Source organism: Selenomonas sp. oral taxon 138 str. F0429 (assembly GCF_000318175.2).
GTDB lineage: Bacteria > Bacillota > Negativicutes > Selenomonadales > Selenomonadaceae > Centipeda > Centipeda timonae.
Map to the genome: position 1 here is coordinate 253,569 of NZ_KB290939.1, position 41,282 is coordinate 294,850.

31 protein-coding genes and 1 riboswitch are annotated in these 41,282 nt (G+C 59.6%); of the genes, 25 read left to right on the forward strand and 6 right to left on the reverse strand.

Annotation, left to right across the window (positions count from 1 at the left end):
- Positions 1-30: 30 nt before the first annotated feature.
- The 4 genes from sstT to HMPREF9163_RS06230 form a co-directional block, all read right to left on the reverse strand.
- Entirely contained in the window at positions 31-1,278 is a 1,248-nt protein-coding gene (gene sstT / locus HMPREF9163_RS06215; RefSeq protein ID WP_037346309.1) for a serine/threonine transporter SstT, read from the reverse strand.
- A gap of 157 nt (positions 1,279-1,435) precedes the next feature.
- A complete protein-coding gene (gene rfbD, locus HMPREF9163_RS06220) occupies positions 1,436-2,290 on the reverse strand; it encodes a dTDP-4-dehydrorhamnose reductase (protein WP_009440873.1) in 855 nt (284 codons plus the stop codon).
- A 126-nt stretch (positions 2,291-2,416) separates the two neighbouring features.
- On the reverse strand, positions 2,417-3,856 hold the full coding sequence (locus tag HMPREF9163_RS06225; protein WP_009440875.1) for a cell wall metabolism sensor histidine kinase WalK: 1,440 nt from the start codon (positions 3,854-3,856) through the stop codon (positions 2,417-2,419).
- Positions 3,840-4,526, reverse strand: a complete 687-nt coding sequence (locus tag HMPREF9163_RS06230; protein WP_037346312.1) for a response regulator transcription factor — start codon at positions 4,524-4,526, stop codon at positions 3,840-3,842. The genes HMPREF9163_RS06225 and HMPREF9163_RS06230 overlap by 17 nt, the downstream gene beginning before the upstream one ends.
- A gap of 177 nt (positions 4,527-4,703) precedes the next feature.
- On the opposite strand from HMPREF9163_RS06230, the gene rsmI reads away from it, so the two are divergent.
- The 13 genes from rsmI to pfkA all read left to right on the forward strand — a co-directional run bounded on the left by rsmI (position 4,704) and on the right by pfkA (position 23,382).
- A complete protein-coding gene (gene rsmI, locus HMPREF9163_RS06235) occupies positions 4,704-5,555 on the forward strand; it encodes a 16S rRNA (cytidine(1402)-2'-O)-methyltransferase (RefSeq protein ID WP_009440877.1) in 852 nt (283 codons plus the stop codon).
- A 79-nt stretch (positions 5,556-5,634) separates the two neighbouring features.
- Positions 5,635-7,059, forward strand: a complete 1,425-nt coding sequence (locus tag HMPREF9163_RS06240; protein ID WP_009440878.1) for an ATP-binding protein — start codon at positions 5,635-5,637, stop codon at positions 7,057-7,059.
- Between the two features lie 90 nt (positions 7,060-7,149).
- Complete coding sequence (gene metG / locus HMPREF9163_RS06245) at positions 7,150-8,691, forward strand: methionine--tRNA ligase (RefSeq protein WP_009440879.1); 1,542 nt, start codon at positions 7,150-7,152, stop codon at positions 8,689-8,691.
- On the forward strand, positions 8,688-9,470 hold the full coding sequence (locus HMPREF9163_RS06250; RefSeq protein WP_009440880.1) for a TatD family hydrolase: 783 nt from the start codon (positions 8,688-8,690) through the stop codon (positions 9,468-9,470). Before metG ends, HMPREF9163_RS06250 begins: the two co-directional genes overlap by 4 nt.
- 190 nt (positions 9,471-9,660) lie before the next feature.
- Entirely contained in the window at positions 9,661-10,470 is an 810-nt protein-coding gene (locus HMPREF9163_RS06255; RefSeq protein ID WP_009440882.1) for a G5 and 3D domain-containing protein, read from the forward strand.
- Between the two features lie 109 nt (positions 10,471-10,579).
- Positions 10,580-10,812, forward strand: a riboswitch (cobalamin riboswitch).
- Between the two features lie 655 nt (positions 10,813-11,467).
- On the forward strand, positions 11,468-13,654 hold the full coding sequence (locus HMPREF9163_RS06260; protein ID WP_009440884.1) for a methylmalonyl-CoA mutase family protein: 2,187 nt from the start codon (positions 11,468-11,470) through the stop codon (positions 13,652-13,654).
- The gene (scpA, locus tag HMPREF9163_RS06265) at positions 13,654-15,852 is read left to right on the forward strand and encodes a methylmalonyl-CoA mutase (protein ID WP_009440885.1); all 2,199 of its coding nucleotides are present in this window, start codon (positions 13,654-13,656) and stop codon (positions 15,850-15,852) included. The genes HMPREF9163_RS06260 and scpA overlap by 1 nt, the downstream gene beginning before the upstream one ends.
- Positions 15,853-16,299: 447 nt before the next feature.
- A complete protein-coding gene (gene meaB / locus HMPREF9163_RS06270; protein WP_009440887.1) occupies positions 16,300-17,478 on the forward strand; it encodes a methylmalonyl Co-A mutase-associated GTPase MeaB in 1,179 nt (392 codons plus the stop codon).
- 12 nt (positions 17,479-17,490) lie between these two features.
- Positions 17,491-18,048: a peptide-methionine (S)-S-oxide reductase gene (locus tag HMPREF9163_RS06275; RefSeq protein WP_009440888.1), complete on the forward strand. Its 558-nt coding sequence runs from the start codon at positions 17,491-17,493 to the stop codon at positions 18,046-18,048.
- Positions 18,049-18,258: 210 nt separating this feature from the next.
- Positions 18,259-19,923: a methyl-accepting chemotaxis protein gene (locus HMPREF9163_RS06280; RefSeq protein WP_037346319.1), complete on the forward strand. Its 1,665-nt coding sequence runs from the start codon at positions 18,259-18,261 to the stop codon at positions 19,921-19,923.
- Between the two features lie 130 nt (positions 19,924-20,053).
- Positions 20,054-21,256: a methyl-accepting chemotaxis protein gene (locus HMPREF9163_RS06285; RefSeq protein ID WP_009440890.1), complete on the forward strand. Its 1,203-nt coding sequence runs from the start codon at positions 20,054-20,056 to the stop codon at positions 21,254-21,256.
- A 99-nt stretch (positions 21,257-21,355) separates the two neighbouring features.
- Positions 21,356-22,300 carry a Dyp-type peroxidase gene (locus HMPREF9163_RS06290; RefSeq protein ID WP_009440891.1) on the forward strand — a complete coding sequence of 315 codons (945 nt, stop codon included), beginning with the start codon at positions 21,356-21,358 and terminating at the stop codon, positions 22,298-22,300.
- Positions 22,301-22,416: 116 nt separating this feature from the next.
- Positions 22,417-23,382, forward strand: coding sequence for a 6-phosphofructokinase (gene pfkA, locus HMPREF9163_RS06295; RefSeq protein WP_037346322.1), 966 nt, complete (start codon positions 22,417-22,419; stop codon positions 23,380-23,382).
- A 110-nt stretch (positions 23,383-23,492) separates the two neighbouring features.
- Here pfkA and HMPREF9163_RS06300 read toward each other — a convergent pair whose 3' ends face one another.
- A complete protein-coding gene (locus HMPREF9163_RS06300) occupies positions 23,493-25,394 on the reverse strand; it encodes a fructose-specific PTS transporter subunit EIIC (protein WP_009440893.1) in 1,902 nt (633 codons plus the stop codon).
- A 23-nt stretch (positions 25,395-25,417) separates the two neighbouring features.
- The gene (pfkB, locus tag HMPREF9163_RS06305; RefSeq protein ID WP_009440894.1) at positions 25,418-26,326 is read right to left on the reverse strand and encodes a 1-phosphofructokinase; all 909 of its coding nucleotides are present in this window, start codon (positions 26,324-26,326) and stop codon (positions 25,418-25,420) included.
- A 163-nt stretch (positions 26,327-26,489) separates the two neighbouring features.
- On the opposite strand from pfkB, the gene HMPREF9163_RS06310 reads away from it, so the two are divergent.
- The 12 genes from HMPREF9163_RS06310 (at position 26,490) to rfbG (ending at position 41,251) form a co-directional block, all read left to right on the forward strand.
- Entirely contained in the window at positions 26,490-27,425 is a 936-nt protein-coding gene (locus tag HMPREF9163_RS06310) for a YitT family protein (RefSeq protein ID WP_009440896.1), read from the forward strand.
- A 157-nt stretch (positions 27,426-27,582) separates the two neighbouring features.
- Positions 27,583-29,130, forward strand: a complete 1,548-nt coding sequence (locus HMPREF9163_RS06315) for a gluconokinase (protein WP_037346324.1) — start codon at positions 27,583-27,585, stop codon at positions 29,128-29,130.
- A gap of 15 nt (positions 29,131-29,145) precedes the next feature.
- The gene (gene gndA, locus HMPREF9163_RS06320; RefSeq protein ID WP_009440898.1) at positions 29,146-30,570 is read left to right on the forward strand and encodes an NADP-dependent phosphogluconate dehydrogenase; all 1,425 of its coding nucleotides are present in this window, start codon (positions 29,146-29,148) and stop codon (positions 30,568-30,570) included.
- A 219-nt stretch (positions 30,571-30,789) separates the two neighbouring features.
- Positions 30,790-32,109, forward strand: coding sequence for a gluconate:H+ symporter (locus HMPREF9163_RS06325; protein ID WP_009440899.1), 1,320 nt, complete (start codon positions 30,790-30,792; stop codon positions 32,107-32,109).
- A gap of 27 nt (positions 32,110-32,136) precedes the next feature.
- Entirely contained in the window at positions 32,137-33,651 is a 1,515-nt protein-coding gene (locus tag HMPREF9163_RS06330; RefSeq protein WP_009440900.1) for an L-fuculokinase, read from the forward strand.
- An 18-nt stretch (positions 33,652-33,669) separates the two neighbouring features.
- Positions 33,670-34,026, forward strand: a complete 357-nt coding sequence (locus tag HMPREF9163_RS06335) for a PTS glucitol/sorbitol transporter subunit IIA (RefSeq protein WP_009440901.1) — start codon at positions 33,670-33,672, stop codon at positions 34,024-34,026.
- Between the two features lie 11 nt (positions 34,027-34,037).
- A complete protein-coding gene (locus HMPREF9163_RS06340) occupies positions 34,038-35,102 on the forward strand; it encodes a 2-hydroxyacid dehydrogenase (RefSeq protein ID WP_009440902.1) in 1,065 nt (354 codons plus the stop codon).
- A gap of 15 nt (positions 35,103-35,117) precedes the next feature.
- A complete protein-coding gene (locus tag HMPREF9163_RS06345) occupies positions 35,118-36,215 on the forward strand; it encodes a zinc-dependent dehydrogenase (RefSeq protein ID WP_009440903.1) in 1,098 nt (365 codons plus the stop codon).
- Positions 36,216-36,300: 85 nt separating this feature from the next.
- Positions 36,301-38,283 (forward strand): YjhG/YagF family D-xylonate dehydratase, encoded by a 1,983-nt coding sequence (locus tag HMPREF9163_RS06350; protein ID WP_009440904.1) that lies wholly within the window; start codon positions 36,301-36,303, stop codon positions 38,281-38,283.
- A 20-nt stretch (positions 38,284-38,303) separates the two neighbouring features.
- A complete protein-coding gene (locus HMPREF9163_RS06355; RefSeq protein WP_009440905.1) occupies positions 38,304-39,197 on the forward strand; it encodes a dihydrodipicolinate synthase family protein in 894 nt (297 codons plus the stop codon).
- Positions 39,198-39,297: 100 nt separating this feature from the next.
- Positions 39,298-40,149: a MurR/RpiR family transcriptional regulator gene (locus HMPREF9163_RS06360; protein WP_037346326.1), complete on the forward strand. Its 852-nt coding sequence runs from the start codon at positions 39,298-39,300 to the stop codon at positions 40,147-40,149.
- A gap of 40 nt (positions 40,150-40,189) precedes the next feature.
- Entirely contained in the window at positions 40,190-41,251 is a 1,062-nt protein-coding gene (gene rfbG / locus HMPREF9163_RS06365; RefSeq protein WP_037346327.1) for a CDP-glucose 4,6-dehydratase, read from the forward strand.
- The last annotated feature ends 31 nt before the right edge of the window (positions 41,252-41,282 follow it).

The following is a 41,282-nucleotide window of genomic DNA, read 5'->3' on the forward strand; positions in this document are numbered from 1 at the left end:
TCTGACGGACTTCATTTTATCAGCGATTCCTTAGCTCTTTGGTGTCATATCCTCTGCAGTAAGCGTTCCCGCCTTGGCGCGGTCGGCGAACTCCGCCGTCGCAGTGAAGAGGACGTCGGTGGAGCTGTTGAGCGCGGTCTCGCAGGAGTCCTGCAGCACACCGATGATGAAGCCGACACCGACGACCTGCATCGCGATGTCGTTGCCGATGCCGAACGAGGAGCAGGCGACGGGGATGAGGAGTAGCGAGCCGCCCGCAACGCCCGAAGCGCCGCATGCGCCGATCGTGGCGATGAGGCAGAGGAGGAGCGCCGTCGGCAGGTCGACGTGGATGCCGAGCGTGTTTGCCGCTGCGAGCGAGAGGATGGCGATCGTGATCGCCGCGCCGCTCATGTTGATGGTCGCACCGAGCGGGATGGAAATGGAGTAAACCTCGGGATTGAGCCCAAGCCGCTTGCAGAGCTGGAGGTTCACGGGGATATTCGCCGCCGAGCTGCGCGTGAAGAAGGCGTAGATGCCGCTCTCACGTAGCGTCGTAAAGACGAGCGGGAACGGATTGCGGCGGATGTGCATCCAGACGATGATGGGATTCATGATGAGGGCGACGGAGAAGAATGCGCCGAGCAGGACAGCAAGGAGCTGGAGGTAGCTGATGAGGGCATCCACGCCGCTCGTACCAACTGCGTCAGCGACAAGTCCCATGATGCCGAACGGGGCAAAGCGGATGACCCAGAGAACGATCTGCGTCATGACGACGGCGAAGTCGCGCACGGTGTTCTTGGTCGTCGGGCTTGCCTTCTGCAGGGCGATTCCTGCGAGGACGCTCCACGCGAGGATACCGATGTAGTTCGCGCTCGCAATCGCATTGATCGGGTTGTCGACGACCTTGAGAATGAGGTTGTGAACGACCTCGACGATGCCGCTCGGCGGCGCAACGGTCGCGTCCGCCACGACGAGATGCAGCGTGGACGGGAAGGCAAAGGAGAAGGCGACTGCTACAACAGATGCGAGGAAGGTCGCAATGATGTAGAGGCGCACGATGGGGCGCAGCGCTGCACCCGAACCAACCGTGCGCTGCGCCATTGCATTCATGACGAGGACGAAGACGAGGATCGGTGCAACGCCCTTCAGTGCGCGGACGAAGACATCGCCGAGCACGGCGACGATGGGAATGAGCGCGGGTGCGTAGAGCGCGATGAGGATACCGATGATGAGTCCGACCGCGATGAGCTTGATGAGGGCTGTCTCGCGGTACTTGCGGCTGATGTTGCTGAGCAAATGGATTCCTCCTTTTGGTTGGATAAAAATATGCCCCATTATAACAGAATGGGGCATATTTGTCACTCTTTTGTCAGGGTATACATATCTGAGGGGAGTCTTGTACAGAGGTGCGAGTCCCACGCGAACACACAGCCGCCTCACAGTGCAGCAGCGGCTATTCCGCCGTCTCTTTTAGCTCCTTCAAAAACCGCCCAACGGCATCCTCCCACGGAGGGAGGCGGTGGAAGCCCGCGTCGTCAAGCGACTTCTTGCTGAGGCGCGAGTTCTTCGGGCGCGTTGCCTTCGTTGGGTACATATGCGAGGGGACGTTCGTGACGTTGACATTGATGCCCGCCTGACGGAAGATCTCGCGCGCGAATTGCGCCCACGAGCAGAACCCCTCGTTCGTCGCGTGGTAGATGCCGTACTTTTCGGACTCAAGTATGTCCGCAAGCAGCGGCGCGAGGTCACGCGTATAGGTGGGCGAGCCGATCTGATCGTTGACGATGGAGAGAATTTTATTGGTTTTGGCAAGCTGCAGCATACTCTTGACGAAGTTCTTGCCATGCAGACCAAAGACCCACGAGGTGCGCACGATAAAGTATTTGTCGAGATCCTGCTGCACAGCCTCCTCGCCCGCGAGCTTCGACGCGCCGTAGACGTTGTGCGGGGATGTGAGCGCGTTCGTCTCGTGGGGCGTGTCGCCTGTGCCGGGGAAGACGTAGTCCGTGCTGATGTAGAGGAGCTTCACATCGCGTTCGCGTGCGAGGCGCGCGAGAATCTCCGTGCCTGCCGCATTGATCTTGCGGCAGAGCGAGGGCTCGTCCTCCGCCTGATCCACGGCAGTGTATGCCGCCGCATGCAGGATGGCATCGGGTTCGACCGCTTCGAGGACGGCGCGCATGACGTTCTCGTCGGAGAGAGGGAAGAGCTCCGAGGAGACGCCGTGTACCTCGTGCCCGCGCGCCCTGCACTCCTCCACGCAGTCGTGACCCAGCTGTCCCGTTGCGCCTGTGATGAGGATCTTCATAGCAATCCATCCTTTCTGTATCAATACATCATCGCATACAATATCACAACATACATAAAATACAAATTCATTGTATCATAAAAGACGCCGCCCGTGTAGTACATAGGCAGCGTCTTTTCATATATTCTATGCAGTTTCGTCATGAACGATCGGGATCGTGAGTGTGATCGTCGTACCCTCGTCGACAGCGCTCTTGAGTACGATCTTGATGTCGTGGCGCTCGGCAATCCAACGCGCAATGGAGAGCCCGAGTCCCGAGCCGCCTGTCTCCTTCGCGCGCGAGGAGTCAACGCGGTAGAATCGGTCGAAGATGCGCGCCTGATGTTCGGGTGCAATGCCAATGCCGTCGTCGGTGAGTGTCACCGTGACCGCCGAATTGTCCGGTGTGCGGATCGAGTAGGCGTGGATGTGACCGCCGGGGGGCGTATACTTCAGACTGTTCTCGAGGAAGATGCGCAGCAGTTGGCGCAGGAGCACGGGATCCGCGCTTACAGTCACAGGATCATTTCGTCCGAGCGTGACCTCGTGAGAGGTTGTGACCGTCTGCATCTTCTCCATCGTATCGGCGAGGAGCTCCGCGAGATCAACATCCTCCTTGTTGACTGCCTGCCGCTTCTGGTCGGCACGCGCGAGGAAGAGCAGCTTTTCGATGAGCTGCTGCATATTCTCCGCCTCCGAACGAATGGAGGTGATGCCCTCGTCGAGGATGTTCTTGTCCTCGCGCCCCCAGCGCGAGAGCATGTCGGAGTAACCGAGGATGACTGTGAGCGGCGTGCGCAGCTCGTGCGATGCGTCGGAGACGAAACGCTGCTCCTGTTGGAAGCCTTCCTGCAGGCGATCAAGCATGCGGTTGAACGTACGCGCGAGCTCCGACAGCTCATCGCGGGCACGTGGCACATCCAGACGCCGTCCGAGACGTTCCACCTCGATGCTGCGCGCCGTCCAGGTGATCTCGCGGATGGGTTTCAGGATGCGTCTGCTGATGAAATGACCTGCAAGGAGTGCGAGCACAAAGCATCCGGCAACCGTGTAGAAGAGCAGTCGCTGCAGGGAATTGAAAAAGTCCGTTTCCGTTGTGATCGTGCGGAAGAAATGGATTTGATAGGGAATACCGTCGTACTCAATGTTGCGCCGCGCATGATAGACGGCACCGCCCTTGAACTCAGAGACCTCCATATCGGGATTTGCCCAGATCGGCGTCGAGATTCGGCCGCTCTCGACCGTTTCAATCGAGGGGAAATGCGCATCCGTATCGAGCACAACACGCCCCGAACGATCTGTAATACGTACGATGACACCCGGTATGACGGGCCCTTCGAACCAGAATTTTGCCTCTGCCGCATTGCCGCTTTCGATATTGCTCATCACGTGGCGTATACTGCGGTCGAGATCGACCTCCGCCTGCCGATAAAAATAGATGTACGCGCCAATCCCCAGAATCGCCGTCGAGAGAATGAGTACGAAAAAGAGGATTGCCGCGTACAGCAGGGTGATCTTTGTAGAAATGCGGATGTAGAAATAGCGGTCGATCCAGCGGGCGAGGCGCGAATTAGTCGCGGACAACATACCCGACGCCCCGCACCGTGTAGATGTACTTCTTGTTGAAGCGGTCATCCAGCTTGGCGCGCAGGTAGCGGATATAGACATCGACGACGTTTGTTTCGCCGGTGTAGTCGAAGCCCCATACCTCCTGCAGAATCTGATCGCGCGTCAGCACCGTGCGCTTGTTGCGCAGCAGGTACTCGAGCAGATCGTATTCGCGCTTTGTGAGGGCGACGGTCTCGCCGTCCACCTGCACCTCGTAGCGCGAGAGGAACATGATGAGATTCTTTACCGTGAGGCGGTCGGACGCATCCTCGGTCGAGATGTCACGGCGGCGCAGAGCGTTGCGCAGACGTGCGAGCAGCTCGGGCACGGCAAACGGCTTCGTGATGTAGTCGTCCGCACCGATGTCCAGCCCCTCCACGCGATCCTCCACGGCATCGCGTGCCGTCAGCATGATGATGGGCACGTTCGAGACCGTGCGGACACGGCGGCAGATCTCAATGCCGTCCATGCCGGGCAGCATGACATCAAGCAGGATAATATCGAAATTCTCCTGAATGATGCGCTCATAGGCGCGCGTGCCGTTGCCCTCGGTCTCCGCCTCGAACCCCTCGTGCTCGAGCTCCATCTGCAGGAACCGCGCAATGCGCACCTCATCCTCGACAATGAGGACACGTGATTTTTCTTCCATATCTATCCACCTCGTCATTCCTTGTTTCTGTCCCTACTATATATGAATGCAGGGAAAATGAAAAGTCAAAAATGAGAAATATAATCGAAATTTTAAGAGTGGGGGTGTTTTCATAACCCTCACTTGACAATGCAGCGTCCGTGCCGTATAAACAAAAGAAGAAAATACAGCGGAGGAATGACAGTGACAGGAAAGCTCTATCTCTGTGCGACACCCATCGGCAACCTCGGTGACATCACCTATCGCGCTGTCGAGACCTTGCGTGCGGCGGATCTCATTGCGGCCGAGGACACGCGGCACACGCGCGGCCTTCTTGCACACTATGACATCCATACGCCTATGACGAGCTATCACGAGCATAATAAGGAAGAAAAGGGCGCAGAGCTCATCGCTCGGATGCAGGCGGGTGAGAACATCGTCTGCGTCAGCGATGCGGGGCTGCCCGGCATCGCCGACCCCGGCAGCGATCTCGCACGCCGTGCCATCGCGGAGGGCATCCCCGTCACGCCGCTGCCGGGCGCGAACGCCGCACTCTCTGCGCTCATCTGCGCGGGACTGCCGTTGGAGGGATTCACTTTCGTCGGCTTTCTCCCGCGCAAGGAGAAGAAGCGGCGCGAGGTTCTGGCGCGCGTCGCCGCCTACCCCGAGACACTGATCTTCTACGAGGCGCCGCATCGTCTCAAGGAGACCCTTGCCGCACTCGCAGCGGCACTCGGCGCACAGCGGCATGCGTGCGCTGCACGCGAACTGACGAAGAAGTTCGAGGAGTTTCGCCGCACGACCCTCGGCGACCTCCTCGCACACTATCGGGAGCACGAGTCACGTGGTGAGTTCGTGCTTATCGTTGCGGGCGCGGACGACAATGCCGCGAGTACTGCGGATGCGGCGGAGGAGATGTCTCTCACGGAGCGTTATGCGGCACACATCGCCAAGGGGTTGGACAAGAAGGAAGCCATGCGCCGCACCGCGCAGGAGCTTGGCATCTCACGGCGAGATGTGTATCAGGCGGTACTGGCGGGGGGCGATTGAGCCTTGCGATTTTTTCGTCGTTGTTGTATAATTTTCTAATCACGATTATTATAATCGTGATTAGAAAGATGGTGATACTGTGTTTATCGGTCGTGCACGTGAACTGGATTTTTTACAGGAGCGCTATGACTCGGAGCGTGCCGAGCTCGTCGTGCTCTATGGACGGCGGCGCATTGGAAAAACAGAGCTCCTGCAGCAGTTTGCTCGGGATAAGGCTGCCGTATTCTACGCCTGCACGGAGTGTACCGATCAGGAGCAGCTTGCCCGCTTTTCAAAGCGCATCTTGCAGACGGGTCTCCCTGCGGCGCGGTTTCTGACCTCGTTTTCGGATTGGGAGACGGCACTCAGGAGCATACAGGATGTTCCATCCGAGGGGAAGAAGCTTCTCATCATCGACGAGTTCCCCTATATGTGCGCAAGCCGTCCCGAACTGCCGTCCATCCTGCAAAATCTTTGGGATCATGAGCTCTCGCGTGCAAACGTCATGCTCATTCTCTGCGGCAGTGCGATGAGCTTTATCGAGAACGAGCTGCTCGCCGAGCGGAATCCGCTGTATGGACGGGCGACGGGTATCTACAAACTGCTGCCGCTGCCCTTTGTAAGCGTACGGCAGTTTTTTCCGCAGTACAGTGTGGAGGATCAGGTCGCGGTCTATGCGATTCTCGGCGGCATTCCCTACTATTTGATTCAGTTTCAATCCGAGAAATCCCTCGAAGAAAATATCCGCACGAACATCCTGCAAAAGGGCTGTGTGCTCTACAGCGAGGTGGAGTTCCTGCTTCGACAGGAGCTGCGCGAGACGAGTGTCTACAATGCCATCATTGAGGCGGTGGCACTTGGCAACAACACACTGGCACTCATCCACAGCAAGACACAGATTGAGAAAACGAAGATCAGCGTCTATCTGAAGAACCTCATGGAGATCGGCATTATCGAGCGCGAGTTTTCTGTGCTTTCCACTGTAAAGGAGCGTGCGGGCAGCGGACGGGGACTGTATCAGCTGACCGATGCGTATTTCCGATTTTGGTATGCCTTTCTCTACGGCAGCCACTCGGAGCTTGAGGCGGGCGATGTGGTGGGCGTGTGGCAGCATCTCATTGTGCCGCAGCTTCATGAATTTGTTTCGCGCACCTATGAGAAGATCTGCATGGAGTATCTGCGTTCGTGCAATCAGGCGGGGACGCTGCCCTTTCACTTCATCAAGATTGGGCGATGGTGGGAGAAGGTCACGCACATCGCAGATGGGAAAAGACGCACCGTATCGGAGGAAATCGACATTGTCGCCGCAGATCGCGCGGAGCGGAACTTTTTGCTCGCGGAATGTAAATTTCGCCGTACTCCCGCCGATCTTGACGTACTCCGACAGTTGCAGGACAAATTTCCGCAAAAGAAATATCATGGAAACTGTCACTATATGATCTTTTCCTTCTATGGCTTTACCGAGCGACTGCGCGATGCTGCTGCACAGGAGAATGTGCGGCTCGTGTCCGGGGCGGACTTGTAGATGTTATGGATACGCTTTAAGGCACGATATTGAAAGCGCGGCGTCACTGTGCTACTATAAAGTGAAACTGATTGAAACGAGGCATGATTTATGAGCGAAAAGACTCCATTTTACATTACAACACCGATCTACTACCCGAGCGCGAAGCTGCACATCGGGCACGCATACTGCACGACGGTTGCAGACACGATTGCGCGGTTCAAGCGGCTCGCGGGCTACGATGTGTTCTTTCTGACCGGCTCGGACGAGCACGGGCAGAAGATCCAGCAGGCGGCGGAGAAGGAGGGCGTGACGCCCCTTCAGTACGTCGACCGCATTGTCGCGGGCTTTCAGGAACTCTGGCGGCTGCTCGGCATCTCCTACGACGACTTCATCCGCACGTCGGAGAAGCGTCACCACGAACTCGTACAGCATATTTTCCAAAAGATCTACGATCAGGGCGACATCTACAAGGGCGCGTACACGGGGCTCTACTGCACGCCGTGCGAGAGCTACTGGACGAAGCTGCAGCTCGATGAAAACGGCTGCTGCCCCGACTGCCACCGCCCCGTGCAGGAGGTCTCGGAGGAGGCGTATTTCTTCCGCATGAGCAAGTATGCGGATCGCCTGATCGCCTATATCAACGAGCACCCCGACTTCATCCAACCCGTCTCGCGCCGCAACGAGATGATCGCCTTCATCGAGCAGGGACTCGAAGACCTCTGCGTCTCGCGCACCTCGTTCGACTGGGGCATCCCCGTACCGTTCGACCCGAAGCACGTCGTCTACGTCTGGTTCGATGCACTCACGAACTACCTCACGCCGATTGGCTACATGGATGATAGGGCGAAATTCAACCACTACTGGCCGGCGGACGTGCATCTCGTCGGCAAGGAGATTGTGCGCTTCCACACGATCATCTGGGGCTGCATGCTGATGGCACTCGGACTTGATCTGCCGAAAAAGGTCTATGGGCACGGATGGCTGATTGTGGACGGCGCAAAGATGTCGAAATCTGTCGGCAACGTCGTCGACCCAATTGCTCTCATTGAGGAGTTTGGCGCGGATGCCGTGCGCTACTTCCTGCTGCGCGAGATCACGCTCGGGCAGGACGGCAACATCTCGCGCGACACACTCATCGGGCGCATCAACTCGGATCTGGCGAACGACCTTGGCAACCTGCTGCACAGAACCCTTTCGATGGCAAAGAAGTATCGGAAGGGCGTCATCACGAAGGGCGCGGGACGCATGGAGTTTGACACGGCGCTCGAGGACATGGCGGCGGCGACGCTCACGGACTATACGGAGCAGATGGAAAAAATGGAGCTGTCAGCCGCAATCAAGACGGCGTGGGCACTCATCTCGCGCACGAACAAGTACATCGACGAGACCGCGCCGTGGGCACTTGCAAAGGACGAGGCAAAGGCGGCTGAGCTCGATTCCGTGCTCTATCACCTCGTCGAGTCCCTGCGTATCACGAGCATTCTCATCTCGCCGTTCCTGCCTGTGACGGCGCGCCGCATTCACGAGCAGCTGGGCTGTACATCGGATTTTGAGGGCGTACAGCTCTCCGATGCCGCATGGGGCGTCACGCCTGATGGGCACACGGTCGGCACGGCGGAGCAGCTCTTCCCACGCATTGAGATTGCATGATGACGAGATATATTGACACGCACGCCCATCTCTATGACGAACGCTATGACGCGGATCGCGCAGAGATGATTGCGCGCGCCGAGGCGGCGGGTGTCACGCAGATCATCAGCATGGGGGACACGATGGCGGCGTCCGCGCGGGTGGTGGCGGATGCGGAGCGCTATCCCGCACTCTACGCCGCCGTCGGCATTCACCCCGAGAGCGCCGCGCCGCTCACAGACGCGGATCGTGCGCAGCTCCTCGCGTGGGCAGAGCATCCGAAGGTTGTCGCTATCGGAGAGATCGGTCTTGACTACTATTGGGAGAAGGATGCGGCGCAGCGCGCCGTGCAGCGTGAACTTTTCCGCGCACAGCTCGATGTGGCGCGTGCGACGGGTCTGCCCGTGTGTATCCACGATCGAGAGGCGCACGGGGATACGCTTGCCATCCTGCAGGCGGAGGGGCGTGATCTCACGGGCGTGCTCCACTGCTACTCGGGCAGCCTCGAGACGGCGCGCGAGCTCTGGAAGATGGGGTACTATATCGGCATCGACGGGCCGCTCACGTTCAAGAACGCGGCGAAGCTACCCGACATCGTGCGCGAAGCGCCGCGTGAACTGCTGCTAATCGAGACGGACAGCCCCTATCTTGCACCCGTGCCGAAGCGCGGCAAGCGCAACGAGCCCGCCTACGTCGTGCACGTCGCTGCGAAGATCGCGGAGCTGCGCGGCGAATCGCTCGAGGAGGTCGCTACCTATACGACGGAGAACGCGCGGCGACTCTATCCGAAACTTGTTTGATTCTGTTCTTTCGTAAAAGCATCGCCCTGTGCATGGAGCAATCCTCCGTGCGCAGGGTTTTTACATGGGACAATTTTCCCTAAAGTGGTGAATAAAATGAGAAAACAGCTCTCAATTTTAGACCGAATCCCATTTTTCATGAAAAATTCAGCTTGAAGTGGGAAAATACCGTCAGCAAAGGGGGAATTCTATGCAGTGGAAGAAGCTTGGACAGCTGATTCAGACAAAGAAGAACACGATGTTCTGTGCCACGCTGGCAGGTATGATGTTGCTCTCCAGCGGATTCACGATGAACGGCCTGCCGAAGAACATGCAGCGCGTGAGCGTGCACGTCGACGGCGAGACCATCACCGACATGACGGTGCAGACGAGACCCAATGATATTTTTGAGAAACTCGGCATAAAGCTCGGCGCAAAGGATACCTACGAGGTGTTCCACAGCGAGGACGAGCGCCATACAGAGATTTCCGTACGACGTGCCGTTCCCGTGAGCATCTCATTCTGGGACGATACGCAGGCGGTCATGACGAGCGGGCGTACGGTCGGCGATGTCATGGCAGAGTACGGCTATAACCCGAATGAGGTTGATGTATCCCCGTCTGCGGATACGCCGGTCACGGCAGACCTCCACATCCAGCTCACGGAGAACGAACAGGCCGCTGAGCAGCGCCGTGCACGTGAGCGTGAGGCAGACCGCGTCAGCCGGGGCATCCCGCGCTACCGCGCAGCCTATACGATGCACGCGTCGGCCTACCTCCCAAGTGACGGGGGCGGCAGCGGCATCACGGCGACTGGCATGGTCGCACGCCGCGGCGTTGTCGCGGTCGATCCGAATGTCATTCCGCTCGGCTCGCGCCTCTACATCCCAGGCTACGGCGAGGCAATCGCCGCCGATACGGGCGGCGCGATCGTCGGCAACACGATTGATCTCTGCATGGAGAGCTATGACGAGGCGATCCAATTTGGTCGTCGCAACGTCGAGGTTTATGTCATCAATTGATGAAAATTATGCAAATGAGGAATCGCTGTGAGATAATTCACGCAGTGATTCTTTTTTTGTTGACAAGACGCGTTTTCGGTGGTACTATTCTATCGTACCATAAAAACTAAATATTGTTGATGGATCAAGTGCAGAGGTTTTGTTTGACAGAGCCTCGATTGCTTCATAGGGAATCCGGTATGGGAGTCATGGACTCCATAAGCCGGAGCGGTCACGCCACTGTAACAGGGAGTGATTCCGCGCGCCGACACCCGTCGGCAGTCACTGGGGAGAAATCTCTGGGAAGATGCGGAAGAACGATGAACTGAAGCCAGGAGACCTGCTTGATTAACAATCACCGATTGACCTGCGAGTGATGGGGATGGAGATTTTGCGGATTCGTTCGCCTCGAGAGAGAGTTTGGCAGTGAGACCAGACCATCGGGAACTGAGTAACGATACCGGAAAAGCCCGTTCTGCACACCGTGTGGAAGGGGCTTTTCCTTTTCCATACACACGGCGCTGCATGAACGATCCTGAGGAGATCTGTGTGCATGTGAAACAAATCCCGTGCCCAGAGATTTCCCCGGGATGAAGGAGTATGCGCTCCTTGGGGAAACATTGCTCATCTTTTCAGTTCTCGTTTTGCCTCTTTATTTGAGAGGCGCGCTCTGAGGGTGGAAGCTCAGGGCGATTTTTTTTCAAGGAATGCAGTTTTGTGTATGATGTCAAATAGCCATCTGTGCGAACTCCACGCAAACGCCTCGTTACGCAAGCGGTCGGACACTTATCTGCCTAAATACCTGCGGACTTCTTAAACGCGCGCTGCGCGCTTGAACGAAAGAAATCCGCAGGGGGCAGAACGTTCCCTCGTTTCCGCTTGCTCCACTAGGGTTTGCTTTGGAGCATCGCACAGATTGCCACGAACACATCTCCTTCCTGCACAGAATTGCTTTACTTTTGTGTTAGTTCATAGAACTAGCAGAGCCTTCCCGCAATAAATTAAAGGAGGACGTACTATGCCGGAAGAAAAAGAACGGTCGAGTGACGAGGAACTTCAGAAGCTTCTGAAGAAATCGGCGGATGTTGAGGACTTCCCCGAGGTCTCGCTCGACGAATTCACTCCGCCGACGGACGAGGAGTGGAAGGCGGCCTGCGAGGCGCTGCTCAAGGGGGCGCCGTTCGAGAAGGTCATGTTCACGAAGACCTATGAGGGCATCACCTTCGATCCCATGTATACGAAGAAACACACGGAGGACATCCTGCCCAAGAGTGTCATGCCCGGCATGGGGGACTATCTGCGCGGTGTGGATCCCGCCGGCTACATCGGGAAGCCCTGGGGCATCGCGCAGGCGTGCGATGAGACGCTGCCCGCAGAGAACAACGAGCTCCTGCGTCATGAGAATGACAAGGGCTCGACGATCTACCACATCGTGCTCGACACCGCATCGCGTGCGGGTGTGGATGCACGTCAGGCGGAGAAGGTTGGCGACATCGGCACGAGCGTGACGACGGTCGACGATATGCACACACTCCTTGAGGGGCTTGATCTTGCGAAGTTCCCGCTCTATGTCTATGCGGGTGCGAATGCTCTCCCGCTCCTCTCGCTCGTCGCGGCGGCACGCCGTGCGGCGGGGGAGGATATGACGAAGGTGCAGGGCATTGTCGGAGCCGACCCGATCGGCGCACTCGTGACCGACGGCAAGCTCCCCGCATCGCTCGACGCACACTATGACAGCCTCGCTGCAGCTGCGCGCTGGGCGGTGAAGAACGCGCCGCATCTGCGCACGGTGTTTGTCCGCAGCGATGTTTACAGCAGCGGCGGTGCGAACGATGTGCAGGAGATCGCAGCGTGTCTGGCGACCGCAGCGGCGTATCTGCGTGCGCTGTGCGAGCGCGGGCTGACGATTGACGAGGCGGCGGGGCAGATCGCGTTCGGCTTCTCGATGGGTGCGAACTTCTTCCTGCAGATCGCAAAACTGCGCGCCGTGCGCCCCATCTGGGCACAGATCGTCAAGGCGTTCGGCGGCAACGCCGAGTCGCAGAAGATGCGCATTCACGCGCGTCCTGCGCTCTTCTTCAAGACCATCTACGATCCGTACGTCAACATGCTCCGCAACACGACGGAGATCTTTTCGGGCGTTGTGGGCGGCATCGACTCATTCGAGAGTGCGCCGTTCGATGAGCCGATCCGCAAGGGCGACGAGTTCTCGCGCCGCATTGCGCGCAACATCCAGATCATGCTGCAGGAGGAGTTCGGCATGCTGCAGCCGATCGATCCTGCGGGCGGCTCGTGGGCGGTTGAGACGCTGACACGCCAGATGAAGGAGAAGATCTGGAAGGAGTTCCAGAGCATCGAGGAGCGCGGCGGCGTTGTCGCGGCGCTGCGCTCGGGCTCTATTCAGGAGGGCATTGCCGCGATTCTCGCCGACCGCTTCAAGAAGGCGGACATCCGAAAGGATCGCATCGTCGGCAACAATATGTATCCGAACATGACGGAGACTCTGCTCGACCGCCGCGAAGAGGATACGGCGGCGCTCAAGGCGCAGCGCACGACAGACATTGACGCCTACCTCTCCGACATCGATGTGAAGCATCGCGATGAGGCGCTTGCGGCATTCAAGGCGGATGGCTCCGTAGACAAGGGCATCGAGGCGGCGTTTGCGGGCGCGACGATCGCGGAGCTGATGGCGGCGGTCACGGACGGCAAGGGCGCGGCGGAGACAGTCACGGCGATCGCACCGCACCGCTGGAGCGAGCGTTTCGAGGCACTCAGGAAGCGCACGGAGGACTACAAGGCGGAGAAGAACGACAACGTCAAGATCTTCCTCGCGAACATGGGCCCCATCCCGCAGCACAAGGCGCGTGCGGACTTTACCACGGGCTTCCTGCAGGTCGGCGCGTTCGAGGTGCTCGGCAACGACGGGTTCAAGACGGTCGAGGAGGCCGCCGAGGCAGCGGGCAAGAGCGGTGCGGATGCGGTGGTCATCTGCTCCACGGACGCGACCTATCCCGAGATCGTACCCGCACTTGCACCGAAGCTCCACGAGGTTCTGCCGAATGCGCGCGTATTCCTCGCGGGCGCGGCACCGAAGGATCTCCTTGAGACATATAACAACGCGGGCATTGATGAATACATCTCCGTCAAGGCGAACTGCTACGAGGTGCTTGAGCGCCTTCAGAAAAAGAAAGGGATGATTGCGTAATGGCAGGCTTTACGAACCCGGATTTCACCGGGATGAGCCTCGGCGAAAGCCCGTCCGCAGACTCCAAGGAGTGGCGCGCCCTCTTCGAGGGGACGACGGGGCGGACGTTTGAGGCACTCACGCACAAGACGATGGAGCGTGTACCCGTGAGCCCCTTCTACGATCACGACGTATACGAGCGTATGAGCCACCTCGACTTTGCGAGCGGCATTCCGCCGTGCCTGCGCGGACCGTACTCCACGATGTACGTGTTCCGTCCGTGGACGGTGCGCCAGTACGCAGGTTTCTCGACGGCAGAGGAGTCGAATGCGTTCTACCGCCGCAACCTCGCCGCAGGTCAGAAGGGTCTTTCCATCGCGTTCGACCTCCCGACCCACCGCGGCTATGACGCGGACAACCCGCGCGTGGTCGGTGACGTGGGCAAGGCAGGCGTTTCGGTCTGCTCCATGCTGGATATGAACATCCTGTTCTCGGGCATTCCGCTCGACCAGATGTCCGTCTCTATGACCATGAACGGCGCGGTTCTGCCGATCCTCGCGTTCTTCATCGTCTCGGGTGAGGAGCAGGGCGTTGACAAAAAGATCATGGCAGGTACGATCCAGAACGATATTCTGAAAGAGTTCATGGTTCGTAACACCTACATCTATCCGCCTGAGATGTCCATGCGCATCATCGGCGACATCTTCGAGTACACGACGAAGTACATGCCGAAGTTCAACAGCATTTCCATCTCCGGCTACCATATGCAGGAGGCGGGTGCACCTGCGGACATCGAGCTCGGCTACACGCTCGCCGACGGTCTTGAGTACATCCGCACGGGCATCAAGGCGGGGCTTGCCGTCGACGATTTTGCAAAGCGTCTCTCGTTCTTCTGGGCAATCGGCAAGAACTACTTCATGGAGATTGCAAAGATGCGCGCGGCGCGTGTCCTCTGGGCGAAGATCGTCAAGTCGTTCGACGCGAAGAACGACAAGTCGATGGCACTCAGAACGCACAGCCAGACGTCCGGTTGGTCGCTGACGGCGCAGGATCCGTTCAACAACATCGCCCGCACGGCGATGGAGGCGATGGGCGCGGCACTCGGCCACACGCAGTCCCTCCATACGAACGCACTCGACGAGGCGATCGCACTGCCGACGGACTTCTCGGCGCGTATTGCGCGCAACACGCAGCTCTACATCCAGGACGAGACGAGCGTCTGCAAGATCATCGACCCGTGGGGCGGCTCGTACTATGTCGAGGCTCTCACGAACGAGATCATCCGCCGCGCTTGGGCGCATATCCAGGAGGTCGAGGCACTCGGCGGCATGGCAAAGGCGATCTCGACGGGACTCCCGAAGATGCGCATCGAGGAGGCAGCAGCACGCCGTCAGGCACAGATCGACTCCGGCATCGAGAGCATCGTTGGCGTGAACAAGTATCGCCTCGAAAAGGAAGATCCGCTGCAGATCCTCGCCATCGACAACACGGCGGTGCGCCAGGCACAGGTCGAGCGTCTCGAGAAACTGCGTGCAGAGCGTAATGCGGACGATGTGCGCCGCTGCCTTGAGGGCATCACGAAGGCGGCAGAGACACGCGACAACGGCAACCTGCTCGAAGCAGCCGTCGATGCGGCACGCGCACGTGCCTCGCTCGGCGAGATCTCCGATGCGGTGGAGAAGGTCTCCGGTCGTTTCCAGGCGGTCATTCATACGATCTCGGGTGTCTATTCCTCCGAGTTCACGGACAAGACCGAGCTCGACCGCGCTCGTGAGATGGCGGACGAGTTCGAGGAACTGACGGGTCGCCGTCCGCGTATCTTCGTCGCGAAGATGGGACAGGACGGACACGACCGCGGACAGAAGGTCATCGCGTCCTCCTTCGCCGACATGGGCTGGGACGTCGACGTGGGGCCTCTCTTCCAGACACCTGCCGAGACGGCGCAGGATGCGGTCGACAACGACGTGCACATGGTCGGGTTCAGCTCGCTCGCAGCGGGGCACAACACGCTCCTGCCGCAGCTCGTCGATGAGCTGAAGAAGCTCGGACGTGACGACATCATGGTCTGCATCGGCGGCGTTATCCCCGTGCAGGACTATGACAACCTCTACGAGCACGGCGCGGTCGCGATTTTCGCACCGGGCACGAACATCCCCGAGGCGGGCATCAAGCTCCTGACCCTTCTCATCGCACGCGCGAAGGAAGAAGCTGCGGGCTGATATAGGGGAACACGGACGAAATCATCCACTCATCTAAGTGCATCTTTTTCGCCCTGCCATCGTCGCCAAATCCTCTGCATAGACCACTATGCGTCCGGTTTGTCTCCTTGACAGGACAAAAAATCTACACCAATCTGAGCGGATTCAATTCATCCGTGCTCCCCTGTGGCGCCGCTCTCTCTGTGAGGGCGGCGTTTTGCCATATCAAAAAAGGGCTGTGCATATCCCACGCGAACGCTTAGTTACGCAAGCGGTCGGGCACTTATCTGCCTAAATACCTGCGGACTTCTTAAACGCGCTTCGCTTGAACGGTAGAAATCCGCAGGGGGCAGAACGTGCCCTTTTCTCCGCTTGCTCCACTAGGGTTCGCTTTGGGATATTGCACGAAGCCCTACATACAAATACAACCTTAACGCCAACTATTTCCCATGTTGGAAAGGAGGCTTTATGAGCGAAAAATATACCACAGAACGGCCCGACTGGGTACCCGAGGATGCCGACTGCAAATTCACCACAAGTGTGATGGGCGGCATCGAGGGCATCAAAGATCTGACCGTTGGCAATATCAATCCGAGGTTGTTGAACGGTACTGGGATGCCGCGCCGCAAGCTCGTTCTGAGTGAGGACGATTATGTGGAGGGCGTTGCGCGCGGCGACCGCATGACGCTCTCTCGCGCGATCACACTCATCGAGAGCAACAGCAGCAAGCATTTTAAGCTTGCACAGCGGGTGTTGCAGAGGCTTTTGCCAAAGACGGGCAATGCCCTGCGCATCGGCATCACGGGTGTCCCCGGCGCGGGCAAGTCCACGATGATCGAGGCGTTCGGCAATATGCTCTGCGATGCGGGACACCGTGTCGCTGTACTCACCGTTGACCCGACGAGTTCCGTGACGAAGGGCTCGATCCTCGGTGATAAGACGCGCATGGGCACGCTCTCGCGCCGTCCCGAGGCATTCATCCGCCCGTCGCCTGCGGGAGGGACGCTCGGCGGCGTCGCGCGCAAGAGCCGCGAGACCATGCTGCTCTGCGAGGCGGCGGGCTATGATGTCATCATCATTGAGACGGTCGGTGTCGGACAGTCCGAGACGACCGTGCGCTCGATGGTCGACTTCTTCCTGCTCGTCGTGCTGACGGGTGCGGGCGATGAGCTGCAGGGCATCAAGAAGGGCATTATGGAGCTTGCGGATGCGATCGTCATCAACAAGGCGGACGGCGACAATTTGCTGAAGGCAAAGGTTGCGCGCGGTCAGTACGAGCGCATGATTGAGTTCATTCGCCCCGCGACGCCGGGCTGGGAGACGCACGCCTACCTTGCCTCCGCGATCGAGAAAACAGGACTTGCCGAGCTCTGGGAGGTCATCCGCATCTTCCGCGACAAGACGACGGAGAGCGGTGTTTGGAAGAAGCGACGCGACGGTCAGCTGCTCGACTGGATGAACAGCATGATCGACGAGCATCTGCACAACCTGTTCTTCGACGATGCCGTCGTGCGCGGACGGATGCCCGAGGTGAAGGAGGCGATCCTCTCGGGCGGTATCTCGCCGACGCAGGCGGTCGCCGAACTGCTCAGTGTATTCGACGTCCACCGTGCAGCAGGGCGGCAGGTCGACCTCTTTACGAATTGAGGAGGTGTACCCATGACGAAACGCATCTGCCTCTCGGGCGCGGACATGTACGAGCTTGAGGAGGTCTTTACGGGACGGCGCGGCATCGTTTCCGTCCGCACGGGCTACATCAACGCCGCGCCCAATGCCCGACATGAGGATGTGGCGACAGGCGCGGCGGGGGGCCGCATGGGCGTTGAGATCTGCTACGATCCGAAGAAGATCGACATCTCGCAGCTTCTCGACCTTCACTTCGCCGTCGTTACACCCTACAGCATCGATGGGCAGGGTTATGTGCGCGGCGCGATGTACCGCGCAGGTGTCTTCTACGAGAGTGCGGAGGATGAGCCGCAGATCCAACTCTATCTCACCTTCCTCGCGGGGAAGGGTCGCTGTCCCGCGACGGGGGAGCACCTGACGCTCAACGACCCGAACAGCAGCGCGGCGGCGCGTCGTGTCCTGCACGCGACGATGGAACGCCTCACCTCATTTCAGACGGCAGCGGACGAGCATCAAGGGTATTTGAAGCAGCATCCGGAGACGGAGACCTACATTGATCTCGTACGGCTGCGCGAACTTGTGAAGTTTTGAAGTGAAAAGTGGCTGTTGCACGAAGTTTTCTAGCTTCGTGCAACAGTCCCTTTTTTTTCGGCATCATAGACGATTTTCATTTTTATACAAAATTATTTTATGCTATAATCAACGAGATAAAATGTGTTTTATAGTATTGTTCCATACGCGCATGTGTTGGATCTTGCGGCAGTGTGCGGAGTGGATGGGGAAACCAAAGGGGAGCTGGGTATGAGCATACGTACTAAACTACAGTCGATTCTGATTCTGCTGTTTGTCTTCATCGTGGGACTGGTCGGGCTGAACTTCTTTACATTCAATGAACTCAAGGGGGATTCGCCTGCGGTCAACGCCTCCGGGTCGCTGCGGATGCGCGCCTATCAGCTCTCATGGGGGGCGGCACGGCTCGTGTCGGCAGATGAGGGGGATGCACAGACACTGCGCACTGCGATGCAGAAGGATCTGGAGGACTACGATCGTATTCTGAAAGGACTGGAGCAGGGCGATGCGGCGATGGGACTGACTGCTCCCACGGATGAGGCGGTGCAGCGGCAGCTCGGTGTCGTGCAGCCGCTGTGGGAGTCGTACCGCAGCGATGTGCGTGCCGTTGCCGAGGGCTCGGACGAGGAGATGCGCCGCGCGGCAGAGGCAAAGGTGGCGAAAGAGGTTGCGCCCTTTGTGGCGGAGGTCAACAAGCTGGTCGTCGCCTACGATGCCGCAAGCCAGACAAAGATCGAAACTTCCAAGAACATCCAGCTCGGTGTGATTCTCCTCGCCATATTCGTGGTGGGCGGCGCACTCTGGCTGATCCTTACGCAGATTCTGCGTCCGCTGGCGGCTCTGACGGACTCATTTCGTGGCATTGCCGAGGGCGAGGGCGATCTGACGCAGCAGCTCCATGCGGAACGCGATGATGAAATCGGGCGCATTGTCCTTCATTTCAACACCTTTATCGGGAAACTGCGTACCATCATGCGCGGGGCACAGGAGAGCGCGGCAGAGGTCGCACAGCTCTCCGGCGCACTCTCGCAGGCAAGCGGTGAGAGCAGCAAGGCGGTCGAGATGGTCGCCGGTTCCGTCACCGATGTTGCAGGGCAGGCGAACGCGCAGAACAGCGATATGCAGGAACTCGCGGATAATGTGTCGCAGATTGCGGCACATATGGCGCAGATGCTCGCCTCTGCCGAACGCTCTGCCGTACTCTCGTCGGACTCCGAGGACAAGGCGGCGGATGGACGGGACGGAGCGGCACGTGTCGCCGCGCAGACCGATGTCCTGCGCGACATCGTCATGACGATGGATCGGAAGGTACAGACCCTCACGCAGTATGCGGAGGACATCAATCAGATCATCGATCTCATCAAGGGCATCTCGGGACAGACCAACCTGCTCGCACTCAACGCCGCCATCGAGGCAGCACGTGCGGGGGAGAGCGGACGCGGCTTTGCTGTCGTCGCGGAGGAAGTGCGCAAGCTTGCGGAGAGTTCGAGTCTCGCGGCGGACGATGTCACGGAGAAGATGACCGGTATTCGTCAGCAGGTGCACGAGACGCGCAGTGCAAATCAGGAACTCGTCAGCGAGCTCGAGAAGATCACGGAGGCGGTTGCTGCGGTGCGTTCCTCGCTGAACGCCATCGCAGAGAGCTCCGAGGAGAGCCGCCGAGCGGCTGCCGAGATCGTGCAGCTGAATCAGACGGCGTCGGCAGGTGCGCAGAACGTCGCAGGCACATCGGGGAATGTTGCGGCAGCGGCGAAACAGATTGCGGGGCTCTCCGAGGACTCGGCTGCGGCCATCGAGGAGCAGAGCGCGACTATGGAGCAGGTCGTCGCTACCGCAGAGCACCTGTCCAGTCTGTCGACGAAGCTGGACGGCCTTGTCGGCAAATTTAAGGTCTGAGTGCAGCGTCTCGCTCTATCCGCGTGTAATACATTGCATTTCACGCGGATTTATCGGATAGGAGTATTGCACAGCGTTCTTTCTGCGATATAATAATAGAGAGAATTTTCTATTGAAACGAGAGGGAAACATGACAATCCACAACAAACTACGAATCACACTCGTTGCCCTCTTTGTCTTCATCATTGGGTTGGTCGGACTGAACTTCGCCACCTTTGCACAGCTGGATGGGGACTCCCTCGCCGTCAATGCCTCCGGCTCGCTGCGGATGCGTGCCTATCAGCTTGCCTGGCTTTCGGCACGTCTTGTTCCTGCTGATGCGGACACGGCGGCGGAACTCCGGCGGACGATGCTCGCGCAGATTGAGACGTGCGACCGCATCCTTGCGGGGCTTCGCCGCGGGGATGCAGAGCTGAATCTCCGGCCGGTGTCAGACGAGGCGGTCAAGGAACAGCTCCGCACGCTGCAGCCTCTCTGGGAGGAGTACCGCACGCATGTGTTTGCCGTCGCGGGGGCTGTGGGAGAAGAGGAAAAATCCGAGGCAAATGCCGTCGTCGCGGCCGAGGTCGTCGGCTATGTGGCTGAGGTGGACAAACTCGTTACGGCGTATAACCATGCAAGTCAGGCAAAGGTCGCTGTTTCCAAAGACATTGCGGTGGGCGTGACTGTCCTTGCGTTCCTTATCTTTGCCATCTCCTCCTACTGCATCATCATGGAGGTGCTGCGGCCGATTGCGGCACTGACTGCCTCGTTCCGCGAGGTGGCAGGCAAGGAGGCGGATCTCACGCAGCAGCTCACGGCCAAACGCAGTGATGAGATCGGACGTATTGTGCAGTCGTTCAATACCTTTGTCCGTGATTTGCGCCAGATCATGCAGCGTGCACAGGCCTGTGCGACCGAGGTCTCGGGGCTGTCGGATACGATGTGGCGGGCAAGCGTTGAGAACAGCAAGGCGGTCGAATGCAACGCTATTGCCATCACGAATGTTGCCGCACACGCAAGCGAACAAGACGAGAACATTCAGATGCTCGATACGAGCGTGCACGGTATTTCAGCGCACTTGGAGGAGATGCAGGCACTCGCGCAGACGGGGAATGTGAACGGCACGGAGCTCCTCACCTCCATTGAAGCAGTGCGCGCCTGTGCACAGCTTGCAGCGTCGGCATTAGAGGAGGTTGCGAAGGCATCTCGGGAGATCACGGCGCACGCAACGGACTCGGCAGCTGCCATCGAGCAGGAGACCGCCTCCCTCGAGGCGTTTGCCGCGACTGCCGAGCATCTCAAGGGGCTCGCCTCGGAGCTGGATGTGCTCGTCGGGCGCTTCAAGGTATGATGTACATGGATGGGAGCCGCCGGATATCTTTCGGCGGTTTTCTTTCGTTGATGCATCGTTCGGTGTAGAATACTGTGTATGTAATGAAAGGGGAGTACAATGGAGGTCAATGCAAATCTGGCACAGGATGTGTTCAAGGATGCGGGGGAGAGTGTCATCTTCCTCATGCTTTCGCTGAAACGCGAGGACATTGAAAAGGAACGTGAGATTATCGCGGACATGGCGGATCGCATCGCTGCGATCCAGCGCTCGATGAATATTCGCGTGGCGCCAGAGACGGTCAAGATGACGCTCGGATTCAGCAATCGTGCGTGGGAATATCTCTTTCCGGGCGCGAAGAAGCCGAAGGAGCTTGAGGACTTTGCGGGCGTGAATGGAGAGCACCACACAGCACCTGCAACGCCTGCCGATCTCTTCCTGCACGTACGTGCGGCACAGGCAGCGACGAGCTATCTCGTCGTCGATCAGATCATGGGATTCCTGCGTCCCATTGTGGACGTGGTGGATGAGACGCACGGCTTCCACTACCACGAGGGGCGTGCGATCATCGACTTCATCGACGGCACGGAGAACCCTGTCGGCGCGGAGGCGCAGGAGTGGGCGATCATCGGCGCGGAGGATCCCGACTTTATCAACGGCTCCTATGCCTTTGCGCAGAAGTACGTCCACGATCTCGACGCGTGGCGTGCGCTGCCGACCGAGGTGCAGGAGAAGTACATCGGCCGCAGAAAGTACAGCGACCTCGAGCTCTCCGACGAGGAGAAGGATCCGCGTGCGCACAACATCATCTCGCAGGACAACCGCGACGGTGAGGAGCACAAGATCGTGCGCATGAACGTCGTCTTTGCGAATCCCGGCGAGGGCGTGCGCGGCACATACTTCATCGGATACGCGCGCCACTGGGACGTGACACGCCAGATGGTCACGAATATGTTCACGCAGGATGACCGCCTGCTCGAGTACTCGACGGCGGAGAAGGGGCAGCTCTTCTTCATCCCGTCGAAGGAGCTGCTCGGGTGCATTGCCGAGGGCGAACTGTTCTGACAGCGCTGCGTTTCGGTTTTTTCTGTGAAATGCTTTACTTTTCCCCTGCGCTTTCGTACAATAGAGATTAGCAATCCATTCGCGTAAGCGTGGCATAGGGAATGGGGGATATTTTTATGCTGAAAAAAGCAATCGCGGTTGTGACTTCGGGCGGAGACAGCCCGGGGATGAATGCGGCGGCGCGCGCGGTCGTGCGCACGGCGATCTACGAGGGCGTCGAGGTCTACGGTGTGCACAACGGCTACAGCGGCATGGTGCATGACGATATTGTGCAGCTCACGACGCGCAGTGTCAGCGATCTGATCCAGCGCGGCGGCACCTTCCTCGGAACGGCACGCAGCAAGTCGTTCATGACGCCTGAGGGGCGAAAGACGGCGTTCGAGAATCTGCGCAAGCGCGGCATCGAGGGACTCGTTATCATCGGCGGCGACGGCTCGCTCACGGGCGGCTCGCTTCTGAGCAAGGAGACGGGCATGCCAATCGTGGGCTTGCCGGGCACGATCGACAACGATGTCTGGGGCATGGACTATACGATTGGCTGCGATACGGCGTGCAATACAATCGTGGATGCAATCAACAAGCTGCGTGATACAGCGTCGGCACACCGTCGCATCATCATCGTTGAGGTCATGGGGCGCCATTCGGGCTGGCTCGCGATGATGTCTGGCATCGCAGGCGGCGCAGAGTACATCCTCGTGCCGGAGGTGGCGTTTGATCTCGAGGAAATCAGCCTCGAGCTGAAGGAGATGTACGAGCGCGGAAAGCGCTACAGCATCATCGTGGTCGCCGAGGGCGCGGGCTCGGGCGTGGAGATCGGCAAGATCATCGGAGAGAAGACGGAGATCGATACGCGCGTCTCGGTACTCGGGCACATCCAGCGCGGCGGCTCGCCGACGGTCGAGGATCGCATCAAGGCGTCCATGCTCGGAGAGAAGGCGGCACTTGCGATCATCTCGGGTGTGAGCGACGTAGTATACAGCTTCAACGAGGGACAGGTGGTCGGGGTCAACCTCTTTGAGGCGGTCAACAATACGAAGACGCTCGACCCGGAGCTCGTACGACTTTCGCGCGTCCTCGCATAGAGCGCGTTTCATCAGATCAACGGCAGCTCATCCATATGGATGGGCTGTTTTTGTGCGCGCAAACGAAAAATCCCTCGGACATTTGCCCGAGGGATGCTGCATTATGAGGGTTATTCCTTGATCGGCTTTTTGAGCAGCGAGAGGATGACGGCGCCGACGACGGCACCGACGAAGATGCTCACGAGGTACATGAGTGGGTTGCCGATGGTCGGGACGACGAAGATGCCGCCGTGCGGTGCGCGCAACGTGCAGTCAAAGACCATCGTGAGTGCACCCGCGAGTGCGGAGCCGACGACCATCGAGGGGATGACGCGGACGGGGTCGGCCGCCGCGAACGGGATCGCGCCCTCGGTGATGAAGGAGAGACCCATGACGTAGTTCGTGATGCCTGCCTTTCGCTGGCTCTCGGTGAAACGGTTCTTAAAGAGTGTGGTCGCAAGGGCAATCGCCAGCGGGGGCACCATGCCGCCCGCCATGACCGCCGCCATGACGTGATACTCGCCCGAAGCGAGGAGACCTGTGCCCGTGACGTATGCCGCCTTGTTGATGGGACCACCCATATCGACTGCCATCATGCCGCCGACGATCAGCCCCATGAGGATGCGCGCCGAGGGATCCATACCGCCGAGGGTCTCGATCATCCAGTTGTTGATGGCGGAGACGGGCGGCGCGATGATGTAGAGCGAGATCAGCCCCATGATGAGGATGCCGAAGAATGGATAGAGCAGGATGGGCTTGATGCCATCGAGGGCGGCAGGCAGTCTTGCAAATACCTTCTTGAGGAAGTTGACGGTGTAGCCCGAGACAAAGCCCGCGAGCAGTGCGCCGAGGAAGCCCGTGCCTGTCGCACCGGCAAGAGAACCACCGACGAAGCCGACGGCAAGTCCCGGGCGGTCGGCAATCGACATGCCGATGAAGCCCGCGAGGACGGGGAGCATGAAGCCGAACGAGGCACCGCCGACCTGCATGAAGAACTTGGCAAGCGGGGTGTTCGAGCCGAACTTTGACGGATCGATGGAGTAGTCGTCGAAGAGGAATGCAAGGGCGATGAGGATACCGCCGCCCACAACGAACGGGAGCATGTGCGAGACACCGTTCATGAGGTGTTTGTAGATCTGGCGGGCAAGGCTCTCGTCCGTGCCGCCGTCTGCGCTTTCTGCTTCGTCCGCGCCGCTCGCACGGTAGACGGGGGCACTGCCGGAGAGTGCACGGTCGATCAGTTCATCTGCCTTGTTGATGCCGTCCGCGACCTTCGTGATGACGACACGGTGGCCGTCAAAGCGGGACATGGCGACGTTCTTGTCCGCTGCGACAATGATGCCGTCGGCGGCGGCGATCTCCTCGGGGGTGAGTGCGTTCTTGATGCCCGCGGAGCCGTTCGTCTCGACCTTGACCGTGAGACCGCGCTTCTTCGCGTGCTGCTCGATGCTCTCCGCCGCCATAAAAGTATGTGCAATGCCCGTGGGACAGGCGGTGACGGCGAGGATCTGGATATGGTCGGCGGTGGGCTTTGCTTCCTCGGAAGCCGTGCCTGTAGCAGGTGCGGTAAAGCGGTCGTTTTCCTTGTCGTCGATGAGCTGACGGAACTCCTCAACGCTCTTGGCGGCAATGAGTGCTTCCTTGAAGTCGGGGTCCATAATCATGGTTGCGAGCTTCGAGAGGATGGCGAGGTGTTCGTCGTTCGCTCCGTTCGGTGCGGCGATCATGAAGAAAAGGCGGCTCGGGTTGCCGTCCATGGCGGCAAAGTCCATGCCGTCGGGGATGGTCATTGCGGCAATCCCTGCGGCTTTAACCCCGTCGCTCTTGGCGTGCGGCGTTGCGATGCCGTCGCCGAGCCCCGTGGTGCCGCTTTCCTCCCGGATGAGCACGTCCTTGACGTACTGCTCTTTGTCGCTGAGATTGCCGCCCTTCTCCATGTAGTCTGCGAGCAGGCGGATGGTAGCCTCCTTCGAGGCGGGGGCGGAAACACCGAGGGCGATGCTCTCAGGTTTCAGAAGATCGTTGATATGCAAGGGAAAAACCCTCCTTTTTCAAATTAGACGATGGTTTTCAGCAGCGCAAGCGCCTCCTCCCGCGTGGCGAGGTTCTCGGAGAACGCGGAGGCGGAACCGGTCGCGACACCCATATAGAAGGCGTGCTCATAGCTGCCGTCCGATTCCATGAAGCCCGCGAGGAAGCCTGCAACCATCGAGTCGCCCGCGCCCACGGAGTTGACGAGGGTGCCCTTCGGTGCGGCGGAGCGGTAGAATACACCCTCCGCCGTGAGTAGGATTGCGCCCTCGCCTGCCATCGAGATGAGCACGTTTGTCGCGCCCTCCTCCTGCAGCTTCTTTGCGTGGAGGATGATGTCGTCATCCGTTTTGAGTTCGACACCGAACATCTCGCCGAGCTCGTGATTGTTCGGCTTGATGAGGAACGGGCGGTACTTCAGCACGCGCCGCAGGAGATTCTTTGTCGCGTCCACGACGATGCGGATGCCGCGTCCGTCGAGATGCTCCATGATGCGTTCGTAGATGTCGTCGGGCAGCGTGTTCGGAATCGAGCCAGCGAGGACGAGCGTGTCTCCGCTCTGCAGCCGATCGAGCTTTTCAAACAGTGCGCGCTGTGCCGCCTCGGTGATAACGGGGCCCTGTCCGTTGATCTCAGTCTCGCTCTCCGCCTTGATCTTGACGTTGATGCGTGAGAAGCCCTCATCGAGACGCACAAAATCGTCCGTCACGCCAAATACGTGCAGCATCTGCTGCATCGCGACGCCCGTAAATCCCGCAAGGAAACCGAGTGCCGTCGAGGCGTGCCCGAGATTTTTCAGCACAATGGAGACGTTGATGCCCTTGCCCCCCGGCAGGATCTGCTCGTAGTTCACGCGGTTGATCTCGCCCGCAGTGAAGTTCTCCAACCGCACGATGTAGTCGATCGACGGGTTGAAGGTAACGGTGTAGATCATGCAAATATCCCTCCCTTAAAGTTTCCTACAATGTAACCCCTTAAAAACATCATAAACGGCACAGCAGGGAAAGTCAAGAAAACCACTCTCATCAGAAGTCTTGTCAGCGCATTTTCTTTCCTCTATAATAGGAGCAGACATTACATTGGAACAGGGGAGTATTATGACTGCAGAAATGGGTATGATGAAAACGGATGGTCAGACAGGAGGCGTGCCGCCGGCAGCGACGGCAAAGCCGAAGAAGTCAGCCCCCAAGGGCGCGGCTTTTTATATCAAAAAAGGGCTGTGGCTGATTCTCGATGCACTCATCACCGCCGCAGGACTCGAACTCTTTCTGATTCCGAACAACGTCATTGACGGCGGCGTGGTCGGTCTCTCGATCATGGCGCAGACGATTACGGGCATGGGGCTCGGTGTGTTCCTTGTCCTCTTTAATATCCCGTTCGTCTACATGGGCTATAAGCAGATCGGCAAGAGCTTTGCGCTCTCGACCGTGTTTGCCATCATCATGCTCTCAATCTGGTCGGGTGTCCTTCACCACGTGCCGCAGGTCACGACCGACCCCTTTCTTGCCGCGATCTTCGGCGGCGTGGTGACGGGGCTCGGGGTCGGCATCGTCATGCGCACGGGCGGCTGCTTCGACGGCACGGAGATTGTCGCCATCATCATGGACGCACGAACGCAGTTCTCCGTCGGTGAGGTCGTCATGTTCATCAACCTCTTCATCCTCTCTTCGGCGGGACTGCTCTACGGCTGGGACAAGGCGATGTACTCGCTCTTTGCCTACTTCGTCATCGCGAAGATGATCGACGTGGTGCTCAAGGGTCTCGATGAGTCCTATGCCGTTATGATCGTCACGAGCGAGCACGAGGAGATGACCATTGCGCTCAATGAGCGCCTCGGGCGCGGTGTGACCCTGCTGCACGGCGCGGGTGGCTACACGGGCGAGCCGAAGGAGATACTCTACTGCGTCGTCACGCGCCTCGAACTCGACAAGCTGAAGGAAATCGTCCTCGACAAGGACGAGCGGGCCTTCGTCACAATCAATGCTGTACATGACATCGTGGGCGGGCGGTTTAAGAAAAAAGCGATACATTGACCGATGAGCAGCGCTGCGATGGCGCTGCTCTTTTTTTCAAATAGAGTGATATAAAAATATCATTTTAAGAAATAATATATGATAAACTAGTTGCTTAACAAAAGAAAGCATGGTACAATATAGGAAATTCATCTCGTTTTCACGGAAAGGCGGCGGCATGATGGCAAACCATGTGAAAGGCATTTGGATTGGTGTGGATGTGGGGACGACGGGCGTGCGCGCAATTGCATACGAGGCGTCGGGTGTGAGCCTTGCGTCGGCGGAGGCGTTCTACCCGCTGCGCACGCCGCACCCGGACTGGGCGGAGGAGCGTCCATCTGAAATTCTTGCGGCGACGGAGCAGGTCGTGCGCGAGGCGGCGGATGCGCTGCGCTATCAGGGGCGGATGCCGTCGGGCATTGCCCTCAGTACGGTTATGCACAGCCTCATCCCGCTCGATGCGGAGAAGCAGCCGCTCACGGATATGCAGACGTGGGCGGATAGCCGCAGCGCGGGCATTGTGCGAGAGCTGAAGGAAAATGAGCCTGAACTCTGCCGATCATTCTACGAGCGGACGGGATGCCCCATGCACGCGTGCTATCCGCTGGCGAAAATCATCTGGCTGAAACGGAATCGTCCCGAACTCTTTGCGCGTACAAAGTACATCGGTTCGATCAAGGATCATCTCTTCCACGCCTTTACGGGCGAATTCCTCATCGACCGTTCGACGGCGAGTACGACGGCGCTCTACAATGCGAAGGCACTCGCATGGGATGCAGAGATTCTGAACTTCATCGGCATCACGGAGGAGATGTTGCCGCCCGTGATCTCGACGACGGAGGCACGCCCGCTCGCAGTGGATGCGGCGGAGCGTATGCACCTCACGGCCGGGCTGCCCGTGGTGATCGGTGCGACGGACGGCGTACTCGTCAACGTCGGCATCGGCGCGGTCTCGGCGGGACAGCTGAGTGCGACCATCGGCACGAGTGGCGCCGTGCGCATGCTCGTCGGTGAACCGCGCACGGATGAAAAAGTGCGCACGTGGTGCTACAACCTCGTGGACGGTCTCTGGGTTGCGGGCGGCGCAATCAACAACGGCGGCATGATTCTGCGCTGGATGCGCGACAACATCTGCCATTTCAGCGAGGCACAGATGGAAGGTCTCGATGTGGATGCCTACGACCTCATGACGATGAAGGCGTCGAAGGTCGCAGCGGGCTCGGATGGTCTGATCCTCCTGCCGTTCTTCACGGGCGAGCGCGCCCCGTATTGGAACTCCGACCTGCGCGGCCTCTTCTTCGGACTATCGCTGAACCACAGCCGCTCCCATATGATCCGTGCCGTCATGGAGGGCATCTGCTACGGCATGTACGCTGTCTTCGATGCGCTGCGTGAGTTCGGCGAGGTGCGGGACATTCGTGCGAGCGGCAGCTTTACGAAGTCGCCTCTCTGGATGCAGATTCTCGCGGACGTGCTCGGCGAGCCGCTCGTCCTACCCGACAACAGCGAGGGTGCGGCGTACGGCGCGGCGGTGCTGGGCTTTATCTCAGCAGGTGAAATGTCAGGAATTGCGGACACGGCGGATCTCGTGCACGCGAAGAAGATCTACACGCCGGATGCGGACAATACAAAGACCTATGCGCAGCTCGTGGACATCAGCGGGCGACTCTATCACAATCTGCAGAAGGAATTCGCGGAGATCGCGGCATATCAGGCGGGACATTGAGGGAGGAAGATCGAGATGAGTAATGGCACGATGGATATCGGCGTCGTCGGCATGGGCGTCATGGGGAGCAATCTCGCGTTCAACATGGCGGATCACGGCTTTCAGGTGGCGGGATGGAACCGTACGGCGGATATGACGGAAGACGCCGCCAAGCGAAATCCGCCCGCGAATTTTCATCCGTTCTACGATCTGAAGGAGTTCATCGGTGCGCTCAAGAAGCCGCGTCGCGTCTTCCTCATGATCGCTGCGGGGGAGCCTGTGGACTGGGCGATCGGGGAGATTGCACCGCTGCTCGAGGCGGGGGATATCATCCTTGACGGTGGGAACTCATTCTATGAGGATACGCGCCGCCGTCACGGCGCGCTGAAAGAGAAGGGCATCTGCTACTTCGGTGTGGGTGTCTCGGGTGGCGAGAAGGGCGCGCGGCTCGGTCCCGCCATCATGCCGGGCGGCGACCGCGCGGCGTACGACGCGGTACGTCCGATCCTCGAGGGCATTGCCGCGCGTGCGGGCGAGGAGCCGTGCTGCACCTACATCGGCGAGGACGGTGCGGGGCATTATGTCAAGATGGTGCACAACGGCATCGAGTATGCGGATATGCAGCTCATCGCGGAGACCTATCTCATCCTGAAGCATGTCGGCGGCCTCTCCAATGCACGCATCGGTGAGATCTTCCACGCGTGGAACAGCGGCGAGCTTCGGAGCTATCTCATCGGCATTACGGCGGACATCTTTGCGGAGGTGGACGAGGAGACGGGGGCGGCGCTCGTCGACATCATTGTCGATCGTGCGGGACAGAAGGGCACAGGACGCTGGACGAGCCTCGAGGCACTCGCGCGCGGTGTCGATCTCTCCATGATTTCTGCCGCATGCAATGCGCGCGTACTCTCGAACCTCACGGAGGAGCGCGCACACGCGGGCGCGGTCATGACGGCACCCGAGGGGGCTGCGGTGACCGTGGATGCAGACTTCATTGAGGCGGTGCGCTGCAGCCTCTATACGGCGAAAATTGTCGCCTACGCACAGGGCTTCTCACTCTATCGCGCGGCAAAGGAGGAGTTCGGCTGGTCGCTCGACTTCGGCAAGATCGCCTCGATCTTCCGCGCGGGCTGCATCATTCAGGCGGAATTCCTCCAGCGCATCACAGATGCCTACGAGAAGGAGCCGAATCTGAAGAATCTCATGTTTGACGATTTCTTCCTCTCCTCCATCAACGACAATGCGCCGAGCCTGCGCCGCACGGTCTGCCTCGCCGTGGAGCGCGGCGTGCCCATTCCCGCATTCTCCGCTGCCATGCAATACATCGATGCCTTCCGCAGCCCACAGCTCGGCGCGAACCTCATTCAGGCGCAGCGCGATTACTTCGGCGCGCATACCTTTGAGCGCGTCGACAAGGAGGGCTCGTTCCACCATGTGTGGCAGGAGCATTACGAAAAGTAAATAGTACGGATCGGCTGCTGCGTGGATTCATGCAGCAGCTTTTTTGCACCCTGAAATGATATTTAGTAAACAAAATATAATTAAATAAATGAAATGCTATTTACAAATGAAAGGCCATCGACTATAATTACATCAGGAATTGTTATAGATCTTGCTGCCAGTAGTTGAGGGCAGCGCGCTGCCGGGGGCGATCCCCCATCATGAAAGGAGAGGAATCCTATGCCGCTGATTATTCTAGCTGTGGGCATCCTGCTGCTGTTCTTCCTCATCGTTCGCGTGAAGCTGAACAGTTTCATCTCGCTGCTCATCGTCGCGGGTCTCGTCGGCTACGCCGAGGGTCTGCCCGTCACGCAGATCATTCCCGTCATCCAGAAGGGACTCGGGGGGACGCTCGGCGGACTTGCCATTGTCGTCTCGTTCGGTGCGATCCTCGGCAAGCTGATGGCGGAGAGCGGCGGTGCACAGCGCATTGCCATGACGCTCATCAACATGTTCGGCAAGGAAAAGGTCAAGTGGGCGGTCTGCCTTACGGGCTTCATCGTCGGCATCGCGCTCTTCTATGAAATCGGCTTCGTCCTGCTCATCCCGCTCGTCTTCACGATTGCGGCATCGGCGCAGATCCGCCTCCTCGAGGTGGGTATCCCAATGGCTGCGGCGCTCTCGGTTACGCACGGCTTCCTGCCGCCGCATCCGGGCCCCACGGCGATCTCGGTCATCTACAATGCGGACATCGGTCTGACCCTCGTCTACGGTGCGCTGCTCGCGGCGCCGATCGCGGTCATCGCAGGCCCGATCTTCTACAACTTCGTCAAGGATCTCAACCCCGCGATTCCCGAGGGACTCTACAATCCGAAGGTGTTCACGGATGAGGAAATGCCGAGCTTCGGCATCAGCGTCTTCACCGCACTCGTTCCCGTCGTCCTGATGGCGGGCTCTGCGATTGCAAAGATGACGCTGCCCGCAGACTCGCATGCACTCGCGATCATGGTCTTCCTCGGCTCGCCTGATATGGCGCTCACGATCTCCATCTTTATCGCGTTCTACACGTTCGGTATTTCACGCGGCAAGAGCATCCAGGAGATCATGAAGATCTCCGAGTCCGCGATTCTCGCGATTGCCATGATCCTCCTCATCGTGGGCGGCGGCGGCGCGCTCAAGCAGATCCTCATCGACAGCGGTGTTGGCCGCTACATCGGCGACCTCCTCATGGGCTCTGACCTCTCGCCGCTCGTCCTCGCATGGTCGATTGCGGCGGTCATCCGCATCGCCTGCGGCAGCGCGACGGTTGCAGCGCTCACAGCAGGCGGCATTGCGGCTCCCGTGGTTGCGCTCACGGGCGTCAGCCCCGAGCTCATGGTGCTCGCAACGGGCGCGGGCAGTCTCATCATCTCGCCGCCGAACGACCCCGGCTTCTGGCTCTTCAAGGAGTTCTTCGGTCTCACGGTCAAGGAGACTGTGCGCACGTGGTGCACGATGGAGACGATCATCTCCGTGCTTGGCCTTGCGGGCGTTCTGATCCTCAATATGTTCATCGGCTGATGAGTGCACCAAAGGAGCGTGGCTGTCATGGGCTATCTTTTGGGCATTGATGCAGGCTCTACGAACTATAAGGCAATCGCGTGTGATGCGGCGGGGAGATTTCTCGCCTCCGCGCGGCGGCCGGCAAATACGAAATATCATGAAAATGGCTGGGCGGAGACTTCGCCCGAGCTGATCTGGGAGGGTGTTGCCGCGTGTATTGCAGAGGTCGCGGCGCAGCTGCCCGGTGAGAGCTGTGACGGCATTGCCGTCGCAAGCTCGGGCGAGGATGTACTGCTTGACGGCGCGGCACAATCGGTGTATCCTGCAATTCGGTGGTTCGACACGCGTACAGAGGCGATTGCCTCGGCGTGGGAGCCGTTCGGGCGTGAGCGGATCTATCGGATCACGGGCATCAACCCGAACCCCGTCGCGAGCATCACCAAGATGCAGTGGATCAAGCGCTATGTGCCCGAGGCATGGGCGCGGGCGCGCCTCTGGATTCCGATCGCGGGCTTCATCAGTCTGAAACTGACGGGCACGGCGCGTGCGCCGTGGACGAACGCCTGCCGCTCAATGGCGTTCGATCTGAATCGCCGCGACTGGTCGGAGGAGATTCTCGCAGAGGCGGGCATCGACCGCTCCCTGCTCGCAGAGCCGATCTGCCCCGGAGAGCAGATTGGTGCTCTGACCGCAGCTGCTGCGGCGGCAACGGGGCTCAAGGAGGGAACGCCCGTCTTTGCGGGCGGCGTGGACTATGCCTGCGGCACCTTTGCAACGGGCATTATCCGTCCGGGGCAGATGCTGGACTCCACGGGGACGAGTGAGCAGTTGCTTGCGATTCTCGACGCACCCGAGATCAGCAGCGCCAGCATGGAGAAGAATTTCACATCCGTCGCCTACGTGGTGAATGACGCTTACTACATCATGGGTATGATCGTGGCGTCGGGCGGTATCTTTGAATGGTTCAAGAACACGTTTGCGTGTGAGTCCTTTGATCTGCTGGTCGATGAGGCGGCGCGTGAGCCGATCGGCGCACGCGGCTGTATGATGCTGCCGTATTTCTCGGGACGGCACACGATGGGCAGCGATCCTGCGGCGCGCGGCGCATTTGTGGGACTCACGCGTGCAACGACGCGCGGCACCTTTGTCCGCGCGATTCTCGAGGGGCTCTGCTACGAGATGCACAGCATTGTGCAGGCGATGCAGGAGCTCTCGGGGCAGAGCGTCGAGTCAATCTACGCCATCGGCGGCGCAGCAAAGAGTGCGTTTTGGATGCAGATGAAGGCAGATGTCACAGGCATCCCCGTACGCAGCAAGGATGTTCCCGAGGCAGCGGCGCTTGGGGCGGCGATGCTCGCGGGACTTGGTGCGGGCGTCTATACAAGCCCCGAGGATGCTGCGGCGCGTGTGCAGTTTGCAGAGCGGCAATATACGCCCGATGCAGCGCACCACGCACAGTATATGGATCTCTATGAGACGCTGAACCGCGCGCTCTATCCCGCTCTGCGGGAGTTCAACGCCGCGGTCACGCGCGCACAGGGAACCAACGAAGGAAAATAGAAGCGGAGGAGATATGCGATGAAATATGAGGTAACAGTTACGGGCATTGGGGATTTCGTACTGCCTTTCATGCGGACGCGCGAGTCGGTCATCATCTTTGACAAGGATGTACCGTACGAGTACGAGAACATGGTTGTCGCGCATACAAAGGCGGCGCTCAAGGCGGACATTGTCGTCGGGGACACGCTCCATCTCGCAGACCGCAGCTATACAGTGACGGCGGTTGGCGATGAGGCGATGAAGACGCTACGCGAGCACGGGCACTGCACGATTGTGTTTACGGGCAAGGATGCGGCGGAGCAGCCGGGGCAGATCATGGTGAAGGGCGACGGTGTGCCGCGCTTCATGGTCGGCGATATCATTCGCTTTGAGTGAGGAGAACAGCGATGAAAGTTCTGGTTATTGGCGATCCGCTGCTCTCGTCGGAGCGTTTGGAAGCCGCTGTCAAAAAGATTCTGGGCGATGTGGACGTTGCGCGTGTCGACTGGAAGCCCGCGAGCGATGAGGAGTTCTGGTTTCTGCGCAGCGAGGTAGAGAAGAAGGGGCCGTCGGCGGGCAGACCGCCGCAGGAGATCTTCGACCACGTCAGCGATGTCGACATCATCATCACGCACCACACGCCGATCAACGCCGAGATCGTTGCTGCGGCGAAGAAGTGCCGCATCATCGGCGCGTGCCGTGCGGGCGTTGAGAACGTGGATGTGGCTGCGGCATCGAAGCAGGGCATTGCCGTGTTCCACACGATGGGGCGCAATGCACACGCGGTTTCGGACTACACGATCGGCCTCATGCTCGCAGAGATGCGCAACATCGGCCGAGCTCACGCAGAGCTGAAGCAGGGACATTGGAAGAAACAGTATTCCAACGCTGCCTTTGTCGGCGATATGCTCGAAAAGAAGATCGGCCTTGTCGGCTTCGGCTACATCGGGCATCTCGTGGCAAAGAAACTCAAAGGCTTCGACGTGGAGATCCTCGTCTACGATCCGTATGCCAAGGCGGAGGACGTGGAGGCGGCGGGCGCACGCCTTGTATCGCTCGAGGAGCTGTGTGCGGAGGCGGACTTCATCAGCATGCACGCGCGCCTCTCCGAGGCGACGAAGGGGCTTCTCGGCGAAAAGGAGTTCGCACGCATGAAGCCGACAGCATACGTCATCAACACGGCGCGTGCGGGGCTCATCGACGAGCAGGCGCTCATCTCCGCCCTGCATGACAAGCGCATTGGCGGCGCTGCGATTGACGTGTTCTGGACGGAGCCGCCGCCGGCGGATCACCCGTTCATGACGCTCGAGAATGTCACAATCACGCCGCATCTCGCGGGTTCGACGCGCGACGCATTCAACCGCACGCCCTATCTCCTGCTCGAGGAGGTCAAGAGCACAATCGGCGGCGGTGCGCCGCGCTGGGTGGTCAATGCGGACGCCGTTTCGACTGATTTTTCCGGACTCAAATAAGGGGAGGAGGAGCATATGAAAGCAGCAGTGTATCACGGCACGGCGGATGTGCGCGTGGAGGATGTCGCAAAGCCGACAATCGGCGCGGGAGAACTCCTCGTCAAGGTCAAGGCGTGCGCCATCTGCGGCGGCGACCTCCGGACGTTCCGCCACGGGCATAAGGCGATTCATCCGCCCATCATCCTCGGGCACGAGATTGCAGGTGTGATCGAGGAAGTCGGCGCGGGCGTCGAGCGCTATCATGTGGGTGACCGCGTTATCGTAGCGCCGGGTATCGGCTGCGGCGCGTGCTCCTACTGCCTCTCTGGGCGTCAGCACCTCTGCTACACGCGTGAGACCATTGCGCACGGCTATGACGGCGGCTTCGCCGAGTACGTGCGAATCCCGGCGAGTGCCGTCCGCGCAGGCAATGTGAACTTCATCCCCGATGAGGTCGACTACCTTGCCGCCTCACTCTCGGAGCCGCTCGCCTGTGTCATCAACGGGCAGGAGGCGATGGACATCCAGCTCGGCGATACCGTCGCTGTTATCGGCGCAGGGCCGATCGGCATCATGCACGCCGAGCTGGCACGCGCGCGCGGGGCGGGGAAGATCTTCCTCCTGAACCGCAGCCGCAACCGTCTGGATGCGGCGCAGGATCTGAACTATGACGCCTACATCGAGACGGGCGAGGACGGCGGCGTGCAGGCGGTGCTGGACGCGACAGACGGTCTGGGCGCAAATGTCGTCATTGTCACGGCGGGCAGCGCCGCCGCACAGCGCGCGGGCATCGCCATGACGGGCAAGATGGGCAAGGTTTGCCTCTTTGCAGGGCTGCCGAAGGATACGCCGGAGCTCTCGTTCGATGTGAACTTCGTCCACTATCGGCAGATCACGCTGTACGGCACATTCTCCTCCGCGCCGCGCCATAATGCGCTCGCCGTGGAGCTGATCCGCAGCGGGAAGATCAATGCCGACCGCATCCTCACCCACGCCGTTGCGTTGGAGGACATCGTGCACGGCTTCGACCTCGTAGAGCATCGGGCGGGCATGCGCGTTGCGGTCGTCCCCCATATGGAAGAGCTTGCCGCAGATATTGCACGTCATCCGGATCTTGTGATTTCAAAAGGCTAAGTTTTATGCTGGGGCTGCTGCACGTTCACGTTCGTGCGGCGGCCCCGTTTCTGTCTGTGTATATGTATTGAGAGGTGGAGCTGCGATGTCTATGGAGGAGCTTTATGGAAGCGCCCCACGGGGGCTGTACGATGTCCACACGCGGAAAGCGGGGCCAAAGGGGCGACTGCCGCTGACGGATGAGATGCTGCGGACGGCGCCGAGCGGCAATATCTTCGGTATGACGATCAATGTGGGCATGGGGTGGAATCCCGATGATCTCGCGGGCGGCGATGTGCTTATCATCAGCACGCAGGGCGGCATTCGCCGCGATGACGGGACGACGGCGGCGGTTGGGCTGCACAACGGTCACTTCGAGCTCGGCGACCTCATGCGCGCCGCCGCAGATGAAATCAAGGGAGCAGGGCTTGTCCCGCATGCAGCCTTTGTCACCGACCCGTGCGACGGGCGCAGTCAGGGCACAACGGGAATGTTCGACTCGCTGCCCTACCGCAACGACGCGGCGATCGTCATGCGCCGCCTCATGCGCTCCCTGCCAACACGTCGGGCGATCATCGGTGTCGCTGCATGTGACAAGGGCCTGCCCGCTATGATGATGGCGCTCGCGGGGATGCATGATCGCCCCGTCATCCTCATCCCGGGCGGCGCGACCCTCTCGCCGACGAACAGCGAGGATCTGGGCACGGTGCAGACCCTCGGCGTGCGCTATGCAAATGATGAAATCACGCTCGACTATGCCGCACGCACAGGATGCAGCTCCTGTGCATCGCCGGGCGGCGGTTGCCAGTTCCTCGGGACGGCGGGTACCTCGCAGGTGGTTGCCGAGGGGCTGGGTCTCACACTGACGCATGCGGCGCTTGCGCCCTCGGGCGAGGAGATCTGGCGAGAGCTCGGGCGCGCTTCGGCGCGTGCAGTTATGGCGCTTGCTGCACGGGGGATTACGGCACGCGACATCCTGACCGACAAGGCGATCGAGAATGCGATGGTCATTCACGCGGCGTTCGGCGGCTCCACGAATCTCCTCCTTCACCTCCCTGCGATTGCACACGCAGCGGGCTGTCATATGCCCGACGTGCGCGACTGGTCGCGCATCAACAAGGAGGTGCCGCGCCTCGTGAGCGTCCTGCCGATCGGTCCTGTCAACTATCCGACGGTGTTCGCGTTCATGGCGGGCGGCGTGCCCGAGGTCATGCTGTATCTGCGCCGCCTCGGACTCCTGCACGAGGATGCGCTCACCGTCACGGGGGCGACGCTCGGCGAGAACCTTGACTGGTGGGAGCACTCCGAGCGTCGCACGATATTGCGCAAGCGGCTCGAGGAGGTCGACGGGCTCTCGCCCGATGAGGTCATCTTTACGCCGGATGAGGCGCGTCGGCGCGGCATCGGCTCGACCGTGACCTTCCCCACGGGCAATATCGCGCCCGAGGGCTCTGTCGTGAAATCCACGGCGATTGACCCCTCCGTGATCGACGCGGACAAGGTGTTCCGCCACACGGGCAAGGTCAAGACCTTTACCTCGGAAAAGGCGGCGATTGCGGCACTCAAGGAGCATGGACGCATTGTGGCGGGCGACATCATGATTGTCATGGGCGGCGGTCCGAAGGGGACGGGCATGGAGGAGACTTACCAGCTCACCTCGGCACTCAAGCATCTGCCGTTCGGCAAGCATGTCTCCCTCATCACGGACGCACGGTTCTCGGGTGTCTCGACGGGTGCCTGCTTCGGACATGTGGGGCCTGAGGCGCTGGCAGGGGGACCCATCGGAAAGCTGCGCGACGGCGATGTCGTCGAGATCATTGTCGATACGGAGAAACTCGAGGGCAGTCTGAACTTCATCGGCACCGAGGAGGAGCCTCTGAGCTATGAGGAGGGCGCGCGTGTGCTCGCAGCGCGCAGCATGCAGGACGGCGTCGGCCCCGATGCTGATCTCCCCGATGATACGCGCCTCTGGGCGGCGCTGCAGGAGGTCAGCGGCGGTACGTGGCGCGGCAATGTCTACGATGTGGAGCGAATTCTCGCCGTGCTCGAGGCGGGCAAAGAAGCGCTGTGTGAGAAGTCAGGCAGCTGATACGGAAGGCGGAGGATATTATGTTCAAGGGCGTCAACTCACCGGTCATCACGATTTTGAAGGATGACGGAACAATCGACTATGCAAACATGGAGTGGCATATCAATCATCTCGTGGAAGCAGGGCTGAACGGGCTGCTCTTTCTCGGGAGCCTCGGCGAGTTCTACGCATTCAGCGACGCAGAGCGGCGGGCGCTGATCGACTGCGCCGTCAAGACGGTTGCGGGGCGCACACAGGTTGTGATCGGCGTGGGCAACACGGCGGAGGAGGAGGTCGTTCGCCTCGGTAACTATGCCGCAGAGGCGGGCGCGGATGCGCTCAACATTGTCTCACCGTACTATTTCGGATTGCCCGTTGCGGCGGCAGTGGACTATTTCGAGCGCATTGCAAACGCCGTGCAGCTCCCCATCATGCTCTACAACTTCCCTGACCGTACGGGCAGTGATCTCAGCCCCGAGATCGTACGTGAGATTGCACAGCGCTGCCCCACGATCACGGGGATCAAGGACACGGTGGACAACATCAGCCACACACGGCGCATCTGTCAGGCGGTCAAGCCCGTGCGCCCGGACTTCTCCGTTCTCTCGGGCTTTGACGAATACTACATCGTGAACCGCATCTCGGGCGGTGACGGCGTTCTCTGTGGGCTCACGAATGTCGTGCCCGAGCTCTTCGTCAAGATGCACAGTGCGTACGAGAACGGCGACATCGCTGCGGCGGTGAAATGTGCCGAGCAGATTGCTGGGCTCATGCGGATCTACGCCGTGACGCCGCTCTTCATCACGGGTATGAAGGCGGCGGTGCGTGCGGCAGGTCTGCCCATCTCCACATACACGCGTGCGCCGGGAACGGTGCTGACGGAGGCGGAGGATCGGGAGATTCGTGCCATCCTCGCCGATCTCACTGTATCGTAAAATGCACAACACCTCCTGCAATGGATTTTTGCAGGAGGTGTCTTTTTGTCTCAAACTTTGCTATAATGACATAAAAGTAACATCGAAGGAGAGTGGCAGGATGACGGCGGAGAACTTACCGCTGCCCGTGATGCGCGGCAGTTACGCGCATATGACGCGCACGGAGAAGCGCATTGCGGACTATGTGTCCGCACATGTGGGCGAGGTGATGGATCAGACCATCTCGGAGCTTGCGGCGGCGGTCGGTAGTTCTGAGATCACGATCTCGCGCTTTTGCAAAAAGCTCGGGTTCAGCGGCCTGCAGAGCTTTAAGATCGCACTCGCGGCGGAGCTTTATACGCAGACAGAGACGGTCTATCAGGACATCGACGCGGCGGACACGAACGAGATCATCGTGCAGAAGGTCTTTCGCAACATCATGGACGGCTTGCAGGATACGTTGAAGCTGCTCGACTATGCGGCAATCGAGCGCGCGGCTCTGCTCATCCGCAGCGCGCGGCGCATCGCCGTCTACGGATTCGGCAACTCCGCGACCGTCTGCCGCGATATCGAGACGCGCTTCCTGCGCTTCGGCATGGTCGTGCAGGCATACAGCGACGCACACCAGCAGGCCACATCGGCATCGCTCCTCACAGGGAAGGACGTTGTCATCGCCGTCTCGCATACGGGCGCGACCCTCGAGCTGCTCGATACCGTCCGCACGGCGCGCGTGGCGGGGGCTGCCGTCATCGTCATCACAAGTCACGCACATTCGCCGCTTGCCAAACTCGGCGATATCATTCTGCACGGCATGGGTCGCGAAGTGCATTACAGCTCCGAGGCCGTCTCCTCACGCCTCATTCATATGGCGATCACCGATGCACTCTACACTGTTATCGCCATGCAGAGCCCGAGGGAGTATCGCCGCAACCTCCAAAAGATGCGCGAAGTCATTGCGAAGAAGCGGACGTAGGAACGCAGGGCGTGTGGATAGGGGAGAAATGGAGAGTGCGATGGACGATCTGAGCTTTTACAGGGGGAAGCGCGTATTCCTCACAGGACATACGGGGTTCAAGGGGATGTGGCTCGCGCTCCTGCTCCAACGGGTAGGGGCGGAGGTGACAGGCTTCTCCCTCGACGCACCGACTGAGGGCGGACAGGAGGCACTGCGCCGCCTCGGTATATTGAAAGAAATACGGGATGTGCGCGGCGATGTGCGTGACCTTGCTGCGCTCTCCCGTGCATTTCACGAAGCGTGCCCCGAGGTCGTCTTTCATCTCGCAGCGCAGCCCATTGTGCGCGAGAGCTACCGTCAGCCCGTGGACACCTTTGCGGCGAATGTGATGGGCACGGTCAACCTGCTCGAATGCGTTCGCACGTCGGATACAGTGCGCTCCGCGCTCGTTGTGACGACGGATAAGGTCTATGAAAATAAAGAGTGGGCATGGGGCTACCGCGAGAACGAGCCGCTGATGGGGTACGATCCGTATTCGGCGAGCAAGAGCTGTGCGGAGCTCGCCGTCTACAGCTATCGGCAGAGTTTTCTCGCTGCGCAGGATGTGCGCGTCTCAACGGCGCGTGCGGGCAACGTGATCGGCGGCGGTGACTTCGCGCCCGACCGTATCATCCCCGATTGCATTCGCGCCGCCGTGCGCGGGCAGACCATCGACATCCGCAATCCGCACTCGACGCGTCCCTATCAGCACGTCCTCGAACCGCTCTCCGTCTATCTCACGATTGCGGCGCGGCAGACGGTGGACGCATCCCTTGTCGGTGCGTGGAACGTCGGCCCCGACGATGCGGACTGCGTGACGACAGGGACGCTTGCGGACATCTTCTGCCGCGCGTGGGGGGATGGCGTGCGTTGGCAGACGCACGCAGACGGTGGCCCGCACGAGGCGCATTTTCTGAAACTCGACTGCTCGAAAATAAAGAGCGAACTCGGGTGGAACCCGCGTTGGCACATCGCTGAAGCCGTCGAGAAAACGGTGGAATGGGCGAAGGCATGGGAGCAGGGCGCAGATATGCGTGCAGTGAGTGAGGAACAGATCGAGGAGTTCTTCGATATCTCCTAAGGAATCGCTGATAAAATAGACCCTCAGATTG

Coding starts and splice junctions, on each gene's coding strand:
- rfbD (WP_009440873.1), bottom strand. CDS start 2,290: ATGAAGATCCTCATCACAGGCGCAACGGGACAGCTGGGTCACGACTGC.
- HMPREF9163_RS06225 (WP_009440875.1), bottom strand. CDS start 3,856: ATGTTGTCCGCGACTAATTCGCGCCTCGCCCGCTGGATCGACCGCTAT.
- HMPREF9163_RS06230 (WP_037346312.1), bottom strand. CDS start 4,526: ATGGAAGAAAAATCACGTGTCCTCATTGTCGAGGATGAGGTGCGCATT.
- rsmI (WP_009440877.1), top strand. CDS start 4,704: ATGACAGTGACAGGAAAGCTCTATCTCTGTGCGACACCCATCGGCAAC.
- metG (WP_009440879.1), top strand. CDS start 7,150: ATGAGCGAAAAGACTCCATTTTACATTACAACACCGATCTACTACCCG.
- HMPREF9163_RS06250 (WP_009440880.1), top strand. CDS start 8,688: ATGATGACGAGATATATTGACACGCACGCCCATCTCTATGACGAACGC.
- HMPREF9163_RS06255 (WP_009440882.1), top strand. CDS start 9,661: ATGCAGTGGAAGAAGCTTGGACAGCTGATTCAGACAAAGAAGAACACG.
- HMPREF9163_RS06260 (WP_009440884.1), top strand. CDS start 11,468: ATGCCGGAAGAAAAAGAACGGTCGAGTGACGAGGAACTTCAGAAGCTT.
- scpA (WP_009440885.1), top strand. CDS start 13,654: ATGGCAGGCTTTACGAACCCGGATTTCACCGGGATGAGCCTCGGCGAA.
- meaB (WP_009440887.1), top strand. CDS start 16,300: ATGAGCGAAAAATATACCACAGAACGGCCCGACTGGGTACCCGAGGAT.
- HMPREF9163_RS06275 (WP_009440888.1), top strand. CDS start 17,491: ATGACGAAACGCATCTGCCTCTCGGGCGCGGACATGTACGAGCTTGAG.
- HMPREF9163_RS06280 (WP_037346319.1), top strand. CDS start 18,259: ATGAGCATACGTACTAAACTACAGTCGATTCTGATTCTGCTGTTTGTC.
- HMPREF9163_RS06285 (WP_009440890.1), top strand. CDS start 20,054: ATGACAATCCACAACAAACTACGAATCACACTCGTTGCCCTCTTTGTC.
- HMPREF9163_RS06290 (WP_009440891.1), top strand. CDS start 21,356: ATGGAGGTCAATGCAAATCTGGCACAGGATGTGTTCAAGGATGCGGGG.
- pfkA (WP_037346322.1), top strand. CDS start 22,417: ATGCTGAAAAAAGCAATCGCGGTTGTGACTTCGGGCGGAGACAGCCCG.
- pfkB (WP_009440894.1), bottom strand. CDS start 26,326: ATGATCTACACCGTTACCTTCAACCCGTCGATCGACTACATCGTGCGG.
- HMPREF9163_RS06310 (WP_009440896.1), top strand. CDS start 26,490: ATGACTGCAGAAATGGGTATGATGAAAACGGATGGTCAGACAGGAGGC.
- HMPREF9163_RS06315 (WP_037346324.1), top strand. CDS start 27,583: ATGATGGCAAACCATGTGAAAGGCATTTGGATTGGTGTGGATGTGGGG.
- gndA (WP_009440898.1), top strand. CDS start 29,146: ATGAGTAATGGCACGATGGATATCGGCGTCGTCGGCATGGGCGTCATG.
- HMPREF9163_RS06325 (WP_009440899.1), top strand. CDS start 30,790: ATGCCGCTGATTATTCTAGCTGTGGGCATCCTGCTGCTGTTCTTCCTC.
- HMPREF9163_RS06330 (WP_009440900.1), top strand. CDS start 32,137: ATGGGCTATCTTTTGGGCATTGATGCAGGCTCTACGAACTATAAGGCA.
- HMPREF9163_RS06335 (WP_009440901.1), top strand. CDS start 33,670: ATGAAATATGAGGTAACAGTTACGGGCATTGGGGATTTCGTACTGCCT.
- HMPREF9163_RS06340 (WP_009440902.1), top strand. CDS start 34,038: ATGAAAGTTCTGGTTATTGGCGATCCGCTGCTCTCGTCGGAGCGTTTG.
- HMPREF9163_RS06345 (WP_009440903.1), top strand. CDS start 35,118: ATGAAAGCAGCAGTGTATCACGGCACGGCGGATGTGCGCGTGGAGGAT.
- HMPREF9163_RS06350 (WP_009440904.1), top strand. CDS start 36,301: ATGTCTATGGAGGAGCTTTATGGAAGCGCCCCACGGGGGCTGTACGAT.
- HMPREF9163_RS06355 (WP_009440905.1), top strand. CDS start 38,304: ATGTTCAAGGGCGTCAACTCACCGGTCATCACGATTTTGAAGGATGAC.
- HMPREF9163_RS06360 (WP_037346326.1), top strand. CDS start 39,298: ATGACGGCGGAGAACTTACCGCTGCCCGTGATGCGCGGCAGTTACGCG.
- rfbG (WP_037346327.1), top strand. CDS start 40,190: ATGGACGATCTGAGCTTTTACAGGGGGAAGCGCGTATTCCTCACAGGA.